The following is a 55,420-nucleotide window of genomic DNA, read 5'->3' on the forward strand; positions in this document are numbered from 1 at the left end:
CTACGATGTCGCCTTGGCCGCGCGGGAGGGGTGCGAGCTTCGCCCCAGCGTGATCGGGGTCGCCGATTTCGACGAGGCGCAGGCCGCCGCCAACGACATCGTCTCTGGCCTGTCCTCGGGCATCTGCATCCGGTCGCTGAAATATGCTATCGCCTTCCGTCGCGCTTCGGCTGCGGGCATGGTAATGGTCGACCTGCCGATGCGAGGGGCGATCACAACGTGCCCTTCGGCGGCCGCAAAGCCTCCAGCCTCGGGGAGCGAGAGCCGGGGGTGATGGCGATGGAATTCTACACGGCGGTGAAAACCTCTTACATTTTCGCGAGGTAACAAGATGAGCGCATTGGCGCAGGAGCTGCAGGAACTGCTGGGGCCGAAGGGTTGGCTGACCGGGGCTGATGTCGCGGGCTATGATCGCGACTGGCTGGATCGCTATGGCGCCAAGCCCCTCGGGGTGGCGCGTCCGGGCAGTACGGCCGAGGTCGCGGCCGTGGTCGCGGCCTGTCATCGCGCCGGTGTGCCGGTGGTGCCGCAAGGCGGCAATACCGGGCTGTGCGGCGCGGCGGTCTGCGGCAGCGAGGGCGGCGTGATCCTGTCGCTCGCGCGCATGCAGGCGATCGGCACCCCCGATCCGGCGACCGGCGCGGTAGAGGTCGAGGCCGGCGCCGTCCTGGCCGAGCTGCATTCGGCGCTGGAGGGGCACGGGCTGATCTTTCCGCTGCATCTGGGCGCCGAGGGCACCGCCCGGATCGGCGGGCTGATCGGCACCAATGCCGGCGGCAGCCATGCCTTCCGCTATGGCATGATGCAGGATCTGGTGCTGGGGCTCGAAGTCGTGCTGGCCGATGGCACGATCTGGGATGGCATGCGGTCGGTGCAGAAGGACAACGCCGGCTATCAGTTGCGCAAGCTCTTCTGTGGCGCCGAAGGCACGCTGGGCGTGGTGACGCGCGCCGTGCTGCGGCTGTTCCCGGAACCGCGCCAGCGGGCTACCGCACTGGTGGCGCTGCCCGATCTGGCGGCGCTCACCGCCTTTGGCACCGCGCTGCGCGCCGATGCTGGTGAGTTCCTGAGCGGGCTCGAGTTCTTCTGCGATTTCGGGCTGGAGCTGGCCCTGCGCCATGTCGAGGGGCTGGAGTTCCCGCTGGAGACCCGCGCGCCCTGGTATCTGCTGGTCGAGATCGGCTCGGGCTCCCTTCGGGTGCCGCTCGAGGCGATTTTGGAAGAGGCGCTGGAGCGCGGCTTTGAAGCCGGCCAGATCGTCGACGGCACCATCGCCATGTCCGAGGCGCAGCGCGCCACCCTCTGGCGTCTGCGCGAGGAACAGCCCGAGGGCCAGCGGCTTGAGGGGGCGCAGCTCAAGCACGACCTCTCGGTGCCGCCGGGCCGGCTGGAAGCCTTCCTGACCGAGGCCGGCGGCCTGTGCGAAAGCCTGCTGCCGGGGGTGCGGATCAACCCCTTCGGGCATCTGGGCGACGGCAATACCCATTACAACCTGACCCCGCCGGAAGGGCGCGCCGATTTCGGCAACCTTGCCCCGACCTTGGCCGAGGCGCTCGGGGGGCTCGCCGGTCGCTATGGCGGCAGCTTTGCCGCCGAACACGGGCTTGGCCGGTCGAAGATCGCCCTGGCCGACGGGCTGCGCGGAGGCGTGGAGCGGGACCTGATGGGGCGGATCAAAACCGCTCTGGACCCGCAGGATACCCTCAACCCCGGCGTGGTCCTGCGCCGGGATTAACAACTTTTTCTTTCCGATGCGTCGGGCTTCTTGTTTTTCACATGACGTAAATTGCGGCCATCCTCGATCTGCGCGGTGGCGTTCGATGGGGATTGGGACAGCCAGCCAAGCCGCGTGACGGTCTTGCTGGCCAACGGCAGTGCCGGAACGGAGGCGGGGCCCGCGATGCGGGCCCTGTGCCGTATGTCCCCCAACATGACGGAGGTCGCAATGTTCCTGAAATCTCTTATCCGTGGTGCGGGCCTGGCGCTGCTCGGCGCGGTGATGGCCGCCCCGGTGGCCGCGAAAACCACCTGGATCATGGCTTCGGGCTATCCCGAAAGCAGTTTCTTCACCCAGAATATCCGCCAGTTCATCGAGGCGGTCGAGACCCGCACCAATGGCGAGCTGACGATCGACCTGCGGCCGAACGACAGCCTGATCAAGCTCGACGCGGTCAAGCGCGCGGTGCAGTCCGGCCAGGTGCAACTGGGTGAAATCCGCCTCAGCTCCTATGGCAACGAGGCCGAGATCTATAACCTCGACAACATTCCGGGCGTTGCCAGCGATTTCGATCAGGCCTGGAAGCTGATGGAGGCCTCCAAACCCTATTTCGACCAGATGTTCGGCAAGAACGGCATGCGAGTGCTGAGCTATGTCGCCTGGCCGGGGCAGGGGTTCTATACTCAGCAGCCGATCAATTCGCTCGCGGACATCAAGGGGCTGAAACTGCGCATCTATTCGCAGCAGACCCAGCGTCTGGGGGCGGGGCTTGGCGCCGAGGCGATCATCCTGCCCTTCGCCGAAGTGCCGCAGGCGATCGCCACCAACATGATCGATTCGCTGTGGACCTCGGCGCAGACCGGCACCGATGTGCAGGCTTGGGATTTTCTCAAGGTCTTCACCTACACCGGCACGATGCACCAGAAGAACGCGATCATCGTCAACCAGCGCGCCTTCCGTCAACTGCCTGAGGAGGTGCAGAAAATCGTCCTGGACGAGGGGGAGAAAGCCACCGCGCGCGGCTGGAGGATGGCCGAGGCCGCCGGCCGGGAACGCGAACAGATGCTGGCCGATCACGGCATGATCCTGGGCAAGGCCCCGGCCGATGTCCTGGCCCGCATCAGCGAGATCGGTGACGAGCTGACCGAGGAGTGGACGCAGAAGGCCAAGCCCGAGGAATTGGCCGTCTATGAAACCTATCGCGCATCGCTGAAGTGATCGGCCCAGGCCGGGGAAGGAACGAAGTCATGATCCGCAAGGTGCTTGACGGGCTTTACCTATGGTCGGGCTATGCCGCCGCCGCCTTCATCCTGGGCATCGCGCTCAGCATCGTGGTGCAGCTTGTCTGCCGCGCCGCGGGCGTGACCTTCGACGCCACCGAACTGGCGGGCTTCTGCCTGGCGGCGGCGACCTTTCTGGGCCTGGCGCATACTTTCCGGGTGGGCGGGCATGTGCGCATCACTCTGACGTTGGACCGGCTGCCCGCCGGTCCGCGTCGCGCCTTCGAGGTGTTCAACTGCCTCGTCGCCAGTGCCGGGATCCTGTTCCTGGCCTGCTATCTGATCGACCTGGTGCTGCAATCCCGAAGCTATCACGACGTCAGCCCGGGGCTGATGGCGGTGCCCTTCTGGATTCCGCAAAGCGCCGCGGCGCTGGGGGTGGCGATCTTCGCCCTCTCGCTGATTGACGAACTGGTCTGGATCCTGCGCGGCGGCGCTCCGCATTTCGAGACCGACGAAGACCCCGCCATCACGCATATGGAGTGAGCCCATCATGGATCCCACCGTTCTCGCCGCGCTCACCCTCGCCCTGCTGGTCTTCGGCCTGTTGGCCACCGGCGTCTGGGTGTCCGTTACCCTGCTGGTCTCGGGCATCGCCATGATGGCGCTTTTCACCCCGGCGCCGACCGGGTCGCTGATGGCCTCCACCCTCTGGGACAGCAGTTGGGGCTGGGCGCTGACCTCGCTGCCGCTGTTCGTCTGGATGGGGGAAATCCTGTTCCGCTCCAACCTCTCGCGCGACATGTTCCGGGGGCTGGCGCCCTGGGTCGGGCGGATGCCCGGCGGGCTGTTGCACGTCAATGTCCTGGGCTGTGCCGTGATGGCGGCGATCACCGGCTCCTCTGCCGTGACCTGCGCCACCATCGGCCGTCTCAGCGTGCCCGAGCTGGAAAAGCGCGGTTATCCGATGGCGCAGACCATCGGCACCCTGGCCGGGTCGGGCACCATGGGGTTGTTGATCCCGCCGTCGATCGTGATGATCGTCTACGGCGTCACCGCCGAGCAATCCATTGCCCGGCTGTTCATCGCCGGCATCCTGCCGGGTCTGGTGCTGATCTGCCTGTTCATGGGCTACGTCGGCCTGCGCGCGCTGCTGCGCCCGGCCGAGATGCCGGCCCCCGATCCGCGCGTCGGCCTCTGGGGCAAGCTGAAGGCGCTGACCAACCTGGTGCCCTCGATCGGGCTGGTGATTGCCGTGGTCGGTTCGATCTATGGCGGCATTGCCACCCCGACCGAGGCCGCCGCCGTGGGGGTTCTGGGCGCCTTGCTGCTGTCGCTGCTCTATCGCACCCTCGATCGGGAGAACTTCGTCGCCGGGCTGATGGCGGCGATGCGGACCTCCTGCATGATCGCGATGATCATCGCCGCCGCCTCCTGCCTGTCGATCGCCATCGCCTTTGTCGATCTGCCGCGCACGCTGGCAAGCTGGGTGGGGGATCTGGGGCTGTCGCCCTGGGCGTTGCTGGCGGTTCTGGCGCTGCTGGTGCTGGCGATGGGCTGCTTTCTCGAGGGGATTTCGATCATCGTGCTGACCTCCTCGGTGGTGCTGCCGCTGGTGCAGAGCGCGGGCATCGACCTGGTGTGGTTCGGCATCTTCCTGGTGATCCTGATCGAGGCGGCGCAGATCACCCCGCCGGTGGGCTTCAACCTCTTCGTGCTGCAGAGTCTGACCGGCAAGGACATCCTGTTCATCGCCCGCGCGGCCTTGCCCTATTTCCTGTTGTTGATGGCGTTGCTGGTCTTGATCACCCTGTTTCCGGGAATCGTGCTGATCTTGCCGGACGCGATGAGCTGACGATTGTCCGGCGGTCTTGGCAAGTATTTGCTCTTGAACGGAAAAACCTCTCAAAGTCAGAGGCAAGCAATACTTGTCGAACCGCCGGTTTTCTTGATTTCTCTGCCGCCCGGCGGCGGGCACCATTCATTCAGGCAAGGAGGCCAAGCGATGAAGACCGCATTCGTGACCGGAGCGACGCGCGGCGTGGGCCGGGCAATCGCCCAGACCCTTGCTGTCGCGGGCTGGCGCGTTTTCGCGCTGGGACGGGACCGGCGGGTTCTGGCCGGGCTGCGGGCCGATTTCGGGATCGAGCCCTTGGCGATCGACATCACCGACCGGGCGGAGCTGCGGGGGCTGATCGACGATCTGCGTATTGACGCGCTGGTGCATGGCGCCCTGCGCTGGCCCGAGGCGCGCGGATTTCTCGATCAGGCCGAGGCCGATATCGACATGGTGCTTGAGGTGAACCTTTCCACCACCTTGCATTTGACCCGAATGGTGCTGCCGGCAATGCTGGCGGCGCAGGTCGGGGCGGTGCTGATGCTGGCCGAGGACACCGGGCTCACCGGGCCGGATTTTTCCCGCGCCACGGTGAGCGGGGCGCTGGCCGGGTTCTGCGCGGCGCTTGAGGCGGAGTTCGCCGATGGCGGCGTCAGTTTCGACTGCCTGCCTGTCGCAGGGCCGGAGACGGCCCCTGCGGCAGTGCACCTACTGGAACAACGGCTTGGCCAGGCCGGCTGGCATGGCGCGGCCGGCAACTGAAACATTGAAACACCGAGGATGCGAATAAGATGACACGGAACGGCGGACAGCTATTGGTGGAGAGCCTTGTTGCGCTCGGCGCGCGCAAGGCCTTCGGGGTGCCGGGCGAAAGCTATCTCGCGGTGCTCGACGCGCTGCACGACACGCAGGGCACGCTCGACTATGTGCTCTGCCGGAACGAAGGCGGCGCGGGCTTCATGGCCGCCGCCTATGGCAAGCTGACCGGCCAGCCGGGTATCTGCATGGTCACCCGTGGCCCCGGCGCCACCAATGCGTCGATCGGCGTGCATACCGCGATGCAGGACTCGGCACCGATGATCCTGCTCGTCGGCCAGGTCGGCACCGACATGAAGGGCCGCGAGGCGTTTCAGGAGGTCGATTACAAGGCCGTCTTCGGCACCATGGTGAAATGGGCGGTCGAGATCGACCAGATCGAGCGCATTCCGGAAATCCTGTCGCGCGCCTGGACCATGGCGATCTCCGGCCGTCCGGGCCCGGTGGTCATCGCACTGCCCGAGGACATGCTGACCAGCCAGACCGATGTCCAGCCGCTGACCAGCCCGATCACCCTGTCCGAGCCGTTTCCGGCGCCCGAGAGCATGGCCAGGCTGCGCGAGATGCTGGCTGGAGCCAAGCGTCCGGTGATCCTTTATGGCGGTTGCAACTGGAAGGGCGCGGGGACCGCGCCGATCCAGGCCTTTGCCGAAGCCTCCGACATTCCCGTCGTGGCGGTGTTCCGCTATCAGGACCAGTTCGACAACACCTCGCCGGTGTTCTGCGGCGAGGCGGGGGTGGGCATGACCCCGGCGGTGAAAAAGCTGATCCGCGAGGCGGATGTGATCCTGGCGATCAACAACCGTTTCGGCGAGAATTCGACCGATGGCTATACCCTGCTGGACGTGCCGCAGCCGAAACAGCGGCTGATCCATGTGCATGGCTCCGATCTTGAGATCGGCAAGATCTATCGCCCCGAGCTGGGCATCCAGGCCGGGCCGAACGCCTTTGCCACAGCCCTCGGCGCGTTGGAGCCGGTGAAGGGCGACTGGGCCGATTGGCGGGCCGAGGGCCGCGCGGCCTATGAGGCGGGCTTCGATTTGCCTAACCTGCCGTCGCCGGTGGATATGGGCAAGGTCTGCGCCCATCTGCGCGATGTGCTGCCCGAGGACATGATCCTGACCAACGGGGCGGGGAATTTCACCGTCTGGTCGGGGCGGTTCTTCAAGTTCGGGCCCAAGGCGCGGCTCTTGGCGCCGCAATCCGGGGCTATGGGCTATGGTTTGCCGGCGGCGATCGCGGCCAAGGTGGCGCAGCCGGAAAAGACGGTGGTCTGCTTTGCCGGCGACGGCGATTTCCAGATGAACTGCACCGAACTGGCGACCGCGCTGCAGGCGGGCGCCCAGCCGATCGTGCTGATCCTGAACAACGGTATCTATGGCACCATCCGGGCGCATCAGGAACGCAACTATCCCACTCGGGTCTCCGGTACCACGATGGTCAATCCCGATTTCGCGGCGTTGGCGCGCGCCTATGGCTTCCACGCCGAACGGGTCGAGACGACCGCGGATTTCGCTGCCGCCTTCGACCGCGCTCTGGCCTCGAAGACCGGCGCTGTGCTCGACCTCAATATTTCGCCCGAGGCGCTGACCCCGCGCCAGAGCCTCAGCCAGATGCGCGACGCCGCGCTGGCCGCAAAGGACAAAGCATGACGACCGGTCAGGACATCCGATTGGGCGCGGACATCGGTGGCACCTTCACCGATGTCGCGCTCGACGTGCGTGGCAGCCTCTTTTCCGCCAAGGTGCTGACGAATTACGCGGCCCCCGAACAGGCCATTCTGGACGGGATCGAGATTGTCTCCAGGGAGGCCGGGATCTCGGCGTCCGATATCGACATGATCATCCATGGCACCACGCTGGCGACCAACGCGCTGATCGAGCGGCGCGGCGCCCGCACCGCGCTGATCACGACCGAGGGGTTCCGGGACGTGATCGAGATGCGGACCGAGAACCGGTTCGAGCAATACGACCTGAACCTGAAGCTGCCGAGGCCGCTGATCCCGCGCGAGGACCGCTTTGCGGTCAAGGGCCGGATCAGCGCGCAGGGCAAGGAACTGCAGCCGCTGGACGAAGCCGCGCTGGACGTCATCGCCAAAGAGATCGCGGCCCAGGATTTCGGCGCCATCGCCATCGGCTTCATTCATTCCTACATGAATGACGCGCATGAAAAACGTGCCCGCGAGATCCTGCAAAGGCATCTCGACCTGCCGATCTCGATCTCGGCCGAAGTCTCGCCGCAGATGCGCGAATTCGAACGTTTCAACACCGTCTGCGCCAATGCCTATGTGCGGCCGCAGATGGCCGATTACCTGGGCCGGCTGCAGGTCCGCCTGAAGGAGATGGGGGCCGATTGCCCGGTCTACATGATCCATTCGGGCGGCGGCCTGGTGTCGGTCGAAACCGCCGCCGAATTCCCGGTGCGTCTGGTCGAATCCGGCCCCGCCGGCGGCGCGATCTTCGCCGCCGACATCGCGCGCCGCTTCGATCTGACCCGCGTTGTCTCCTATGACATGGGCGGCACCACCGCCAAGATTTGCCTGATCGAGGAGTTCCAGCCGCAGACCGCGCGCAGTTTCGAGGTCGCCCGCACCTATCGCTTCTGCAAGGGCTCGGGCATGCCGATCTCGATCCCGGTGATCGAGATGATCGAGATCGGCGCCGGGGGCGGCTCCATCGCCTGGGTCGATGCCATGGGCCGCATCCAGGCCGGGCCGGAATCGGCGGGCTCGGAACCGGGGCCCGCCTGCTATGGCCGCGGCGGCGGGCGGCCTGCGATCACCGATGCCGATCTGCTGCTGGGCAAGCTCGACCCCGACAATTTCGCCGGCGGCAAGATCAAGCTGCACGCCGAAGCTTCGACCGCCGCGATCACTCGCGACGTGGGGTCGAAGCTGAACCTGGAACCGCAGGCCGCCGCCTTCGGTATCTGCGACGTGGTCGACGAGAACATGGCCAATGCCGCGCGCGTGCACGCCGTCGAGAACGGCAAGAACATCGGCGAAAACACCATGATCGCCTTCGGTGGTGCCGCCCCGCTGCACGCCGCGCGCCTGTGCGAGAAACTGGGCGTCGACCTCTGCCTGATCCCGCAGGGCGCCGGCGTGGGCTCCGCCATCGGCTTTCTCAAGGCGCCCTTCGGCTATGAGGCCGTGGCCTCGCAAATCCAGCGGTTGTCCCAGTTCGACCCCGCCGCGCTGAACGCGATGCTGAACGACCTGAAGACCACCGCCGAAGGCTTCGTCCGCGCCGGCACCGGGGGCGAGATCCTGCGCGAGGTCACCGCCTTCATGCGCTATGCCGGTCAGGGCTGGGAAATCCCCGTCGCCATGCCGGATCGCGACTTCACGTCCGAGGATGCGGCGATGATCGAAGCGGCATTCAAGAGCCGCTATGCCCAGTTCTTCGGTCGTGCCGTCGAGGGGCCCGAGATCGAATTCGTCACCTTCTCGGTCAAGGCGCAGGACAGCCGCCCCGAGGGCGAGCGCCACGCGATTCAGACCGGCGGCAAACCGGTGCCGGCGCCGGCGACCCGTGCGGTGTTCGACCCGGCGCTTGGCTGCGAACAGGAAACCGCCATCGTGCCGCGCGAGACGCTGTCGCCGGGGGACCGCGTCGCCGGCCCGGCGGTGATCGTCGAGGCCGAAACCTCCACCGTCGTGACCTCTCCCTTCGATGTGGTGGTGCAGTCGGACGGCACGCTTCTTCTTGTGCGGAAAGGGAAATAACCCATGAGCCAGCCTATGAAACAGGCGATGAGCCAGATTGACGAAATCCGCATGCAGGTGATGTGGAACCGCCTGATCTCGGTGGTCGAGGAACAGGCGATGACGCTCTTGCGCACCGCCTTCTCCACCTCGGTGCGCGAGGCGGGCGACCTCTCGGCCGGGGTCTATAACGCCCGGGGCGAGATGCTGGCCCAGGCGGTGACCGGCACGCCGGGTCACGTGAACACCATGGCCGAGGCGGTGCAGCACTTCATCGCCGAGATTCCGCGGGACGAGATGTTTCCGGGCGACACTTACGTCACCAACGATCCGTGGAAGGGCACCGGCCATCTGCATGACATCACCATGGTCTCGCCCAGCTTCAAGGGTGATGAGCTGGTTGGCTTCTTTGCCTGTACCGCCCACGTCGTGGATGTCGGTGGGCGTGGCTTCGGCGCCGACGGCAAGTCGGTCTATGAGGAAGGCATCCAGATCCCGATCATGAAGTTTGCGGAACGGGGCGAGGTGAACCAGGTTCTGTTGAAGATCCTGCGCCAGAACGTCCGCGAACCGAACCAGGTGATCGGCGATTTCTACTCGCTCGCCGCCTGCAACGACGTCGGCCACAAGCGGCTGATCGAGATGCTGGAAGAGGTCGGTCTGCCGAACCTCGAGGAGCTGGGCCAGTTCATCCTGAGCCGCACCCACAAGGCGGTGATGGAACGGATCGCGGCGCTGCCCAAGGGCACCTGGTCGAACGACATGCTGACCGATGGCTACGACCAGCCGATCCGGCTGCAGGCAGCGGTCACCATCACCGACGAGGGCGTCAACGTCGACTTCAGCGGCACCGATCCGGTCAGCCGCTGGGGCATCAACGTGCCGATGATCTATACCAAGGCCTATGCCTGCTATGGTCTGAAATGCGTGGTGGCGCCGGACATCCCCAACAACGCGGCCTCGTTGGCGGTGTTCAACGTCTCCTCTCCGGTCAACGTGCTGAACGCCCAGCGGCCGGCGCCGGTTTCGGTGCGCCATGTGCTGGGCCATATGGTGCCCGATCTGGTGCTGGGCGCGCTGGCCAAGGCGCTGCCGGGTCAGGTGCTGGCCGAGGGCGCCGCGGCGCTGTGGAACGTGCATGTCTCGGTCCGACCCGAGGCCGGCAAGGAGGGGCGCCGCGCCGAGGTGCTGATGTTCAACTCCGGTGGCATGGGCGCGCGTCCGGAACTGGATGGGCTCAACGCCACCGCCTTCCCCTCGGGCGTGCATACCATGCCGATCGAGGCGACCGAGCACACCGGCCCCATCGTCGTCTGGCGCAAGGAACTGCGTCCGGATTCGGGCGGCGCGGGCAAGTATCGCGGCGGCCTGGGCCAGGTGATCGAGATTGCCCCGGCTGAGGGCCATGAGTTCGAATTCTCCGCCATGTTCGACCGTGTCACCTCCGCCCCGCGCGGGCGCGACGGGGGCCAACCCGGCGCGGCCGGTTCGGTGGCGCTGGACGATGGTACCCCGCTGCGCCCGAAGGGCTGGCAATTCGTGCCGGCGGGCCGGCGACTGGTGTTGAAGCTGCCGGGCGGCGGTGGCTTCGGTGATCCGGCAGAGCGTGAGGCAGCGGCGCAGGCGGAAGACCGCGCCAAGGGATATGTGACGGAGCAAGACAAATGAGCCATATCGCAAGTCGTCTCGCGGCGGTGAAACCCTCGGCCTCGATGGCCGTGTCCCAGGCGGCCAGGGAGCTGGCCGCCACCGGGGTCGACGTCATCGACCTCGGGCTGGGAGAACCCGATTTCGCCGCTCCCGATCACATCACCGAGGCCGCCTTTGCCGCCGCCAAGGCGGACCGGATGCTCTATACCGCCTCGCTCGGCACGCCCGATCTGCGCAGGGCGGTGGCGGCGAAGTTCAGCCGCGAGAATGGGCTCGACTACGCCATCGACGAAATCGCTGTGGCCAACGGCGCCAAGCAGATCATCTTCAACGCGCTGATGGCGACGGTCGAAGAGGGCGACGAGCTGATCCTGCCGGCGCCCTATTTCGTCTCCTACCCGGAGATGGCCAAGCTGTTCGGCGGCGTGCCCGTCACCCCCGCCTGTGCGGCCGAGGCAGGCTTTCGCCTGACGCCCGAGGTGCTGGACGCCGCGATCACCGAGAAAAGCCGCTGGCTGTTCCTGAACATGCCCGGCAACCCTTCTGGCGCGGTCTATACCACCGAACAGCTTCAGGCCCTGGGCGAGGTTCTGGCGAAACACCCGCAGGTGATGATCCTGTCGGATGAGATCTATGAACACATCGTCTTCGACGGGCGTGAGTTCGTCTCCTTCGGCAAGGCCTGTCCCGAGCTGCGCGATCGCACCCTGATCGTCAACGGTGTCTCCAAGGCCTATGCAATGACCGGCTGGCGCGTCGGCTATGCCGCGGGTCCGAAGGACCTGATCAAGGCGATGGCCACGATCCAGAGCCAGTCCTGCACCTCGGTCTCCGCCCCGGCGCAGATCGCCGCGCAGGCCGCGCTGGAGGGGCCGCAGGATTGCGTTGCCACCTTTTGCCGGGCGTTTGAGCGCCGCCGCGACGTGGTGGTCGAAGGTATTGCGGCGATCAATACCCTGACGCTCGATCCGCCGGAGGGGGCGTTCTACGCCTATATCGGCTGCGCCGCGCTGATCGGGGCCAAGACGCCCGCCGGCGAGGTTCTGACCGACGATGTGGCGGTCGCGACATACCTGCTGAACGATGCGCATGTGGCGGCGGTTCCGGGCACCGCCTATGGGCTGTCGCCGTTCTTCCGGATCTCCACCGCCACCTCGGAAGAGATCCTGACCGAAGCCATCGCCCGGATCGGGCGGGCTGTAGCGAAACTGGACATGTGAGGCGAGGGACGATGACGAAACCGTTCAAGAAGATCCTGATCACCGGTGCGGCCGGTCGCCTGGGCTCCGAACTGCGCCGGGGGCTCGTGCCGCTGGCCGACCGGCTGGTGCTGGCCGACCGGGTTGAGATCGCCGATCTGCAGCCGAACGAGGAGGCCTGCGTTTTCGATCTGAGCGACGAAGCCGCCACCATCGCCGCGACCGAGGGCTGCGACGCCATCGTCCATATGGGCGGCGCGCCGCTGGAGCGCCCCTGGAACGAGATCCTCGACAGCAACATCCGCGGCTCCTATCACATCTATGAGGGCGCCCGGAAACATCGGGTGAAGCGGGTGATCTATGCCTCCTCGGTCCACGCCATCGGCTATCACCGGATCGACGACCACATCAAAGGCAATGCCGTTGGCCGCCCCGACAGCCTTTACGGCGTGTCGAAATGCTTCGTCGAAGCGCTGGCGAGCCTCTATTGGGACAAGTTCGGGATCGAGAGCGCCTGCGTGCGCATCTTCTCTTCCTTCCCGGAGCCGGCGGATCGCCGGATGCTGTGGTCCTGGCTCAGCTTCGACGATTGCGTCCGTCTGGTCAGCGCGGCGCTGACCGCGCCGCACCTGGGCTTTTCCGTGGTCGCGGGCATGTCCGACAACAAGGTCAAGCCGGTCGACAACTCGCAGGCCGGCCATCTGGGCTATGCGCCGCAGGACAGCTCTGAGCCCTATCGCGAAGCGCTGGAGGCCAAGACCGATCCCGCCGATCCGATGGCTCCCTCGACCAGATGCATCGGCGGTTGGTTTGTCAATCTTGGCCACCCTGATGATGTGGCCCCAGAATGAGAGAAGAATATGACGTGGTGATTGTCGGCGAGGCCGTCGCCTCTTGCCTGACCGCCAATCCGGATTTCATCGGCATGCTTCTGATGGTGGAGAAGGAGACGACCGATCTGCGGGCGTGATCCTTGGCGCCAGGGTACGACGGCAGGCTGCCGTGATGATCGACCTCACCGGGGTGTTCTGCCGGCCCGAGGGCAAGTATTCCCTTGCTGGTGGTCGGCCGCCATCCTGAGGTGGAGAATGTCATCTGCGCCAACGGCTTCTCCGGCCATGGGCTGCAGCAAGGCCCGGCGACTGGCCGAGGCGTGGCGGCGATGATCATCCAGGGCGGATTTCGCACGCTCGATCTCTCCGAAGTCGGCTTCGCGCGGATCATCGCGAAACGACCCTTCCTTGAGAAGGCCGTGATCTGATACGGTAAAGGCCTCGCGCCTCAGCGCGGGGCCAGTCCGGCGGAGACCCTGATGAAAAGCCCATCCATCCGAATGCTGCCACTCAACGCATTGCGGGTGTTCTGGGTGGTGATCCGCAAGGGCAGCTTTCGCAGTGCCGCCGACGATCTTCTGGTGACGCCGCAGGCGGTCAGCCAGCAGATCAAACTGCTTGAAGATATCCTCAACGTGCTGCTGTTCGAACGCCGTGGCCGGGTGATCGAGCCGACAGAAGCGGCAATCCTGCTGTCGCATTTCGTGCAGGCGGGGTTCGATGAATTCGCGGAAGGGGTGCGTCGGGTCACCAACGCAACCTATCGCAACCGGATCAACATCAACGTCAGCCCATATTTTGCGACGCGCTATCTTATCGCCCGGCTCGAAGGGGTCCGTGACAAGCTGCCCGGTGCCGACCTGCGGCTGACTACCATGGTGGAACTGCCGGATTTCACAGCAGACGAGGTTGACGCTTCGATCCAGTGGGGCTTCGGCACCTGGAAGGAGCTGGACACCACCTTGCTGGTCGATGATCCCAAGATCATCTGTTGCGCGCCTTCGCTGGCCGACCGGATCAGAAAACCCGCTGATCTAAGCAAGATGACCTTGTTGCATCCGGTGCTTGCGCGTGATCTCTGGACCCGGGTCTTCGGCCATTTCGGGCTCGATCATCCCGAAACCGCCGGCGTTATCGAATTTCAGGATGCGGCGACGATGCGGCGCGGCACGATTTCCGGGATCGGCGTGGGGCTGATCTCGCGGATCGACGCCCTGCATGATCTCGAAGCCGGCAGATTGGTGGCGCCGCTGGGGCTGGATGCGCTGGCAGGGATGCGCAGAGAGGATATCCCCGGTTTCTACCTGATCCTTCCCAAGGCGCACCGGCGGGTGAAGACCATTGCGGCGTTCTGCGACTGGATCACCGCCGAGGATTGGACCACGCCGGTCGAACTGCCCTGACCTCGATCGGCTTGGTGATTTTTCGCGCAAGGCAGAATTTGTGCCGACCCGATCTTTCTAGATTTGGCAAATGGCCGCCGAGGTGGTCGATGTGAGGACGTCGCTCGCCTCGGAGGGCATGATGATCTGCGTCGCCCATGAGTTGGGCTTTGCCCGCAAGCTGGCGGATCGCCTGATCTTCATGGACCAGGACGAGATCGTCGAGCAGGGCGGGGGATGCGGCCCTCGGCAATCCGACCAGCCAGCGGACCAAGATCTTCCTGCCCCGGGTTCCGGGCCACTGGCAAAGGGCGGGCATGGAGTTGCTCCGCCCCTGTCTCGCCTAGCCAGACTGCGCTGGAGCCCGCCGTATCGGCAGGTGGCCCCGGGGTCTGCTGATCCGCTCTAGCTGTCCGGCCGGTCGAGCAGGCAGATCAGCGTCTGCTGTCCGGTCGCCACGTGCTTGCGCTGCTCGGCCGTCACCCCCCAGACATCAAGCTGGCAGATGGTCAGCGTCCGGCCGTTCTTGATGACCCGCCCCGTCGCCTCGAGGAAATCGCCCTGCGCCGGGCTGATCAGGTTCATCTTGAATTCGACGGTCAGAACCGAGCTGCCTTCGGGGAAGAGGGTGAAGCCGGCATAGCCGCCAGCGCTGTCGGCAATGGCCGAGGTGCCACCGGCATGAAAGAACCCGTGCTGCTGGGTCAGCTCGGCGCGGAACGGCAGGCGCAGGGTCACCAGACCGGCGCGGATTTCGGTCATCTCGGCCCCGAGATGGGCCATCAGCCCCTGGCGGGCAAAGCTTTCGCGGGCGCGTGCCGCGACCTCCGGGGGTACGGGGGCTCCGATCTGCATGTCTCTCCTCCGATTGCATCGCGCGCAGTATGACCTGTCGCCGGGCCGCGGGACATGAGAAATTCTCATCCGGAGGTGAGTGGAAAGCGGTCGATCCCGGAGCGCACGGCGGGGTCATTTCAGAGCCCCGGGAACCGGCGGCGCGGACCTCGCGGCCCTTGCGCTCAGCTCAGGACCTCAACCACAAGGAACCGTTCCCAGACGATGTCCATGTCCGGGGAAAAGCCGCCATTTCGCTCAAAATAACCCCGATGTCCTGCCCGCCACCCTGCAAGGCTGTCATCCTCGCCCTCCAGCAGGGCCATCGCTTCGGTCACCTCGTCGAACCGGCAGTGAACCAGCTCCACCGTCTCGATCACCAGCGCCGGAGTGTCATCCCAGGTCATGGCGATATCGCGCCGCCCGATGACGGGCATGGGATCGCCGTCCAGATAGTCCCGAAGCGCCCCGCAGGTGGCCCGCTTCTTGCCTGAGCGCACGAGAGAGAGGAGCGCCTCACACAGGGCGGCGTTGTCGCCGAACTTGAAGGTCTCCGCCGTGGGGTAGCGCATTTTCAGCGCCTCGATCGTCTCCGGCATGGTCGCGTGGGTCTCCCTCGTTCGTCTCATGGCCCGCGCGGCCTCCTAAATCCACGCCGCCGGCCGTAAATGGCTGTTTTCTGAGGCGTCTTGCCTTCGGGGCTGCGATCGGCCCGAAAAGGTCAGCATCGCTCGTCCTCGGTTTGGCCGAGCGTCAGCAGGGTTCGGCGGAACACGGGGTCGCTCAGCACCACCTCGGCGGCGCCAAGCGTCTTGGCATGGCTCAGCGCGCGGGCGGTGAGGCTCTGGGCAGTCTCGACGGCGCGGGGCAGCGGCAGGCCACGGCCGAGCCCGGCGACCACCAGCCCGGCGAAGAGATCGCCGGTGCCCGAGAGCGCGATGGGCAGGCGCTCGATCGGGTGGCGGCTGATGCCCCCGGGGCCAAGGAGCAGGGTTTCAAGTTGGCCGGGGCCGGTGTCATCGAGCACGCAGCCGGTGGCGATCAGATGCGCGGCGGGGGCGATGTGCAGCGCCTCGCGCGCGGCCTGGAGATCGGCAAGCGTCCGGATGTCCTGGCCCGTCAGCCAAGCCAGCTCGAACGGGTTCGGCGTGGCGAGATCGGCCATCGGCAGCAGCCGGTCGCGCATCACATCGGCGATCGCCTCGGGCACGTAGAGGCCGGGGCCTTCGTCGCCCATCACCGGGTCGCAGAGATAGGTGAGCGCGGGGTTCACCGCCTTCGCTTCTGCCACGAAATCCGCCACCATCCCGGCCACGTCGAGCGAGCCGATATAGCCGGTGAGGATGAAATCCGCCCGCTCCGGCAGGCCGCGTTCGCGGGCGCCCTGCAGCAGGTCCGAGAAGAACTCGGGCGGCAGGGCGCGGCCGCGCAGGGTCGGGTAGTCGGGCGTGTTCGAGAACACCACGGTGGGGATCGCCGCCACCTCCAGCCCGGCCGCCTGCATCGGAAAGAGCGCGGCGGAATTGCCCACATGGCCAAAGACCACCTGGCTTTGGATCGAAATGACGAAAGGGGGGCGTGTCATGCAATGCCGTCCAGTCTCTGGCTCCAGTCCTCGACCCGGCGGCTTTCCAGCCGTCGGACCGCATATTTGCGCCAGCCCTCGGCCAGCACGTCAAGGTCGGCGATGCCTTCCAGCTCGCCCAGATTCAACCGATCGACATAGAGCGCGTGCCACAGCCGTTTGAGCGTCCAGTCCGGCGCCACCCGATCGATCAGTTCCAGCCGGTTGCCGGGGGTCACCGTGCCGGGGCACAGCACCCGGTAATACCAGCCGGTGCGCCCGGTCAATTGCACCCGCCGCGCCATGTCGGCAACCCCGAACCGCCGGTTCAGCTTCCAGCAGGGCTGGCGGCCCTGCGACACCTGGATTAGCGCCGTGCCCAGGCGGAACATGTCACCGACGGCGACTGTCGCCTCGGTCAGCCCGGTGGTCGAGATATTCTCGCCGAACCCCCCGGGCGCGGTGAGCGGCGGCAGGTCGCCCAATTCGGCGCGCCAGGTGGCATAATGGTCGAGCGGATAGTGATGCACCGCCTTCTCGACGCCGCCATGCACCCGCCGGTCGGCCTGTTGGTCACTTTCAAAGCCTTCCGGCCCCAGTGCCAGCGGCCAGTCCACCGGCGTCTTGACGATGCCGCTCAGGGCCTCGCTACCGGGCAGGGGCGCGGCGCGTCCGGTCAGCAATGTGATCTGGGGATTGGGGGAGGGGATCATCGGGGCCTCTTGTGTTTTCCGCCTCTTTGGCAAATTACTGGCCCAATCAGAAGTGCCAGTATTGAAGAAACCAACTAGGCCAGTTTGACGGGATGCGCGAGCCGCTCGCCCTTGAGATCGAGCCGGGCCACGGCGGCCCGCTGTTCCTCGCCATTGCCGAGGCGATCACCCGTGACATTACCCGCGGGCGGCTCAGGCCCGGGGCGCGGCTCCCCGGCACGCGGGCGCTGGCGCGCGAGCTGGGGGTGCATCGCAACACGGTCGATGCGGCTTATCAGGAGCTGCTGACCCAGGGCTGGCTGCAGGCCGAACCCGCGCGGGGCACCTTCGTGGCGCAGGATCTGCCGCAGGGGGTGCTGGCCCACAGGCCCGCGCCCGCGCCGATGGACCCGGTGACGCCGAGCGCAGGGCTCGCGTTCACCGACGGTGCGCCGGACCCCAAGCTGGTGCCCGACAAGGCGCTGGCCCGGGCCTTTCGCCGGGCGCTCCTGTCGCCCGCCTTCCGCGCCGGGGCGGATTACGGCGATGCGCGCGGCACCCCTTCGCTGCGCGAGGCACTGGCAGGCTATCTCGCCTCGGACCGGGGCGTTGTGGCGGACCCGTCGCGGCTGCTGATCGCGCGAGGCAGCCAGATGGCGCTGTTCCTGGCCGTGCGGGCGGCGCTGTCTCCGGGTGAGGTCATCGCGGTGGAGGAGCCGGGCTATCCGCTGGCATGGGAGGCGTTTCGCGCGGCGGGGGCAAAGGTGCGGGGCGTGCCGGTGGATGGCGGTGGCCTCAGGATCGACGCGCTGGAGGCCGCGCTGGCCCGCGATCCGCGCATCCGGGCGGTCTATGTCACGCCGCATCACCAGTATCCGACCACGGTGACCATGGGCGCGGCGCGGCGATTGCAGCTCTTGGAGTTGGCGCAGCGCCACGGGCTGACGCTGATCGAGGACGATTACGACCACGAATACCGCTTCGAGGGGCGCCCGGTGCTGCCGCTGGCCGCCCGTGCGCCCGAGGGCCTGCCGCTGATCTACGTGGGCTCGCTCTCAAAGCTGCTCTCGCCCGGTATCCGGCTGGGCTATGCGCTGGCGCCCGAGCACTTGCTGCGGCGGATGGCCGAGGCGCGCGCCGCCATCGACCGGCAGGGCGACGCGCCGCTGGAGGCGGCACTGGCGGAACTGATCCGCGATGGCGATCTCGGTCGTCATGCCCGCAAGGCGCGGCGGGTCTACCGGGCGCGGCGGGATCTGTTGGCGAGGTTGTTGGGGGAGCATCTGGGAGGGCGGGCGACATTCGATCTGCCCGCCGGGGGCCTCGCGCTGTGGCTGTGCTGCGCGGGCGTTTCGGCCGAGAGCTGGGCCGAGCGTGCGGGGCAGGCGGGTCTGGCGATGCTGCCGGGTACGCGCTTTGCGCTGGAGGGCCCGGCGCCGCAGGCCTTCCGTCTGGGCTACGCGGCGCTGGACGAGGGGCAGATCGCCCGGGCGGTGGAGATCCTCGCCCGGAGCTTTCCCGGCTGAACCTATTCCGCCGCGACCGGGGGCCGGGCCTGCGCGGGGGCGACATGCATCCCGAGCCGGGTCAGCAGATCCTGATCCTTCCACGCCGCCGGGTTGCCGGTGGTCAGCAACTGGTCGCCCACGAAGATCGAGTTCGCCCCGGCAAGAAAGCACAGCGCCTGCAACTCGTCGCTCATCCCCGTGCGCCCGGCGGACAGCCGCACGACCGAGGCCGGCATCAGGATGCGGGCCAGCGCCACGATGCGCACCAGCGCGAAGGGATCGACTGCCTGCGCTCGCTCCTGCACCGGCACGCCCTCGATCTCGTTCCACAGGTTCACCGGCACGCTGTCCGGGTGCGCGGGCAGCGTCGCCAGCGTCACCAGCATGGCGATGCGGTCTTCCTGGGCCTCGCCCATGCCGAGGATGCCGCCGCAGCAGACCTTGATGCCGCCCTTGCGGACCTGCTCGACGGTGTCGAGGCGGTCTTCCATCGTGCGGGTGCTGGCGATCTGCGCGTAATAGTCGGGCGAGGTGTCGATATTGTGGTTGTAGAAGTCGAGGCCCGCCGCCTTGAGCCGCGCGACCTGTTCGGGCGAGAGCATTCCCAGCGTCATGCAGGTTTCCAGTCCCAGATCGGCCACGCCCTGTACCATGTCGCAGAGCTTGTCCATGTCGCGGTCCTTGGGGCTGCGCCAGGCGGCCCCCATGCAGAACCTTTGCGCTCCAGCGGCCTTGGCACGCTGCGCGGCGGCGAGAACCTCCTCCGTTCCCATCAGTTTGGTCGCCTTCACCCCGGTGTCGTGATGGGCGGATTGCGAGCAATAACCGCAATCCTCGGGGCAGCCGCCGGTCTTGATGCTGAGCAGGCTGGCGGTCTCGATCGCATTGGGATCGAAATGGGCGCGGTGCAGGCTTTGGGCGCGGTGCATCAGGTCGGCGAAGGGCAGGGCGTGGATCGCTCGTGCCTCCGCCATGGTCCAGTCGGTTCTGATTTCCGGGCGGATCATTGCGCGCGACCTTTCAGGCGGGCCACGGCCGCGATCAGGCCGGAGGCCAGCGCGATCTTGACCAGATCACCGAGGATGAAGGGGGTAAAGCCCGCCGTCAGCAGCTTCGGCGCCGGCACGAAGGTGGCGAGCCAGGCCAGACCACCGGCATAGACCACGGCCAGCCCCGCGATCATCGCCAGCGCCGTGCCGATCACTCCGCGTCCCCGCGTCAGCGCGCCCACCAGCGGCGCGGCCAGCAGATAGCCCAGCAGATAGCCGCCCGTCGGCCCGGCCATGTAGGCGAGCCCGATGCCGCGTTCGGGCGAGCCAGAGAAGACCGGCAGGCCGATCGCACCGGCGCCCAGATAGGCGGCCATCGCGGCCAGAGCCAGACGCGGGCCCAGCGTCGCCGCCACCAGGAAGACGGCTAGCGTGTGCAGCGTCATCGGCACCGGCCAGAACGGGATCTGGACCTTGGCGCCCAGCGTGATCAGCGCGGCGCCGCACAGCGCCAGGCCAAGCCCGCGCCAAAGCGACGCGGGGCGTGTCAGAGAGGGGGTGAAAGATGCCATCGGCTTGTCCTCCGAAGATAGCTGTAGAATCTATCTATAATTACGGGGAGGATTTGAGGGTTGAGCAATCTTAATTATAGATAATTACCCAAGAAACTCATAAGTCTCTCGTGGATCAGCATTTTTCGTCGCTGCCTTGCGCTTGCCAATCCAGCCGACATGGCGCGCCAGCGTGGCGCAGGCGAGGTCGGTTCGCCCCTTGCGCAGGGCGTCCAGAATGGCGCGGTGATCGTGATCTGTGCGCGCCTCCCAGTCGCGGCGCCAGGCGGCGAACAGGAACCGGGCGCTGGCCGCCTGCAGGTCGTCGATGGTCCTGAGCAACCGCGGCATCCGGCAGGGGGACAGGATCAGCCGGTGGAAATGCCGGTTCGCCGCCTCCCACTCCCGAACCGAAGTGGCACTGTCGCCATGGCGCGTAACCTCTTCTGCTTCCTCAAGAATGGCGCGGGTCATATTGGGCGCCGCGTGACGCAGGGCGAGGGATTCCAGGCTCGCCCGCATCTCGGCGACCTCACGCAGCTCGGCCACGTCGAAGTCGGTGACGCGAAAGCCGCGCCGGGGCTCGCTCTCGGCCAGACCCTGGGTCTGTAGCTCACGAAAGGCCTCTCGCACGGGGACGTGGCTGGCGCCGAACTCGGCGGCGATGTGATCCTGCCTGAGCCGCGTGCCGGGCGGGATCTCGCCCGAGATGATGCGGTCGGCGAGGACGCGGGCGATGCGCGCGGATTGGGTCTCTTCGGGGGCGTGTTTCATGAATTATAGATAATTCATCCGCCCAGCGATGTCGATGCGGAACTTCGGCCGTGACCTCCCCATGATGCCAGCCTGCACTGCACGGAGGTCAAGCGGGCTGATCAGCGCCACGGGCGAAACGCCCGGACCCTTCTTCGCCCAGCTGCCGGCGCCGCGATCGTTGCTCATCGCGCCGCACATCAGGTATTGATGCCGAAGAAGACCTCGTGCAGTGGCCCCTTGGCCGAATGCAGCGAGAACACGAAGTCCGATCGCTCCCGGCGCATCTCCCGGCAGGGGATTTGCGCGAAACCGTCGCGGCGGCTGGTGCCGTGGCTCCACATAAACCCAATGCCGAGATCATTGGCCACGGCATCCAGAACGCCGTCGCGAGTGTCGAGCACGATGCTCGCCTGCGGTGTCAGACGGAGGCTGCGAAAGGCCTCGTCCACCGCGCGCTGGGTGGACGACCCCGGCGTGCGGAAGATCAGCCGTTCCGAGATCAGCTCGGTGCAGCTCAGCTCACCCTGCCGGGCCAGCGGGTGGTCGGGATGGGCGATCGCCACCACCGATTGGCTCTGGATCTGGCGCCGGCGGAACCGCGGCTCGTCGGGGATATCGGGCAGGACGGCGACATCGACGCGCCCCTCGACCACCGCCTCGAAAATCTTGCCCCAACTGCCCATCTCGATCTTCACGTTCACCCCGGGGCAGAGCTTTTGAAAGGCGCCGATCCGCGCCATGCCGGGCATCGCGTTGCCCAGTCCCACCCGTAATTCCCCCTGTTCGAGATTGCGATGTTGGGTGAGGAGATCGGCGATCTGCTGCCCGGCCTCCTCGATCTCGCGCGAGAAGGCATAGATCTGCTGGCAAAGCGGCGTCGGCAGCATGTCGTTCGCCGCGCGGCGGAACAGATCCAGCCCCAGCGCGCGTTCGAGATCGCGCACCTGCTGGCTGATCGTGGCCTGCGACACCGAAAGCCGGCGGGCGGCGGCCGAGAAACTGCCGGTCTCCATCACCGCATTGAGCGCGCGCAGGCGCGACAGCGTCAGGGCCGGGAGCATGTCTTTGGGCAACAAGGAGTTCATGCGCAACCCATAGGCATTGCCTGTAACCGTAACATGACTGTCGCAGAAATTCCCTATGACGCCCGGGAACCGACCGCATGAGGGCCCGATGGCGACCGTAGAATTGCACTCTATCCGAAAATCCTTCGGCACGACCGATGTGCTCAAGGGCGTCAGCCTGGAGATCGCGGATGGCGAGTTCCTGTCGCTCGTCGGCCCGTCGGGCTGTGGCAAATCCACCCTGCTGCGCATCCTCGCCGGGCTCGAGACGCAGACCGGCGGCTCGGTTCGGATCGGCGGTCAAAGCGTCGACGGCTATCGCGCCGCGGACCGGGATCTGGCGATGGTGTTTCAGAGCTATGCGCTCTATCCGCATCTGACGGTGGCCGAGAATATTGCCGTGCCGCTGACCATGCGCCGGCTCTCGGCGGCGCAGCGCCTGCCGCTGGTCGGTGGGCTGCTGCCCGGCACAAGGGCCCGGCGGGACGACATCATGCAGACGGTGCGCGCCGCGGCCGAGACGCTGGAGATCGCCCATCTGCTCGACCGCAAGCCCGGGCAACTGTCCGGCGGTCAGCGCCAGCGCGTGGCCGTGGGCCGGGCGTTGGTGCGCGAGCCATCGGCCTTTCTGCTCGACGAGCCGCTGTCGAACCTCGACGCCAAGATGCGGGTGCACATGCGGGCCGAGATCGCCCAGCTCAACCGCCAGCTCGGCGCCACCTTCGTCTATGTCACCCATGATCAGGCCGAGGCGATGACGATGTCGGACCGGATCGCGGTGATGATGGAGGGGGAGATCCTGCAGATCGGCAGCCCAGATGTGCTTTATGATCATCCTGTCGATATCCGGGTGGCGCAATTCATCGGCTCTCCCGCCATCAACATTCTGCCGGCCGAGACCGGCGAGGCGGGGCGGATCCACGTCAACGGCATCGCCTCGGCCTTGCGGGCGACGGGGCCGGCGGTTGAACATCTGGGGATCCGCCCCGAAGCGCTGAGCCCCTGCGACGGCGCCGGGTTGATCGCCGGCCGGGTGCGGCTGGTCGAAAACCTCGGTTCGGATCTGTTCGTGCAACTCGACGTGCCGGGCGTCGCCCGTCCGGTGGTGGTGCGCCTGGCGCCCGCCGCGCGGGGGGCGGTGGCGCCGGGCACCATGCTGCATCTCAGCGCCGATCCGGCGCGGATCACCGGCTTTGACTGTGCCGGCAAGGCCGCGCCGGTGGCGGCGCTGGCCGAGGTGCGGGCGCATGTCTGATCTCGCTCCGATCCCGTCGGCGCCGATCGCCCGGCCGCGCGCCGCCGCCCGGCCCGAGCGTCGGCAGGCCCGTGCCGGTATGGCGCTGCTGGCGCCGGCGCTGTTCTTGATGCTGGCGATCCTGATCCTGCCGGTCGCGGTGGCGGCGGTTTTGTCCTTCACCGATTACACGCTGGGTCGGCCGGGGCTGACCTGGGTGGGGCTGGAGAATTACGCCGATCTCGTCACCCGGTCGAGCTATCGCAAGATGATCGCGGCGACGGTGCTCTATGTGCTGCTGGTGGTGCCGGCCTCGGTCTTTCTCGGGCTGGGCGCGGCGCTGCTGATCCGCTCGCTCAGGGTGGGGCAATCCCTTTACAAGACCATCTATTTCCTGCCGGTCATGGCCTCGCTTCTGGCGATGGCGATTGTCTGGGAATTCGCGCTGCACCCGACACTCGGCATCGTCAACCGCACGCTGGCGCTGGCATGCGACACGCCGCTGGAGCTTTGGCCCTGGGTCGCGCGCGGTTGCGCCGAAGGCTTCCCGCTCTGGCTTGGCGATCGCGGCTATGCGCTGGGGACGCTCGCCTTCATCGGCATCTGGCAGAGCTTCGGCTTCAACATGGTGCTCTATCTCGCCGGGCTGACTTCGGTGCCGCGCGATCTTTATGGTGCCGCCGAGATGGACGGGGTGAGATCGGGGTGGGAGCGATTCCGGCTGATCACCTGGCCGATGCTGGGGCCGACCACCGTCTTTGTCGTCACCATCACCACCATCCGATCCTTCCAGGTCTTCGACACGGTCGAGGCGCTGACCCACGGCGGCCCGGCGAAGTCCACCTATGTGATGATCTACGCGATCTACGAAAAGGGCATCGCCCAGAACCTCGTCGGGCTCGGGGCGGCAATCACCATCCTGTTCCTCGGCTTCGTGATGCTGATCAGCGTCGCCCAACGCCGCTTTGTCGAACGCAAGGTGCATTACCAATGACCCACCGTTTCTCCACCCGCCAGACGCTGGCGCATGTCCTGCTGATCCTTGGCGCGGTGATCGTGCTCTTGCCCTTCTACGTGATGGTCACCACCTCGTTCAAATCCCCGGCCGAGATCGCCTCGGGCACCGGCGGCATCTTCGGGGCGCAGGCCTTGATGTCGGATCAGAGCTGCCTGAACCTCGGCGGCACTGATGCCGACTGTCTGACCCGGCCGGTGATCGACAATTACCACCAGGCCTTCACCAAAGCGCCGCTCTGGCGGTATCTGCTGAACGGGGTGATCGTCACCGCCTCGATCTTCGCACTGCAGACGCTGATCGCGGTGCCGGCGGCCTATGCGCTGGCCAAGCTCAGGTTCTGGGGGCGCGAGGCGGCCTTTGGCCTGGTGCTGTTTTGCCTGTTGATCCCGGTCCATGCCATCGCCCTGCCGCTTTACCTGATGCTGGCCAAGCTCGGGCTCACCAACAGCTATGCGGCGCTGATCCTGCCCTGGAGCGTGTCGGCCTTCGGTATCTTCCTGCTCAGGCAGTTCTTCATGACCGTTCCCGATGATCTGATCGACGCCGCCCGGATGGATGGCATGGGTGAATTCGCCATCATCTGGCGGGTGATGCTGCCGGTGGCGATCCCGGCGCTCCTGGCCTTCGCGATCTTCTCGGTGGTGGCGCATTGGAACGACTACTTCTGGCCGCGCATCGTCATCACCGGCGACCGCAGCCTGTTCACCCCGCCGCTTGGCCTGCGCGAGTTCAAGGGCGATCTGGATGGCGACTTCTATGGCCCGATGATGGCCACCGCGCTGATCATCGTCACCCCGCTGGTGGTCGCCTTCCTGCTTGCCCAGCGACGCTTCATCGACGGCATCACGCTGACCGGCATGAAATAATCTCTCTCCCACAAAGGACCGAACCGATGAAATACCTTCTTCCGCTGGCCGCCTCGGCCACGCTCCTCGCCCCTGCGGCGCAGGCGGTGGATATCGAGGTCGCCTATGCCTATTCCTCCGTCTTCGACACCACCTTCGAGCGGATCATGGAGGCGTTCCAGACGGCGCAGCCGGACATTCACGTGACCTTCCGCGCCACCTACGAGAATTACGAGGACGCGACCAACACGATCCTGCGCGAGGCGGTGGCCGGCACGCTGCCCGACGTCTCCTTCCAGGCGCTGAACCGTCAGGCGCTGCTTGTCGAACGCGGCATCGCCAAGCCGCTCGATCCCTATATCGCCGCCGAGGCCGATTTCAACGCGGCCGGCTATCACAAGGCGATGCTGGATCTGTCGACCTTCGGCGGCAAGGTCTATGGGCTGCCGTTCTCGGTCTCGACCCCGATCGGGTTTTACAACATGGACATCCTGCGCGCGGCGGGTGTCGAGACTGTGCCGACCACCTGGGATCAGGTGATCGACGCCTGCCGCGCGATCAACGCCAAGGGCGATCATGACGCGCTGTTCTGGCATTGGGACATCTCGGGCAACTGGCTGCTGCAGGCAGCGATGTGGAGCCAGGGCGTGCCGATGATCAAGGACGGCAAGCTGAACATGGACAACCCCGAGGGGTTGAAGGCGCTGGAGACCGCCAAGGCGATCTTTCACGACTGTAACATGAAGAACATCTCGGGCGGCGATGCCTCCAAGCAGTTCGCCGCCGGTGATCTGGGGATGTTCTTCAGTTCGACCGCCTATGTCGGCTTCGTCGACCGCTCCAAGCTGGGCGAGTGGGAGTTCGTCACCGGCGCCTATCCGGGGATCGGCGGGACGCCGAAGGCGCTGCCGGCGGGGGGCAATTCGGCGATGTTGACCTCGCAATCCGACGACCCCGAGGTGCTGAAGGCCGCCTGGGAGTTCATCAAGTTCACCACCTCGGGCGAGGGGGCGGCGGCGGTGGCGCTGACCACCGGGTATATCCCGCCCAACAAGGCGGCGAATGATCTGCTGATGGACAGTTTCTATGCGCAGAACCCCAACAAGCTGACCGCCGTGAACCAGTTGCCGCTGCTGTCCGAATGGTTCGCCTATCCGGGCGACAACGGGTTGGCGGTGACCCAGGTGATCGACGACAGCCTCGAAGCCATCCTGGTGGGCGATGCCGGCGATATGGAAGAGCTGCGCGACGAGATGGTCGAAGAGGTCAACGCGCTTTTGCCGCGCTGACCCTGTCACCCTCATGCGCGGCGGCCCGGGGTCGCCGCGCGCCATTTCCGAAGGATATCCGAATGACTGATCCGCTGCGCTTCGCGGTCTTGACCGACCTCCATTTCGTGCCCGAGGGGCAAACCATCTATGGTTTCGACCCGCGCCAGAGCCTGCGCGCCGCGCTGGCGTTCCTGCCCAGCCTGCCGCAGGTCGATTTCCTGGTGGTCGCCGGTGATCTCGCCGACCGGGCGGAACCCGCCGCCTATGACAGCCTGCGGGCCGAGCTTGCCGGGCTGCCGTTTCCGGTGATCCTGATGGTCGGCAACCATGACGCCCGCGCCCCCTTCCGCGCGGTCTTTCCTGATGCGCCGTCGCAGGGTGGTTTCGTGCAGGGGCTGCATGTCTTCGATCAGGCGAGCCTGATCACGCTCGATACGCTCTGCGAGGATGAGCCGGGGCATCACGGCCGGCTTTGCGCCGCACGGCTGGAGTTTCTGGAACAGGCGCTGCGCGAGGCGCCCACCGACCGGCCGGTGCTGCTGTTCCAGCACCATCCGCCGATGGATCTGGCGATCCCGCCGATGGACGCGATCCGGCTGCGCGACGAGGCGGCAGAACTGGCGGCCTTCGCCCGCGCCGGTCGCAAGCCTGACTATCTGTTCATGGGCCATGTGCATCGTCCGATCACCGGGCTGTGGCAGGGCATCCCCTTCCACATCCAGCGCGCCTTGATGCATCAGGTCTATCACGAATTCGACCAGCCCGGGCGGATCATGGGGGCGACCGAGGCGCCGGATCTGGCCTATGTCACCGTCGCGGACGGGCAGGTGCTGATCCACGACTGTTCCTTCACCTATGACGGGCCGATCTTCGATCTGGAGAGCCCCGAGGCCGCGGCGGTCGCCACCCCGGCCGAGCTGGTGAACCACTGATGCGGCTGGACGATTACGACGCGATCCTTTGCGATCTCGATGGCTGCCTGATCTCCGGCACCCGGGTGCTGCCCGGGGCGCAGGCGCTGATCGCCCGGGCGGGCGCGCGGCTGATCATCCTCAGCAACAATTCGACCGACACGCCCGCCAGCCTGTCGCGGCGGCTGGCGGCGATGGGGCTTGAGGCGCCGGCGGAACGCATCGTTCTGGCCGGCACCGCGGCGCTCGATCATCTGGCGCAGGAAGGGAAGGTGCGGCTTTGTCTTTACGGCAGTGCGGCGCTGACCGCCCATGCGCGGGGGCTCGGGCTGACCCTCGACCGTGAGAGGCCGAGCCATGTGCTGCTGACCCGGGACGAGGATTTCGCCTATGGCGATCTGAAGGCCTGTGTCGGCTTCCTGCGGGGTGGCGCGCGGCTGCTGGTGGCCAATCCGGACGAGAGCCATCCGGGGCCACAGGGGGAGCCGGTGCCGGAAACCGGCAGCCTGCTGGCGGCGATCCTCAGCGTGCTGCCGGGGCTCGAATATACCGTGATCGGCAAGCCCGAGGCCGGGCTCTATCGCCACGCGATGGCGCGTCTGCCGGCCGGCGCGCGCCGGTTGCTGGCGATCGGCGACAATCCGGCGACCGACGGGGTGGGGGCGGAACGGCTTGGGCTGGACTATGTCCTTATCGGCCCGCTGTCGGATCGGTACCGCGATCTTGACGCGCTGCTGGCCGAACCCTCCGCGGAATTCCAAGGGGCGAGCGGCGCGGCGATCTGATCGCCGGCCGCGCGCGCCCTCAGGTGCGGGCGTCCTGATCGTCCGGCGCCGGCGAGATGCTGTTGGCGATGTCCTGCAGATAGGGTGCGATCTCCTCGCGAACCCGCTCTTCGGGCCAGCTATGCGACGAGACTGAGCATTGCACCGCCGCAAAGGCCTGTTGCCCGGGGCTGCGGACCGGCGCGGCGATGGTGGTTTCGTTCAGGATCATCTCGTGATGCGAGATCACATAGCCTTGCTCCACCCCCTGCGCCACAAGCTCGGCGATTCGCCCGCGGTCGAGCGTGGTGCGCGGGGTATAGGGCTGCAGCGGCCAGCTCTGCAGGGCCTCGGCGCGCTCGGCCTCGGGGAAGGTCGACAAGATCACCCGCCCGGCCGAGGTGGACAGCGCCGGCAGCCGGCGACCGGCGATGCTGGCGGCGAATTGCGTGCGTTTGCAGGGCAGGCGGCTGACATAGATGATGTGGTCATCTGAGAGCTCGGCCAGATTCACCGTCTCGCCGATGGTCTGCGACAGTTCGATCAGCCGTGGCATGGCGCGGGCGACCAGCGTGTCGGACCAGTAATAGGCATAGGCCATCTGCAACCAGGCATGCGACGGGCTGTAGCGGCGGGTGCGCGGATCCTTGTCCAGCATACCCTCGAGGTGCAGCGTATTGGCGAAGCGCTGCGTCGCGCTCTTGTCCAGCCCGGTGCGCGCGGCGAGTTCTGACAGCGACAGCCGGGTGTGCGATTCGTCGAAGGCGCGCAGCAGACGCAACCCCTTGGCCAAGGCGCCGACATAAAGGGTGTTCTGCTTTCCGGATGCGGTCCCGTCCTCGGCCGTCATTATTTTTGCTGCCTCATGGTCAGAACCTTGGGCCTTAACTCTTGACGCATGGCCGTACGCCTTCTTTAATGGATCACATGATAAGTCTTTGTATTATTATGTAATACGCGACGATAATCTTCGCAACTGCCAACTGCGCCGCCTGGGCGCATAGACTGACGGGGACAACCATGACGCATTCTGTTTCTTTGAAGATGACGATCGCCGCCCTGGCGCTTGCCGCCGCGGCGGGCGAGGCCATGGCGGACAAGGCCAGCGGGACGCTCTACGCGGGCTTCACCAAGGAATTGGAGAACGTCGACAGCTATTTCAACTCGTCGCGCGAAGGCGTGGTGATGCAGCGCGCAATCTGGGACGGGCTGATCTATCGCGATCCGGAAACCAACGAATACAAGGGCAATCTCGCCGAATCCTGGACCTGGGTTGACGACACCACGCTGGAGTTCAAGCTGCGCCAGGGCATCACCTTCCACAATGGCGAGCCGTTCAACGCCGACGATGTGGTCTATACGGTCAACTTCGTCGCGGACGAGGCCAACGGGGTGAAGACCCAGCGCAACGTGAACTGGATGAAGTCGGCCGAGAAGATCGACGATTATACCGTGCGCATCCATCTGAAAGAGAAATTCCCCGCCGCGATCGAATTCCTGTCGGGGCCGGTGTCGATCTATCCCAATGAATATTATGCCGAGGTCGGCCCGTCGGGCATGGGGCTGAAACCGGTCGGCACCGGCCCCTACAAAGTGGTCGAAGTGGTGCCGGGACAGCATTTCGTGCTGGAGCGGAACGAGAACTATCACGACAGCCCCAAGGGCCAGCCGAAGATCGAGAAAATCGACATCCGCACCATTCCCGACGTGAACACCCAGATCGCCGAGCTGTTCTCGGGCTCGCTCGATCTGATCTGGCAGGTGCCCGCCGACCAGGCGCAGAAGCTGGAGCAGATGGGCCAGTTCACCGTCGCCAATGAATCGACCATGCGGGTCGGCTATATCTCGATGGACGCCGCCGGGCGCTCGGGGATGAACCCGAACCCCTTCACCGACGTGCGGGTGCGCAAGGCGGTCAACTATGCCATCGACCGGCAGGCGATCGTCGACAACCTGCTCAAGGGCAAGTCCAAGGTGGTGAACACCCCCTGTTTCCCCAGCCAGTTCGGCTGCGTGCAGGATGTCACCGTCTATGACTACAACCCGGAGAAAGCCAAGGCGCTGCTGGCCGAGGCGGGCTATGACAAAGGGTTCGAAACCGATCTCTATGCCTATCGTGACCGCGACTATGCCGAGGCCGTCGCCAGTTATCTGAGCGAGGTCGGCATCAAGGTGAACCTGAAGTACATGCAGTACTCGGCCATCCGCGAGCTGAACATGAAGGGCGAGGTTCCGTTCAACTTCTCGACCTGGGGCAGCTACTCGATCAACGACGCCTCGGCGATGGTCAGCCAGTTCTTCAAGTTGGGCAGCCTTGACGACGCGCGCGACGAAACGGTGGTTGCCGATCTCGACGTCGCCGACACCACCACCGATCCGGCCAAGCGGATCGAGTATTACACCAAGGCGCTGCAGCGGATCACCGACCAGGCCTATTGGGTGCCGCTGTTCAGCTATAACACCAACTATGTGTTCAAGACGGACGTCGATTACACCCCGACGCCGGACGAGGTGCTGCGCTTTACCACCATGTCGTGGAAGTAATCTCTCGCTGAACTATCCTCCGGCGCCCGCCTGCGCGCCGGAGGTTTCCCATGGCGGCGCCCGTTCGGGGTGCGTCGCCAAAGGTCATCTAAGGGTCTTCTGAACGTGTTCCAATTCATTCTGAAACGGCTGGGGCTGGCCATTCTCGTGGCCTTCACCGTGTCGTTCATCAGCTTTTCGCTGCTGTTCCTGGCGGGGGATCCCGCCGCGGCGCTGGCAGGGGAAACTGCGAGCGGCGAGGATATCGAAACGCTGCGCAAGCTCTATGGCTTCGATCGGCCGATGCTGGTGCAATATGGCGACTGGCTGTTCTCGGCGCTGCGCGGCGATTTCGGCGAGAGCTATTATTTCAAGCTGCCGGTCGCCGGGCTGATCTTCGACCGTTTGTCGATCACGATGACGCTGGGGGTCTGCGGCATCGCCTTCGCGCTGCTGACCGCCGTGCCACTGGGCGTCGCGGCCGCGATCCGTCCCAATTCGCTGATCGACCGCTTCGCGCTGTTCCTCTCGGTGGCGGGGCAGGCGTTGCCGAGCTTCTGGTTCGGGCTGATCCTGATCGTGGTCTTCTCGATCAAGCTGCGCTGGCTGCCGCCCTCGGGCACCGCGACCTGGCAGCATTTCATCATGCCGACCATCGTGTTGGGCTATTACGCGATGCCCGCGATCATGCGGCTGACCCGGGCTGGCATGCTCGAGGTGCTGTCGTCGGATTATATCCGCACCGCGCGGGCCAAGGGCGCGCCGGAGATACGGGTGATGTTCAAACATGCGCTGCGCAACGCGATCATCCCGGTGGTGAGCCTTGCCGCGGTGCAGATGGGCTTCATGCTGGGCGGCTCGATCGTGGTTGAATCGATCTTCGCGCTGCATGGCGCCGGCTATCTCGCCTGGGAGAGCATCGGGCGCAACGACCTGCCGACGGTGCAGGCGCTGATCCTGATCTTCGCGATGTTCTACATCGTCTTCACCTTTCTGGCCGACGTCCTCAACGCCTGGCTCGATCCGCGGATGAGGAGCAGCTGAGATGAGCGACGCTATGACCGATCCGCTGCTGGCGGAAATCGTCGGGCCGACGCCGGGGCAGATGCTGCGCAGGCGTATCTTCGGGCATCAGGGGCTGCTGATCGGCGGCGCCGTGGTGGCGCTGCTGGTGCTGGTGGCGATCTTTGCGCCAGTTCTTGCACCGCATGATCCCTATGCGCAAAGCCTGGTGGCGCGGATGAAGCCGCCGGTGTTCCTGGGCGGCACCTGGGAGCATCCGCTGGGCACCGACCACCTCGGGCGCGATTACCTCTCGCGGCTGATCTATGGCGCCCGGGTGTCGCTGATGATCGGCCTGATCACCGCGGTGATCTCGGGGCTGATCGGCTCGGTGATGGGGGTCTGCGCCGGGTATTTCGGCGGCCGTGTCGACGCGGTGGTGACCTTTCTGATCAACGTTCGCCTGGCGATGCCGGTGGTGCTGGTGGCGCTGGCCGTGGTCGCCATCCTTGGCGGCTCGCTGACCGTGATGATCGGGGTTCTGGGGCTGCTTCTGTGGGACCGGTTCGCGGTTGTGCTGCGCGCCTCGACCCGGCAGGTCCGGGAGCGGGAATATGTGGCGGCGGCGCAGGCGATCGGCGCCTCGACCCCGCGGATCCTGCTGGCCGAGATCATGCCGAATATCGTCAACAACCTGATCGTCGTGGTCACGCTGGAGATGGCCCATGCGATCCTGCTTGAGGCGGCGCTCAGCTTTCTGGGCCTTGGCGTGCAACCGCCGACCCCGAGCTGGGGGCTGATGGTCTCCGAGGGCAAGAACATGATGCTGTTCGAACCCTGGCTGGTGATGATCCCCGGCACGGTGCTTTTCGTGCTGGTTCTGGGCATCAACCTGATGGGCGACGGGCTGCGCGACGTGGCCGCCCCCGAGAACAGGAGCTGAACCGATGGGAGACAGGCTTCTTACCGTCCGCGATCTGGTGATCGACATTCCCGTCGGTGGCGGCACGCTGCATGCGGTGCGCGGCATCGACTTCGACCTCGACCGCGGCGAGGTGCTGTGCATCGTCGGCGAAAGCGGCTCGGGCAAATCGCTGACCTCGCTGGCGCTGATGGGGCTTCTGGGCAAGCGGATCAAGCCCAGGGCTGCACAGATGGATTTCGATGGCACGGCATTGCTCGGCGCATCGAAGAAGACCATGCGCGGCCTGCGCGGCGCGCGCATGTCGATGATCTTCCAGGAACCGATGACCTCGCTCAACCCGGCCTATACCATCGGCGATCAGCTGATGGAGGCGATGCTCTTGCACCGTGACGTACCGCGGTCGCAAGCGCGGGCGCGGGCGGTCGAGCTGCTGGAAAAGGTCGGCATCACCGCCGCCGAAAGCCGGCTGGGCCAATATCCGCATCAGCTCTCGGGCGGGTTGCGGCAGCGGGTGATGATCGCCATGGCGCTGATGTGCGGGCCGGAGCTGATCATCGCCGATGAGCCGACCACCGCGCTCGACGTGACGATCCAGGCGCAGATCCTGCGACTGCTGGTCGATCTGGTGCGCGAGATGGACATGGCGATGATCCTGATCACCCACGATCTGGGCGTGGTGGCCCGGGTCGCCGACAAGGTGGCGGTGATGTATGCCGGCGAGCTGGTGGAAACCGGCCCCGCGAAAGAGATCTTCGGATCCCCGATGCACCCCTATACCCGTGGGTTGCTGCGTTGCATCCCGCTGCCGGGCAAGACCAAGCGCGGCAGTGAGCTGGGCACCATCCCGGGCATCGTGCCCTCGCTGGTGGGGCGGGTGTCGGGCTGCGTCTTCCGTACCCGCTGCACCTTTGCGACCGAGGCCTGCCGGGGCGATATCCCGCGCCACCTGCGGGGTCCGCAGGCCTTCCGCTGCGTGCTGGACGACGGCGGGCTCTCCCAAGAAAAACAAGAGGTGCAGGCATGACCGCTCCGGTTCTGGAACTGCGCAACGTCGTCAAGACCTATAGCGTGAAACAGGGGCTGATGGGGCGCCCGAAGCCCCTGACCGCGGTCAAGGACGTGAGCCTCAGCCTCGGCCGCAGCGAAGTGCTGGGGCTGGTGGGGGAATCCGGTTGCGGCAAGTCGACGCTCGCCAAGATCCTGCTGGGGCTGGAGGCACCGACCTCGGGCGAGGTGCTGGTTGATGGTGAGGCCCTGGGCGGGCAAGATCGGCTGAAGCTGGCCCGCCGCATCCAGCCGATCTTTCAGGATCCCTATTCCTCGCTCAACCCGCGCAAGAGCATTGCCGACATCATCTCGCTGCCGTTGCGGGTGCATGGTGTCGGTGACGCCGCCAGCCAGAAACAGGCGGTGCGCGACATTCTCGATGTGGTCGGCCTGCCGGCACGGGTGATGAACACCTATCCCAGCCAGATGTCGGGCGGTCAGCGGCAGCGCGTCGCCATCGCCCGGGCGCTGATCATGAAGCCCGAGATCGTCATCTGTGACGAGCCGACCTCGGCGCTCGATGTGTCGGTGCAGTCGCAGATCCTCAACCTGCTGGGCGAGCTGCGGCGCGAATTCGGGCTGACGTATCTGTTTATCTCGCACAACCTCGCGGTGGTCGAACATCTCGCCACCCGGGTGGCGGTGATGTATCTGGGCCGGATCGTGGAAGAGGCCGAGACCGGCGAGCTTTTCGATAATCCGCGCCATCCCTACAGCCGTGCGCTGCTGAAATCGGTGCTGACCCCGGAACCGGGGCTTGGCGTGCCGGATACCCAGTTGGGCATGGCCTATCCGAACCCGATCAACCCGCCCTCGGGCTGCGCCTTTCATCCGCGTTGTCCGCTGGCGACGAATCTTTGCAAGACCAAGGCGCCGCGCCCCGTGCCTCAGCCGGGTGGGTTGGTGGAATGCCATCTTTACGATCCTGAAACCGAAATGTTCGAACAGGCCTGATCCGATGAAAACCTCGCTCTCACGCACCCAGACGGTCACCAAGACCGTGATTGAAACCAAGGGGGGCGTGGTGGCGTCCCAGCACAGCCTCGCGGCGCAGGCCGGCGCGGCCGCGCTTGCCGCAGGGGGCGACGCGGTCGATGCGGCGGTGGCCGCCTCCTTCGTGTTGGGGGTTCTCGAACCCTGGATGAGCGGCCCGGCCGGCGGCGGCGCCATGATGCTCTGGCGCGCGGACAAGGGCGAGGCGATCGCGCTGAACTACGGCATGCGCGCGCCGAAGGGGCTCAAGGTCTCGGACTATCCGCTGTCGGGCAAGGGCAAGTCCGGCGATCTCTTCCCCTGGGAGGAGGTGGTCGACAACCGCAACCTTCAGGGCGCCACCGCCGTGGCGGTGCCCGGCGTGGTTGACGGGCTGGGCCAGGCGCATGCGCGCTGGGGCCGGATGCCCTGGGCCGATCTGCTGGCCCCGGCCATCGCCCACGCCAAGGAAGGCATGCTGGTCGACTGGTACGCGGCGCTGATCATCGCCTCGACCACGCGGGAACTGGCCAAGGATGCGGACGCGGCAGCGATGTTCCTGGAGGACGGCCAATGGCCCAGCATCGGCGCCTGGACTGCGCTGGCGGAAAAGCGGATCGACCAGTCGAAGATGGCCGCGACGCTGGAAGAGATCGCCCGCAGCGGTGCCCGGGCGCTGTACGACGGCGATCTGGGCGCGGCGCTGGCCCGCGATGTGCAGGACAAGGGAGGCTGCCTGAGCCATGACGACCTGCGCGCCTATAGCGCGACCTTCCATCCGGCACTGAGCTTTGCCTATCGCGACGCGACCCTCCACGCGGTGCCCGGGCTGACCGCCGGGCCGACCCTGAAACAGGCGCTGTGCCTGGCGGCCGAGACCGAGCTGTCCGGCAGTGCCTCCCCTGATGGCGAGGCCTACGCCGCCTGGGCGCGCGGGTTGAAATCGGCCTATGTCAGCCGGCTGTCCGGCATGGGCGACACTGGTGAAAGCACCACCGCGCCGGGCTGCACCACCCATTTCTCGGTGGTCGACCGGCAGGGCAACATGGTGGCGATGACCCAGACGCTGTTGTCGATCTTCGGCAGTCGGGTGGTGTCGCCCTCCACCGGGCTGCTCTTGAACAACGGCATTATGTGGTTCGACCCCGAACAGGGCAAACCCAATTCGCTCGGCCCCGACAAGGCCTGTCTGATGAACGTCTGCCCGGTGCTGGGCGAGGCTGGCGATACCCGCTTTGCCTTTGGCGCCAGCGGTGGGCGCAAGATCGTCTCGGCGGTGGCGCAGCTTGCCGGTTTCGTAAGCGATTATGGCATGGACGTGGGCCAGGCCTTCCACAGCCCGCGGATCGACGTTTCCGGCGGTGAGACGCTGGTGGCCGATGAGACGCTCGCCCCCGAGATCCTCGCGCGCCTGGCCGAGGAGAACCAGGTGGTGACAACCAAGCGCACCGTCTTCCCCTATGCCTTCGCCTGCCCGGCGGGGGTGATGCGACGCGGCGGTCTGAATTCCGGCTGTACCGAGATCATGTCGCCCTGGGGCGATGCGATCACCGAAGAGGAGATGACCCAATGACCCGCGATGACGCGATCGGCACCATTCACGCCTATTTCGACGAAGGCCGGTTCCAGACCGAGCTGGCGGAACTGGTGGCCTATCCCACCGAGAGCCAGAACCCGGAGGCGGCGCCCGAGCTTGGCCGCTATCTGGAGGCGGCGATGAAGCCGCGCCTGACCGCAATGGGCTTTGATTGCGAGACCTTCGACAACCCGGTCGAGGGCGCCGGTCCCTTCCTGATCGCCGAGCGGCACGAGGGCGACGATCTGCCCACCGTGCTGATCTATGGCCATGGCGACGTGATCCGCGCGCAAGAGGGCATGTGGCGCGAGGGCCTGGCCCCCTTCACCCTGGTGGAGGAGGGAGACCGGCTCTATGGCCGGGGCACCGCCGATAACAAGGGCCAGCATCTGATCAATATCGCCGCCCTCGACGCGGTGCTCGAAGTGCGCGGCAAGCTCGGATTCAACACCCGCATCGTGATCGAGACGGGGGAGGAGACCGGCTCCCCCGGCCTGCGCGAGTTCTTCGCGGCAGAGAAGCCGCGGCTTGAGGCCGACGTGCTGATCGCCTCGGATGGGCCGCGGTTGCAGCCCGACACGCCGACCGTGTTCATGGGCGCCCGCGGTGGCTCCACCTTCGATCTGGTGGTCGATCTGCGGCAAGGCGCGCATCACTCGGGCAACTGGGGCGGGCTGCTGGCCGATCCGGCGATGATCCTGGCGCAGGCGCTATCGGTGATCACCGACGCGCGCGGCCAGATCCAGGTGCCGGAATGGCGCCCCGACAGCCTGACGCCGAAGATCCGCGCCGCGCTCAGCGATCTGCCGCTGAGGATGGACGAGGGCCCGAGCATCGACGAGGATTGGGGTGAGGAAAGCCTGACCCCGGCCGAACGGGTCTTCGGTTGGAACAGCTTTGCCGTGCTGGCGATGAAAAGCGGTGTTCCCGAGGCGCCGGTGAACGCGATTTCGGATTACGCCAAGGCCACCTGTCAGCTCCGCTTCGTGGTGGGCACCGATCCCGATCAGATCGTGCCGGCGCTGCGTCGTCACCTCGATGCCCATGGCTTCGGTCAGGTGCAGATCGTGCCACACAAGCGCGGGTCTTTCCCGGCGACGCGGCTCGACCCGGATCACCCCTGGGCGGCCTTCGTGCGCAACTCGCTGGAGCAGACCGCCGGCAAGCCGCCGCATGTGCTGCCGAACCTGGCCGGCTCGCTGCCGAACGACTGCTTCACCGATATCCTCGGCCTGCCGACGGTCTGGGTGCCGCATTCCTATCGCGCCTGCTCGCAGCACGCGCCGAACGAACATGTGCTCAAGCCGATCTGCCGCGACGCGCTCGGCTGCATGGCGGGACTGTTTTGGGACATCGGCGAAACCGGCGGGCCGGCACTGGGGTGACGGCCTGCCATCGCTGAACGGGCCCCGTCTCCTTGATGGGGTGAGCGGCAGCGTCTTGATCGGGTTCGCCCTGCGACGGCTGACGGAGCGGTGCGTGGGATGACCTCAGATCTTCATCCGACGCTGCAGCTGACCGGGCGTGATCCCATGGGCGGCATGAAAGGCGGCGATGAGACCGCTCGCGGTGGCGTAGCCGGCGGCATGGGCTGCATGCTGCACGCTTTTGCCGGCCATCAACGGGGCAATCGCGCGTGCCAGCCGCAGGTCACGCATCCAGGTGGCCCAACTCTGCCCGGTGTCGCGACGGACGAGCCGTTGCAGGCTGCGCCGCGACAGCGCCAGTGCCGCGGCCCAGTGGTCGAGCGGATGGTCGGCCCCATCGAGATGTGCCTGCGCGATACGACGCAGGCGCGGGTCGGTGGGCAGGGGCAGCGTGGGCGCGGGGGCGGGGCGCGCAAGCCGGTCCCACAGCACGGCCGTCAGCCGGGCGAAGGCGGGCTCTTGCCGGTCGGCGCGGCTGGACCCTGCGAGGGTGCGGAGAAGTTCGGCCTCCAGCGCCTCGAGAGGGAAAGGCGTGGGGTCCTTGGGCAGCGGCGCCGCGGCGGGCCGGGTGTAGAGATTGACCGATTGCCGCGCGCCCTCGGCCCGGATGCGGTGGCGGTGCTTTGGTGGAAGCCAGATCGCCATGCCGGGAGAGAGAAGATGCAGCCTGCGTCCTGTCTCGACCGTCACCGGCCGGTCCGGGCACCAGGCGAGCTGTCCGCGCCAATGCGCATGTGCCTCGGGCATGGTGCCGGGTGTGAAGCTCGTGATCCTGCCGATCACCGGACTCCCATCCTCGGCAAATCCTCCGATCTCATCGCGCTGCATGTTGGCACCTCCGGGGTATCATCTGGCACCGGGGCGACACATTTTTCCAGCCCCTCCGTCAGGATCGCGTGGAGGCGGAGCGGAGGACCGGATGGATATAACGACAATGGCGCTGCTCGCGGGCGCGGGGCTGCTCGGCGGGCTGTGCAATGCGATCGCGGGCGGAGGCACGTTCTTCACCTTCCCGGCGCTGCTGGCCGTGGGGCTGCCGCCGGTGACGGCGGGGGCGACCAGCGCAGTGGCGATCTGGCCCGGCCATGCGGCCAGCCTGATCGGTGAAGGCGCGGTGCTGCGGCAGGAACTGATCGCGCGGCCCGGGCGGGTTGCGGTGTTCGCGCTGGCCTCGGCGGTCGGGGCCGGGCTGTTGCTGGTGTCAGGAGATGCGCTGTTTCGGCAGCTGGTCCCCTGGCTGCTGCTCTTCGCGACGCTGGTGTTTGCGGCGGGCCCCATGCTCAACCGCTGGCTCGCCCGCCGCGGGGTGTCGATCGGCCCCGTCCTTGCCGTCTGCGCCGAGGGGGTCGTTGCCCTCTATGGCGGCTACTTTGGGGCAGGGCTGGGGGTGCTGCTGCTGGCGCTGCTGACCGTGACGGGGGACGACGATCTGAAGCGGCTGAACGTGGTCAAGAATGCCTTGGCGACGCTCGCGACCAGTATCGCCGTCCTGATCTTCGCCTTTGGCGGCGCGGTGGCCTGGGGGCCGGCTGCCCTGGTCTTTCTGGGGGCGGCGGCGGGGGGTGTCATCGGTGGCCGGCTGGCGCGCCGGGTGAAGCCGCACCTTCTGCGCGCCGCCATCGTCTGCCTCGGCCTGTTGCTGGTCTGGCACTACGCGTGAGCCCGGGTCGAGACCACGCGCAAGGTCGAAGACATGGCGCTTGGTCAGGCTGTCGAGAAAGCATGTGGGAAGGGGAGACAGAAGCCTCCCGTCCCGGACGAGGACGATGTTCGTCACCGTGGTTTCGGCGACATGGCCTGCCATATCCAGCATGAGGGCATCGTCATGTCCGCTACGAGCGGCCGCGGCCCGCGACAAGGTTCCGGTCATGTAGAGCCCCGAGCATTTCGACGCCGTCGGCGCCGTATCGGGCGCGGGGCGCCGCCAATCCGAGAGAACCAGGCGCAATCCGCCGGTCCCGTCTCCAAGGGCGGTCTCCACTGGCCAGTCCCAGGCCGCGATGGCGGTATGGAACCGGCACCCCTGTGCCGAAACGGTGACGCTTTCGCTGCCGCGCCAGGCGATCGGCGGAACCCCGCAATCCGCCAGCCCAAAGCACGGCCTCGGCTGTGGCCTGAAGATCATCGACCAGCCATGGCAGCGTGTAGCCGAGAAGTTCGGCCGAGCGCTGCAGGCACCGGAAATGCTCCTTGCCCAGAAACAGGCGGCCGTCATAGGCGCGGATACCTTCGAAGACCGCGCCGCTGTTCTGCAGAGAGTGCGTCAGAACATGCAGCCTCGCCTCACCGGACGGCAGAAGCGTCCCGTCGAACCAGACGGGACTCGCCGTATCGACGAGCGGGGCCTTCACGGCTTCGGTCAGCATTCGGGATTTCCCAGTTCGCGGATGGTGGGCCGATCTTCAGGCTCAAAAGCGGGGCAGGCGAGTGAGCAGTTTTCAGGCGCTGATGAGAAAGCGCCCTTCGCGTGGTGCCGGTTATCGGCGATAGTCGGTTTGTGAGGATCTATGGATAAACAAGTCCCCTTTCGGCTGAATGTGCCCCTGAACGCCCTGCGAGCCTTCGAGGCTGCGGCGCGCCATCTCTCGATCAAGGACGCGGCGCTGGAACTTGGCGTCACGCCATCGGCCGTCAGCCACCAGTTGCGCGGGCTTGAGGATGCGCTAGGCCTGACATTGATGCGACGGGTCGGTCCGGCGCTCGAACTGACCGAGGCCGGAGCGAGACTGGCGCCCGATCTGAGCGAGGGGTTTTCCCGGATCATCGAAGCGGTCGGCGGTCTCAGACAGGATCGCAACGCGGGCCCCCTGCGCCTGTCGATGCTGCCGACCTTCGCGGCCCATTGGTTCTCGCCCCGGCTGACGCGCTACCCGTTCGAGCGCAACGGTTTCGATCTGCTGATATCCACGACACAGGAGGCTGTGGACCTGTCTGCCGGAGTGGCCGATGCGGCGGTCCGGCACGGGCAGGGCCAATGGGATGGGTTGCAGGCGGACCTACTGTTCGAAGAAACCGTGAGCCTGTTCGGCGCGCCGCCCATGGGCAAGGATGACCCCGACGAAATGCGGGCGCGGATATCGGGCATGACCCTGTTTCTGTCGCAGCATCGGAAAGAGAACTACGCGCGATGGAATGCGACGTTGCCGGGCGGGCCGATCCGGCCTGCGGCGGTGATGATGGTCGATTCCGCCGGGCTCGCACTGCGCGCGGCCATGGACGGGGCAGGGGTGGCTCTGGCGGGCGTGGAAATCGCCGCCTTCGATGTCGGAGCTGGGCGGTTGACGCAGCTCTTTCCACACTGGGCTCATACGGGCGGAGGCTACTTCCTCGTCTATCCCGAGGCGCTGGCCAGGGACCGTCGCGTGCGCAACCTGAGCCGCTGGATGATCGAGGCCTCGGCCGGGGAAAGGACCCTCGCGCAAAGGCTACTGGAGTCGGGAGCGGATTGAATGAACCGTATTGAAGCGGCTGCGGTCGAAATCCGGCGACTTGAGAAAAACGACCGCGTGGCATGGGAAGACCTCTGGCAAGAGAACCTGGACCATTTCGCGGCGCCGGATCGTGCCCGAGCGGACATGCCCGTCATCTGGCAGCGGCTCATGGATCAAGCTGCGCCGCTTCTCGGCTGGCTGGTTTTCCAACAGGGGCGGGCCGCCGGGCTGGCGCATGTGGTCCTTCGCCAGCACAGCTTCAGCACTGCCGAAGTCGGGATCCTCGAAGATCTCTGGATCGCGCCTTTCGCGCGCCGTCAGGGGCTGGCGGAACGGCTTGTCGAGCGACTGGTTCAGGAGGGACGCGCGCAGGGCTGGCGCCGCATCGAATGGGAAACCGGCGTCGACAACCTTGCCGCGCAGCGCCTCTATGACCGGATTGCTGCTCTTGATCCGGCCAAGCGCTATCGGATCGACCTAGCCTGAGCCGCTTCGGTTCAATTCGATCTGGAAACTGTCCCAGGGCGCCGGCGCGGCGATCGACCGATAAAGCCGTTTCGCCGTGAGGTTGTCCTGCGGCACCAGCCAGCGCAGATGGGTCCAGCCGCGCGCGGTGCCGATCTCGGTCAGTTGACCGATCAGGGCGCGGGCGAGGCCGCTTCCCCGGGCCTCGGGCATGACGAAAAGGTCATCGAGCTGACCGGCGCGGCCTCCCGAGATGATCTCGGGCAGGTCGAAGGCGAGGGCGAAGCCGGACAGCGCACCGTCGCAGTCCGCCCCGAGCAGCAGCAGTTCGGGATCGCGCGCGGCGCGCTCGATCAGGAGCGTGGCCTGTTCCATCGTCATGGGCTCAACCGGTCCGCCCATGGCCATCCGATAGGCGGTCATCAGATCGGCCAGGCGCGTGGCATCTTCCGCCGTCAGGGGCCGGATCGTCGGTACGTTCACCATCCGTCGGTCCTGACCCACTCTGCCATCATCTCCATGCGGTCCCAGCCCCAGAATGGCTCTTCATCGACGATGAAGAAGGGAGATCCGAAGACGCCCCGGGCCACCGCATCTTCGCCGATCCTCCGTACTTTTTCTTTCAGGGCAGGGTCGGCGATGCCGGTCAGAAGGGCGCCGGGTTTGAGATCGAACTCTGGGGCGAGCATCGAGACGGCTTCGGGTGAGGCGGTGTCGAGACTGTCGTTGAAATACAAGGTGAAGACCCTCTTCGCGAAGGCGGCAGCAAGTTCAGGGTGCTGCGTTTCAATCCAATAGAAGGCGCGCGTCGCCGCCAGGGCGACATGGGGGTGGTCGGCGGGCAGCTGGAAGGTCAGGCCCTGGTGCCGTGCGATCCGCGCCCAGTCGCGCCGCGCATAGTCGCGTTTCAGCGGCGTCGATGACAATCCGCGGGCCCCTGTCACCTTGTAAGCGGTGCCCAGCATGTAGGGTCGCCAGAGCACGGTCCGGCCCAGGTCTGCCGCGATGGCCTCAATCCGCTGCGCGGCGAAGAAGGCGTAGCCGGACGAGAAGTCGAACCAGAACTCTATCGGGCTCATGCCTCTTCGCCCTCCCAGTAATCGACCGCATCGGAAGCCCGGAAGGAGGCGGCAACCCGACGCTTTGCCTTGTCACCGCCGGGCGCGGCGCCCGCGAAGACTGTCAGCTTGCCGCTGTCGGGATAGGCCATCACATCAGGCTCTCGCATGGTGCTGACCGCGACATATCGCAGGGGGGCGGCGCCCGTTGCGATCAGCTGATGGGCCGTTTCGGCGCCGCCGGCGGCGCAGACCGCCACCATGCCGGCTGCGACCGGGTACCGGTCGGGGCCGAACCGCAGCTCGCCGGTGCCCGAGAGTATGACGAACATCTCGTCATTGGCGTGATGAGCATGGAAGGGCCAGGCCGCTTTGCCGGGCGGAACCTCCACCAGCCGCGCCCCCAGATGCGTCGCACCTAGTGGCGCGGCGATGGCCGCCGTGGCGGCATGAAAGCGGGTGCCATAGCTCTGTGGCAACAGGTCCAGATCGTCGAGTCTGACGACGGGGCTGCGTGGCGTGTGATCCTGGGTCATTCTATCCCCTCCTGAGAGAAGAGAGCGCCAATCGGGGCGGTCCCGCAATTGAAATTCCTTCAGCTTGTCCTTAGCAAAGCTCATTCGGCTGAATTCCGGTTCCGGGTGAAGCTCCTATAGAATTGTCGGACCGGAAACGCCTGTGGACACCAACCCTCTATCGTCGGAGACAGGACGAGCCTCCCTCGCAACAGCGCCCCCGAAAGGCCCGCCTCGGCGAGGCCCGCCGAACGCTTCGAGGTGGCGGCCGATGACGGCTATCCGATCCGGGGCGGGATCTGGCATGCAGACACCGGCCCTGTCGTCGCGATCCATGCCGCCACGGCGGTTCAGGCGCGCTATTACGCACGGTTCGCAGCCTGGCTGTCCGGGCAGGGGGCGACGGTCCTGACCTTCGATTATCGGGGGAGTGGTGAGTCCCGCTCCACGCCGGTGAAGGATTTGCAGGCGGGATGGGTCGATTGGGGTGTCCTCGATGCCGAGGCGGTGCTTGCCTATGCTGGCAGGCACTGGCCGGATCGTCCGCTCTGCGCCGTGGGCCATTCAATCGGCGGCTTCGCCTTGGGGTTGGCGCGCAGCTCGGATCGGCTTGACCGGATCGTGACGGTTGGCGCGCAATTCGCCTACTGGCGCGATTACGATCCCCGCCAGCGGCGGGCGATGTATCTGAAATGGCATCTCTTCATGCCAGCCGTGACGCGGCTCTCCGGCTATTTTCCCGGGGCACGGCTTGGATGGCTCGAGGATGTGCTGCGCGGCGTGGTGCGCGACTGGAGCCGGATGGGGCCGCGGTTCGAGACGAGTGTCTGCTCGGCTTTGGACCGGGCAGACCTTGCAGCGCGTCATGGCGCCACCCGGGCGCAGCTCCTGGCCATCGGGTTGACAGATGACCCGTTCTGCACCGAAGCTGCGGGGCAGCGATTGCTCGACTACTATTCTGGGGCGGATCGAACCCATCTGCGGATCGCGCCCTCGGATATCGCGGTGCCCGAGATCGGGCATTTCGCATTCTTCCACGCCCGTTTCGAACAGACGCTCTGGCCGCTTGCCGCCGCATGGTTGCTTTCCGGTCGACTGCCCAAGGATGCTCCGGGGCGGATCGTCTTTCCGACAGGCTGAATGCAGGTTTCTTTCCAGCAGGATTACGATGAACGACCGACTTTTCGTCATTACCGGCGGCCCGGGATCGGGCAAGACGACGCTTTTGTCCGCACTGGCGCGGCATGGTCTCGCAACAATGCCCGAAGCCGGGCGCGCGATCATTCAGGATCAGACCCGGATCGGCGGGGCAGAGCTTCTCCAGCGCACCAGGGCCTGGCACGTTCTTTCCCACGCTTCTTTATCCAGGTGGTCGGGGTGGGGCATCTGTCAAAGGCCTTCGTCTCATGATAGGAAGTTCCTCCTCGCATCACTCGCACGCGCGCAAGGTTTCTGCTGCTGCCATCCTTGCATTTGCGTGTGGTGATCGAGCCCATGGCGGCCTCCTGACTTGGTACATGGGAATCCTATTTGGTACATTGTGCCAAGTTCAGCGTCGAAATCGACGTATCTGGCACAGAACAGGCGGGAACAAGACGAAGGTGGGGTTCTTAGAAGTGGCTGAAAAAATTAAAGAACAATCTCCGTCAACGGCCGCCCGCCTGTCCGTCGCCCCGATGATGGACTGGACCGACCGGCATTGCCGGTATTTCCATCGTCTGCTGTCGCACCGGACCTTGCTTTATACCGAGATGGTGACCGCCCCCGCGCTGGTGCGTGGCGGGGCGCTGCATCTGCTCGATTACAGTCCCGAGGAGCATCCGGTCGCTCTGCAGCTTGGCGGCTCCGACCCGGCAGAGCTGGCGGCGGCGGCCCGGCTCGGTGCGGTGGCGGGCTATGATCAGATCGATCTCAATTGTGGCTGCCCCTCGGATCGGGTGCAGTCGGGGACCTTCGGCGCCATCCTGATGACCGAGCCCGATCTGGTCGCCGATTGCGTCAAGGCGATGCAGGATGCGGTCTCCTGCGAGGTGACGGTGAAATGCCGGATCGGCGTCGACGATCAGTTGCCTGAACAGGTGCTGCCCGATTTCCTGGCCCGCGTCGCGGCGGCGGGGTGTCGGCGCTTCACCATCCATGCCCGCAAGGCCTGGCTGAAGGGGCTCAGCCCGAAGGAGAACCGGGATATCCCGCCGCTCGATTACGATCTGGCGCTCAGGATGAAGACGGCGTTTCCCGATCTCCACATTTCGGTGAACGGCGGGGTCGAGACGCTCGATCAGGCGCAGGCCTTTCTCGCTGCGGGTTTCGACGGGGTGATGATCGGACGCGCCGCCTATCACCAGCCCTGGGATATCCTGGCCGCGGCCGACACGCGCATCTTCGGCGCCGAGGGCGCGCCCTTCAGCGCGCCCGATCAAGCCGCCCGCGCCATGCTGCCCTATATCGAGGCCCACCTGACCGCCGGCGGTCGGCTGCATCAGATCACCCGCCATATGCTTGGCCTCTTCGCCGGGCGCCCCGGAGCGCGGGGCTGGCGGCGGATCCTGTCAGAAGGCGCCAACCGGCCCGGCGCCGGTCCCGAGCTGGTGGAAGAGGCTTTGACGCATATTCGGGCAGCCGAGCCGGCGAGCTGAGGTGTTACCGCCAACGGTTCTGGTCTCTCTTCCTGCCGGGGTGTAAGCCCCGCGCAAATTCCCAATCGGAGAGAGCGAATGCCCGATACGACGCTGTTGTTGCAGATGCTGGTGCTGTTGCTGGCGATTGGTGCCCTGGCCGGGGTTCTGGCCGGGCTTCTCGGCGTGGGAGGTGGCATCGTCCTGGTGCCGTCGTTCTTCTATGCCTTCCAGACGCTGGGTTACGGTGGGCCGCAACTGATGCAGGTCTGCCTGGCAACCTCGCTGGCGACGATCATCGTCACCTCGATGCGTTCGGTGCTCAGCCACAATCGCAAGGGGGCGGTCGATTGGGCGATCCTGCGCGGCTGGGGGCCGGGGATCGTGGTGGGCGCGGTGATCGGCGTTCTGGTCGCCTCGCAATTGCGGTCGAGCGCGCTGCAGGCGCTGTTCGGTGTCGTCGGGCTGCTGATCGGTCTCTACATGGCGCTGGGCAAGGCCGAATGGCGGTTGGGGGACGAGATGCCCAAGGGCATCAAACGCGCCATCCTGTCGCCGATCGTGGGCTTTCTGTCGGTCTTGATGGGGATCGGCGGTGGCAGCTTCGGTGTCCCGTTGATGAGCCTGCACGGCATCCCGATCCACCGCGCCGTGGCCACGGCTGCGGGCTTTGGCGTGATCATCGCGGTGCCCTCGGTCCTGGGCTTCATGCTGATGCCGGTCGATGCGGCGGCGCAGCTGCCCTATTCGGTCGGGGCGGTGAACATTCCGACCTTCCTGGTGGTGATCGCGATGACGACGCTGACGGCACCCCTGGGTGTCAAGATCGCCCATGCGATGGATCCGAAGCCGTTGAAACGCGTCTTCGCCGTCTTCCTGATCCTGGTGGCGCTGAACATGCTGCGCAAGGCGATGGGCTGGTAAACACTCGGCCCCCCGAAGGGACGGCCTTCGGAACAGCAAGGCGGCGCCCCCCGGGATCGGAGGGCGCCGCGCTTCGTTTCAGGAAGGGGTCACGCCAGATCGAAGCGGTCGGCGGTCATCACCTTGGTCCAGGCGGCGGCGAAATCCTTGACGAACTTGCCGGCGTTGTCGTTCTGGGCATAGACCTCGGCATAGGCGCGCAGGATCGAGTTCGAGCCGAACACCAGATCGACGCGGGTGGCGCTCCATTTCACCGCGCCGGTCTTGCGGTCGCGGATGTCATAGACGCCGTTGCCGGCCGATTTCCATTCATTCGCCATATCGGTCAGATTGACGAAGAAATCGGGGGTCAGCGCGCCCACCCGGTCGGTGAAGACCCCATGCGCGGTGCCGCCGTGGTTGGTGCCCATGGCGCGCATGCCGCCCATCAGTACCACCATCTCCGGCGCGGTCAGCCCCATCAACTGGGCGCGATCCAGCAACAGCTCTTCCGGGCTGACGACGTAATCGGCCTTCAACCAGTTGCGGAAGCCATCCGCGATCGGTTCCAGCGGCGCGAAGCTGTCGGCATCGGTCTGCGCGTCGCTCGCATCGCCGCGACCGGGCGCGAAGGGCAGGGTCAGATCAACGCCCGCCGCCTTCGCGGCCTGTTCGACGCCGAGGTTGCCGGCCAGCACGATGGTGTCGGCAAGGCTCGCCCCCACCTCTGCCGCCAGCGGTTCCAGCACCGCAAGGACACGCGCCAGACGTTCGGGTTCGTTGCCGACCCAGTCCTTTTGCGGCGCCAGCCGGATCCGCGCGCCATTGGCGCCGCCCCGCATGTCCGACCCACGATAGGTCCGGGCGCTGTCCCAGGCGGTTGCCACCATATCGGCGACCGACAGGCCCGAGGCCGCGATCTTGGATTTCAGCCCGCCGATGTCATAGTTGGTCGGGCCCTGCGGGATCGGATCCTGCCAGATCAGATCCTCGGCCGGCACGTCGGGGCCGACATAGCGCGCCTTCGGCCCCATGTCGCGGTGGGTCAGCTTGAACCAGGCGCGGGCGAAGGTGTCGCGGAAATACTCCGGATCGGCGATGAATTTCTCGCAGATGGCGCGATAGGTCGGGTCCATCTTCATCGCCATGTCGGCATCCGTCATCATCGGATTGTGGCGCTTGCCGGGATCGGAGGCGTCGAGCGGCTTGTCCTCTTCCTTGATTTCCACCGGTTCCCACTGCCAGGCGCCGGCAGGGGATTTCTTCAGCTCCCACTCATGGCCGAAGAGCATGTCGAAGAAGCCCATGTCGAACCGGGTGGGGTGGGTGGTCCAGGCGCCTTCCAGCCCCGAGGTCACCGCATTGGCGGCCTTGCCCTTCTGGTTCGGGTTGGCCCAGCCGAGGCCCTGCATCTCGATCTCGGCCGCCTCGGGAGCGGCGCCGAGTGCGGCGGCATCGCCGTTGCCGTGGGTCTTGCCGACGGTATGGCCGCCAGCGGTCAGCGCCGCGGTTTCCTCGTCATTCATCGCCATCCGCGCGAAGGTCTCGCGCACCTGGGCCGCGGTCTTCAGCGGGTCGGGCTTGCCGTTCACCCCCTCGGGGTTGACGTAGATCAGCCCCATCTGCACCGCGGCGAGCGGGTTTTCCATCGTCTCGGGCTTGTCGACGTCGCTGTAACGCTCGTCCGACGGCGCCAGCCATTCCTTCTCGGCGCCCCAATAGGTGTCGATCTCGGGCGCCCAGATGTCCTTGCGGCCAAAGCCGAAGCCGAAGGTCTTCAGCCCCATGCTCTCATAGGCGATGGTGCCGGCGAGGATGATCAGATCGGCCCAGGAGATCGCATTGCCGTATTTCCTCTTGATCGGCCAGAGCAGGCGACGGGCCTTGTCGAGGCTGACGTTGTCGGGCCAGGAGTTCAGCGGTGCGAAGCGCTGGTTGCCGGTGCCGGCGCCGCCCCGACCGTCGGCGGTGCGATAGCTGCCCGCCGCGTGCCAGGCCATGCGGATCATCAGCCCGCCGTAGTGACCCCAGTCGGCCGGCCACCAGTCCTGGCTGTCGGTCATCAGCGCGTGGAGGTCTTTCTTCAGCGCCTCGACATCCAGCGTCTTGAGCGCCTCGCGATAGTCGAAATCCGGACCCATCGGGTTGGTCTTGCTATCATGCTGATGCAGGATGTCGAGGTTCAGCGCGTTCGGCCACCAATCCATGACCGAGGCCTTCACCTCGGTATTGGCGCCGTGCATCACCGGGCATTTGCCGGTCGGGGCTGCGTCGTTTCCGTCCATTTCGATCTCCTATCGTGGCTTTGGTCGTTGCGTGCGCTGCGAGAGCGGGAGGAGGGCAGTGCGGACACGACAAACCCTTCCCCTGACGGGGCTGTGCCGACCTGCGCTGCTACGAGGCCCGACCTTGGGTGACCCTTGCGGGGCCTTCTCGGTCGGGGTGTCATCCTCCTCCTCGTCTGGAAAGACGGTAACAGAGAAGATGGATTGGATTAAGTTGTATAAACTGATCGTCATGATAGTTTGAAGTTATGACAAATCTGACATTCCGCCAGTTGCGCTATTTCGAGGCGCTCGCCCAGCATGGGCATTTCGGTCGCGCTGCCGAGGCGGTGGCGATTTCCCAGCCGGCTTTGTCGGTTCAGATCAAGGAATTGGAGGAATCCCTCGGCGTCGCGCTGTTCGAACGCGGGCCGCGTCAGGTGCGGCTGACCGGCTTTGGCGAGGTCTTCGCCGAACGGGTGCGGGAGATTCTCAGATCGGTTGATGAACTGGGCGATCTCGCCCGCGCCTCGCGCGGGTCGCTGTCGGGGCGGCTCAGGATCGGGGTGATTCCCACTGTCGCGCCCTATCTCTTGCCCCGCATCGTCGGCGACCTGGGCCGGGCCTATCCGGGGCTCGACATCCGGCTGCGCGAGACGATCACGCCCCGGCTGATCGAGGAGCTGACCGACGGGCGGCTCGATACCGCCATCGTGGCGCTGCCGGTGTCGGAACCCGGGTTGGAGGAGGTGGCGCTGTTTTCCGAGGATTTCGTGCTGGTGCGCCCGGGAGAGGATGCCGGCAAGCCGGTGCCGAGCCGCGAGCGGTTGCGCGAAATGCGCCTGCTGTTGCTGGAGGAGGGGCATTGCTTCCGCGACCAGGCGCTGTCCTTCTGCGAGATGCAGGCGAACCGGCCGCGGGAGATCCTCGATGGCTCCTCGCTCTCCACCCTGGTGCAGATGGTGGGGGCGGGGATCGGGGTGACCTTGATCCCGGAAATGGCCGTGGCGGTCGAAACCCGATCGGCCAATGTCTCGATCGCGCGCTTCGAGGGGGTGCAGCCCAGCCGCACCATCGGCATGATTTGGCGCAAGACGACGCCCTTGGCGCAGCAGCTGAGCGCGATCGCGGATATCCTGCGCCGATCAGGGTCCGACCTGCGCTTTGCCGCAGGAGAGGCGGGACGCACCGTCATTCCCGCGGCCACTGGACAGGGTGCCCCGGCCTGAGGATGGTGACGCCGAGTGGCGGGCGCCGCCCCGGTGTCGCGCCCTGTTCGTGTTTCCGGAGGAGAATTAAATGAGAGAAGCAGTCATCGTCAGCACCGCCCGCACCGGCATCGGCAAGGCCTATCGCGGTGCGCTGAACGCCACCAAGTCGCCGACGCTGGCCGGCCATGTGCTGAAGGCCGCTGTCGAACGGGCCAAAATCGATCCGGCCGAGATCGAGGATGTGGTGATGGGCACGGTTCTGGCCGCGGGCACCGCTGGCATGAATCTGGCGCGCAACGCCGCCTTCGCCGCCGGTTTCCCGGTGACGGTCTCGGGCCAGACGATGGACCGGCAATGCGCCTCGGGCCTGATGGCGATCGCCACCGCTGCCAAACAGGTGATGGTCGACGGCATGGATGTGGTCGCCGCTGGCGGTCAGGAAAACATCTCGGCGGTGCAGGATCAGTATACCGCCTGGGTGCGCGATACCGTTGATCCCAACGTGCTGGCCCATGCCAAGCACGCCTATATGCCGATGCTCTTCACCGCCGAGAATGTGGCGAAGGTCTATAATATCAGCCGCGACGCGCAGGATGAATATGCGCTGATCTCGCAACAGCGGACCGCGGCGGCCCAGGCTGCCGGCAAGTTGGATGATGAGATCGTTCCCTTCACCACCACCATGATGGTCAAGGACAAGGCCACTGGCGAGATCAGCGAACAGCAGGTCACCCTGGACCGTGACGAGGGCAACCGTCCCGAGACCACGATGGATAGCCTTGTCGGGCTGAAGCCGGTGATCGAAGGCGGCGTCATCACCGCCGGCAATGCCAGCCAGCTGTCCGACGGCGCGTCGGCCTGCGTGCTGATGGAGGCCAAGCTGGCCGAGCAGCGCGGGCTGGAGCCGCTGGGGATCTATCGCGGCATGGCGGTGGCCGGCTGCGCGCCCGAGGAGATGGGGATCGGCCCGGTCTATGCGATTCCGAAGCTGCTGAAACAGAACGGGCTGAAGATCGACGATATCGGTCTTTGGGAACTGAACGAGGCCTTCGCGGTGCAGGCGCTCTATTGCCGCGATCACCTGGGCATCGACCCCGAGAAATACAACGTCAACGGCGGCGGGATTTCCATCGGTCACCCCTATGGCATGACCGGCGCCCGTCTGGTCGGCCATGCGCTGATCGAGGGCAAGCGGCGCGGCGCCAAATATGTGGTCGTCACCATGTGCATCGGTGGCGGCATGGGGGCAGCGGGTCTTTTCGAGGTCAACCTCTAAGACCTCGGCGCCCTGGCGCAGTGATCGGCCCCCGCTTGCGCGGGGGCCTTTTCGTTCAGGCCAGTTGGCGATCGGGCCGCGACAGCAGTGCCGACAGCCAGGCCAGCGCGGCGCAGAGCGCGATCGCCAACACCATGCTGAGCGCGGTGTTCTCCAGAAACAGCCCGGTCACCGCGATCATCAGCCCGCCGGTCAGCATCTGCAGCGTGCCGCCGAGCGAGGAGGCGAGCCCGGCGATATCCGGATGCGGGTCGAGCGACATCACCGCCGCGGTGGGGATCACCAGACCGAGGCAGGCATTGGCCAGGAACAGCCCCGCCGCCACCACGACCAGCGTGCTGCCGCCGAGCCAGGCCACCAGGCTGAGCCCCAGCGTGGTGACCAGGAAGCCGCTGATCGCCAGCCAGATCACCCGATCCATGCCGTAGCGCTGGCAGAGCTTGCCGGCGAGCTGGGAGGCCGAGAAGAAGCCCACCGCATTGACCGCGAAGGCGATGGAGAAGCCGGTGGGGCTCAGCCCGAATTCGCGGGTATAGACGAAGCTTGCCGCCGCCAGGAAGACGAAGAAGCTGGCCATGCCGAAGCCGCCGACCATGGTCAGCCCCATGAAGCGGCGGTCGCTCAGCAGCCGGCCGGCGCCGGAGATCATCGCTGCCAGTCGCACCGGGCGGCGATCCTCGGTAGCCAGGGTCTCGGGCAGGGCGAAGATCACCAATGACAGGCTGATCAGCGAGGCCACGGCCAGTACCGCGAAGATCTCACGCCAGCCGCCCCAGAGCAGGATCAGCGACCCGGTCATCGGTGCCAGCATCGGCGAGATCGAGATCACGATCATCACCGCCGCCATCATCCGCGCCGCCTCGGGGCCGGAGGCCTTGTCGCGGATCACCGCGCGCGGCACCGCCATCAGCGAGGCCGCGCCAAGGCCCTGCGCGCCACGGGCGGCGATCAGCCAGCTCAGATCGGGGGCCAGCGCCGAGGCAATGGTGGCGGCCAGAAAGATCGCCAGGCCGATCATCATCGGCCGCTTGCGGCCAAGCGCGTCGGCCATCGGGCCATAGATCATCTGCGCGAAGCCGAACACGATGAAATAGGATGTCAAAGTCAGGGCCGCGCCGGCCTCGGTGGTGCCGAGATCCTCGGCCACCTGGGGCAGGGCGGGCAAATACATGTCGATGGCGAAGGGGCCAACCGCGGACAGCAGACCCAGGATCAACGCCATGCGGAACAAGGGGTCACGCATCGGGGAACCTGTGGATATTTTAAAGATGTGGAAAGGGACGGCGCAGAATCGCACCAGGGATGATCACCGCCGCCGTCCGCGTTGTGTCGCAGGTCAGGGGCGCCGGGGCAAGCGCAAATTGTCGCAGGCCGGCGCATCGGGAAATTGACCTTTGTCCCTGCTGTCGCGACACTGCTGGAGAGGAGAGCCACCCGCAAGGGTGTGAAACTGGGGGGAGAGGGCCGTATGCGACAGTCCAGCGGAAAGCTGATGTTCGTCAATCGTGACCGGGTGTTCTATTTCGGCCTGCTGGGCGCGCGAATGAAACCACGCAAGCCCGGCGGGATCACCCTCTATTTCGCGGCGGAGGGGGAGATCCGCCTGCGGATGCAGGCCGGCCCCTGGCAAAGCCTGTCGTGCTGTGTCCTGCCGGCCTATTGCGCCCATCAGGTGGAAATCGATTGTGACGAGGTGTTCAGCCTGCTGTTCGAGCCCGAGCGGCTGACGGCTGCGGATCAGCGGCAGTTGTTGGACTTCTGCACCTGCCCCGTCACGCTCGCCGACGCGATGGCACGGATCCGGGCCGCCGCCGCCGGGCCCTTGTCCGATCTCTGCGCGCAGGGCGGGCTCGACACCGCGGCCTTCGATCGGCTGCTGCTGGGCCGGGTGCTGGAGACACGCCCGCTCGACCCGCGGATCGAGCGGGCGCTGGCGCTGTTTGAAACCGATCTGGGCGAGGCCGAGCTTTCCGCCGAGGCCTGCGCGCTGCAGGCGGGGCTGTCGACCTCGCGCTTCCTGCATCTGTTCAAGGAGGAGGCCGGGGCATCGTTCCGCAATATGCGGATGTGGAAACGCGCCCGCCGTTTCCTGGAACACGCGGTCGAGGACAGCACTCTGACCGAGGTGGCGCTGGACCTGGGCTATCCCGATTCCAGTCACTTCAGCCATTCGATCCGCCGTACTTATGGGCTGAAGCCCCGGTCGATCCGCGAAGGGTCGCGCGAACTGCAGGTGATCGGCGCGGTGTTGCGCCGGGCGTCATAGCGCCCCGGCACAAGATCGCCCGCCAGGCCACCGCTAGGGTGCCGGGAATGGGCGCGGGACAATGGTCCCGCGCCGCCCCGAACCCCGAAGCGGACAGAGCATGGCACGGATAGACAGCGCAATTTCCCCAACCTCCGAAGGTTTCCAGACCAATCGCGCCGGCATGCTGGCGCTGCTGGCCGAGCTGGAGCAGATCGAGGGGCGCACTCGCGCCGCCTCGGAACGGGCGCGGGAACGGTTCGAGACGCGCCATCAACTGTTGCCGCGCGACCGGGTGGCGCTGTTGCTCGATCCGGGGCGGCCGTTTATCGAGCTGTCGAAACTGGCGGGCTTCGGCCTTGATCATCCGGACCCGGCGAAATCGGTGGCAGGCGGCGGGGTGATCGCCGGCATCGGCTATGTCGCCGGCATCCGCTGCATGATTAGCGCCTCGGACAGCGGCATCGCGGCGGGGGCGCTGCAACCGATGGGGCTGGAAAAACAGCTCCGCGTGCAGGAGATCGCGCTCGAGAACAAGCTGCCCTTCATCCAGCTGGTCGAAAGCGCCGGCGCCAATCTGATGGCCTATCGGGTGGAGGATTTCATCCACGGCGGCAGCATCTTCCGCAATCTGGCGCGGTTCTCGGCCGCCGGCCTGCCGGTGCTGACGGTGACGCATGGCAGCTCCACCGCCGGGGGCGCCTATCAGACCGGGCTGTCGGATTACATCATCATGGTGCGCGGCCGCACCCGGGCGTTTCTGGCCGGCCCGCCGCTGTTGAAGGCCGCTACGGGGGAAATCGCCACCGAGGAGGATCTGGGCGGGGCGGAGATGCACACCGGCATTTCCGGCCTTGGCGATTATCTGGCCGAGGATGACCGCGAGGCGATCGGCCTGGCCCGCGCCATCCTCTCGAACATCGACTGGCACGGCCCGGCAGAGGCGCCGCGCGACGTGGTGCCGCCGGCCTATGCGGCCGAAGACCTGCTGGGCATCATGCCGATGGATCATCGCCAGCCCGTCGACATGCGCGAGGTGATCGCGCGGATCGTCGACGGATCGGATTTCGTCGAATTCGGCGAACGCTATGGCAGTGCCACCGTTTGCGGCACCGCGCGGATCGGTGGTTGGCCGATCGGCATCCTGACCAACAACGGCCCGATCGACCCCAATGGCGCCGCCAAGGCCACCCATTTCATCCAGAGCTGCTGTCAGGCCGGCACGCCGCTTCTCTACCTCAACAATACCACCGGCTTCATGGTCGGGCGCAGCTATGAGGAGGCGGGGATCATCAAGCACGGCTCCAAGATGATCCAGGCGGTGACCAATGCCACCGTGCCGCAGTTCACCATCTATTGCGGCGCCTCCTTCGGGGCGGGGAATTACGGCATGTGCGGCCGGGGGTTCCATCCGCGGTTCTGTTTCAGTTGGCCCAATGCGCGCACCGCGGTGATGGGGGGCGAACAGGCCGCCGGCACCATGGCGGTGGTGCAGGAGGCCCGCGCCGCGCGGATGGGGGAGGAGATCGACCAGGCGCGGTTGGAGGCGATGAAGGCCAAGATCGTCGAGACCTTCAACAGCCAGATGGGGGCGACCTATACCT

The 55,420-nt window shown here is 66.2% G+C and carries 53 protein-coding genes and 2 pseudogenes (2 of these 55 running past the window's edge); 39 read left to right on the plus strand and 16 right to left on the minus strand.

Annotated features, from left to right (window positions below; genetic code table 11):
* The 14 genes from ACN0V4_RS03375 to ACN0V4_RS03440 all read left to right on the plus strand — a co-directional run.
* Positions 1-274, plus strand: the 3' portion of a protein-coding gene (locus ACN0V4_RS03375) for an aldehyde dehydrogenase family protein (protein WP_417673117.1). The gene continues 71 nt to the left of window position 1, outside the view; the window shows 274 of its 345 coding nt (coding positions 72-345); its start codon lies beyond the left edge, outside the window; the stop codon is at positions 272-274.
* 57 nt (positions 275-331) lie between these two features.
* Positions 332-1,735 carry an FAD-binding oxidoreductase gene (locus tag ACN0V4_RS03380; RefSeq protein WP_417673118.1) on the plus strand — a complete coding sequence of 468 codons (1,404 nt, stop codon included), beginning with the start codon at positions 332-334 and terminating at the stop codon, positions 1,733-1,735.
* A gap of 210 nt (positions 1,736-1,945) precedes the next feature.
* On the plus strand, positions 1,946-2,935 hold the full coding sequence (locus tag ACN0V4_RS03385; RefSeq protein WP_417673119.1) for a TRAP transporter substrate-binding protein: 990 nt from the start codon (positions 1,946-1,948) through the stop codon (positions 2,933-2,935).
* Between the two features lie 29 nt (positions 2,936-2,964).
* On the plus strand, positions 2,965-3,483 hold the full coding sequence (locus tag ACN0V4_RS03390; RefSeq protein WP_417673120.1) for a TRAP transporter small permease: 519 nt from the start codon (positions 2,965-2,967) through the stop codon (positions 3,481-3,483).
* Positions 3,484-3,490: 7 nt separating this feature from the next.
* On the plus strand, positions 3,491-4,792 hold the full coding sequence (locus ACN0V4_RS03395; RefSeq protein ID WP_417673121.1) for a TRAP transporter large permease: 1,302 nt from the start codon (positions 3,491-3,493) through the stop codon (positions 4,790-4,792).
* A gap of 150 nt (positions 4,793-4,942) precedes the next feature.
* Positions 4,943-5,536 (plus strand): SDR family oxidoreductase, encoded by a 594-nt coding sequence (locus tag ACN0V4_RS03400; RefSeq protein ID WP_417673122.1) that lies wholly within the window; start codon positions 4,943-4,945, stop codon positions 5,534-5,536.
* A gap of 29 nt (positions 5,537-5,565) precedes the next feature.
* The gene (locus ACN0V4_RS03405) at positions 5,566-7,242 is read left to right on the plus strand and encodes a thiamine pyrophosphate-dependent enzyme (protein ID WP_417673123.1); all 1,677 of its coding nucleotides are present in this window, start codon (positions 5,566-5,568) and stop codon (positions 7,240-7,242) included.
* Entirely contained in the window at positions 7,239-9,317 is a 2,079-nt protein-coding gene (locus tag ACN0V4_RS03410) for a hydantoinase/oxoprolinase family protein (protein ID WP_417673124.1), read from the plus strand. The genes ACN0V4_RS03405 and ACN0V4_RS03410 overlap by 4 nt, the downstream gene beginning before the upstream one ends.
* A gap of 3 nt (positions 9,318-9,320) precedes the next feature.
* Positions 9,321-10,964, plus strand: a complete 1,644-nt coding sequence (locus ACN0V4_RS03415; protein WP_417673125.1) for a hydantoinase B/oxoprolinase family protein — start codon at positions 9,321-9,323, stop codon at positions 10,962-10,964.
* Positions 10,961-12,166 carry a pyridoxal phosphate-dependent aminotransferase gene (locus ACN0V4_RS03420; protein WP_417673126.1) on the plus strand — a complete coding sequence of 402 codons (1,206 nt, stop codon included), beginning with the start codon at positions 10,961-10,963 and terminating at the stop codon, positions 12,164-12,166. The genes ACN0V4_RS03415 and ACN0V4_RS03420 overlap by 4 nt, the downstream gene beginning before the upstream one ends.
* Positions 12,167-12,177: 11 nt before the next feature.
* On the plus strand, positions 12,178-12,996 hold the full coding sequence (locus ACN0V4_RS03425) for an NAD-dependent epimerase/dehydratase family protein (protein WP_417673127.1): 819 nt from the start codon (positions 12,178-12,180) through the stop codon (positions 12,994-12,996).
* A complete protein-coding gene (locus ACN0V4_RS03430) occupies positions 12,993-13,115 on the plus strand; it encodes a hypothetical protein (protein ID WP_417673128.1) in 123 nt (40 codons plus the stop codon). Before ACN0V4_RS03425 ends, ACN0V4_RS03430 begins: the two co-directional genes overlap by 4 nt.
* Before the next feature lie 84 nt (positions 13,116-13,199).
* Entirely contained in the window at positions 13,200-13,406 is a 207-nt protein-coding gene (locus ACN0V4_RS03435) for a hypothetical protein (RefSeq protein ID WP_417673129.1), read from the plus strand.
* Between the two features lie 51 nt (positions 13,407-13,457).
* Positions 13,458-14,381: a LysR substrate-binding domain-containing protein gene (locus tag ACN0V4_RS03440; RefSeq protein WP_417673130.1), complete on the plus strand. Its 924-nt coding sequence runs from the start codon at positions 13,458-13,460 to the stop codon at positions 14,379-14,381.
* Between the two features lie 384 nt (positions 14,382-14,765).
* Here ACN0V4_RS03440 and ACN0V4_RS03445 read toward each other — a convergent pair whose 3' ends face one another.
* From ACN0V4_RS03445 to ACN0V4_RS03460, 4 genes are all read right to left on the minus strand, one after another.
* Positions 14,766-15,215, minus strand: a complete 450-nt coding sequence (locus ACN0V4_RS03445) for a PaaI family thioesterase (RefSeq protein WP_417673131.1) — start codon at positions 15,213-15,215, stop codon at positions 14,766-14,768.
* Positions 15,216-15,379: 164 nt separating this feature from the next.
* Positions 15,380-15,793, minus strand: a complete 414-nt coding sequence (locus tag ACN0V4_RS03450) for an ASCH domain-containing protein (protein ID WP_417673132.1) — start codon at positions 15,791-15,793, stop codon at positions 15,380-15,382.
* A 122-nt stretch (positions 15,794-15,915) separates the two neighbouring features.
* Positions 15,916-16,779, minus strand: coding sequence for a pyridoxal kinase (gene pdxY / locus ACN0V4_RS03455; protein WP_417673133.1), 864 nt, complete (start codon positions 16,777-16,779; stop codon positions 15,916-15,918).
* Positions 16,776-17,471 (minus strand): MOSC domain-containing protein, encoded by a 696-nt coding sequence (locus tag ACN0V4_RS03460; protein WP_417673134.1) that lies wholly within the window; start codon positions 17,469-17,471, stop codon positions 16,776-16,778. Before ACN0V4_RS03460 ends, pdxY begins: the two co-directional genes overlap by 4 nt.
* A 92-nt stretch (positions 17,472-17,563) precedes the next feature.
* On the opposite strand from ACN0V4_RS03460, the gene ACN0V4_RS03465 reads away from it, so the two are divergent.
* Positions 17,564-18,976, plus strand: coding sequence for a PLP-dependent aminotransferase family protein (locus ACN0V4_RS03465; RefSeq protein ID WP_417673135.1), 1,413 nt, complete (start codon positions 17,564-17,566; stop codon positions 18,974-18,976).
* Positions 18,977-18,978: 2 nt separating this feature from the next.
* On the opposite strand, the gene bioB is transcribed toward ACN0V4_RS03465, so the two are convergent.
* The 4 genes from bioB to ACN0V4_RS03485 form a co-directional block, all read right to left on the minus strand.
* Positions 18,979-19,965, minus strand: a complete 987-nt coding sequence (gene bioB / locus ACN0V4_RS03470; protein ID WP_417673136.1) for a biotin synthase BioB — start codon at positions 19,963-19,965, stop codon at positions 18,979-18,981.
* On the minus strand, positions 19,962-20,519 hold the full coding sequence (locus ACN0V4_RS03475) for a biotin transporter BioY (protein WP_417673137.1): 558 nt from the start codon (positions 20,517-20,519) through the stop codon (positions 19,962-19,964). Before ACN0V4_RS03475 ends, bioB begins: the two co-directional genes overlap by 4 nt.
* Before the next feature lie 84 nt (positions 20,520-20,603).
* Positions 20,604-21,272, minus strand: coding sequence for a GntR family transcriptional regulator (locus tag ACN0V4_RS03480; RefSeq protein ID WP_417673138.1), 669 nt, complete (start codon positions 21,270-21,272; stop codon positions 20,604-20,606).
* A 179-nt stretch (positions 21,273-21,451) separates the two neighbouring features.
* Positions 21,452-22,315 carry a LysR family transcriptional regulator gene (locus ACN0V4_RS03485; protein ID WP_417673139.1) on the minus strand — a complete coding sequence of 288 codons (864 nt, stop codon included), beginning with the start codon at positions 22,313-22,315 and terminating at the stop codon, positions 21,452-21,454.
* 112 nt (positions 22,316-22,427) lie between these two features.
* On the opposite strand from ACN0V4_RS03485, the gene ACN0V4_RS03490 reads away from it, so the two are divergent.
* The 6 genes from ACN0V4_RS03490 (at position 22,428) to ACN0V4_RS03515 (ending at position 28,382) form a co-directional block, all read left to right on the plus strand.
* On the plus strand, positions 22,428-23,573 hold the full coding sequence (locus ACN0V4_RS03490) for an ABC transporter ATP-binding protein (protein ID WP_417673140.1): 1,146 nt from the start codon (positions 22,428-22,430) through the stop codon (positions 23,571-23,573).
* The gene (locus ACN0V4_RS03495) at positions 23,566-24,546 is read left to right on the plus strand and encodes a carbohydrate ABC transporter permease (RefSeq protein WP_417673141.1); all 981 of its coding nucleotides are present in this window, start codon (positions 23,566-23,568) and stop codon (positions 24,544-24,546) included. Before ACN0V4_RS03490 ends, ACN0V4_RS03495 begins: the two co-directional genes overlap by 8 nt.
* Entirely contained in the window at positions 24,543-25,436 is an 894-nt protein-coding gene (locus tag ACN0V4_RS03500) for a carbohydrate ABC transporter permease (RefSeq protein ID WP_417673142.1), read from the plus strand. The genes ACN0V4_RS03495 and ACN0V4_RS03500 overlap by 4 nt, the downstream gene beginning before the upstream one ends.
* Before the next feature lie 26 nt (positions 25,437-25,462).
* Complete coding sequence (locus ACN0V4_RS03505; RefSeq protein WP_417673143.1) at positions 25,463-26,704, plus strand: ABC transporter substrate-binding protein; 1,242 nt, start codon at positions 25,463-25,465, stop codon at positions 26,702-26,704.
* Between the two features lie 62 nt (positions 26,705-26,766).
* Positions 26,767-27,618, plus strand: a complete 852-nt coding sequence (locus ACN0V4_RS03510) for a phosphodiesterase (protein WP_417673144.1) — start codon at positions 26,767-26,769, stop codon at positions 27,616-27,618.
* Positions 27,618-28,382 (plus strand): HAD-IIA family hydrolase, encoded by a 765-nt coding sequence (locus ACN0V4_RS03515; RefSeq protein WP_417673145.1) that lies wholly within the window; start codon positions 27,618-27,620, stop codon positions 28,380-28,382. Before ACN0V4_RS03510 ends, ACN0V4_RS03515 begins: the two co-directional genes overlap by 1 nt.
* Before the next feature lie 19 nt (positions 28,383-28,401).
* Here the strand turns inward: ACN0V4_RS03515 and ACN0V4_RS03520 are convergent, their stop codons facing one another.
* The gene (locus tag ACN0V4_RS03520) at positions 28,402-29,211 is read right to left on the minus strand and encodes an IclR family transcriptional regulator (RefSeq protein WP_417673146.1); all 810 of its coding nucleotides are present in this window, start codon (positions 29,209-29,211) and stop codon (positions 28,402-28,404) included.
* A gap of 194 nt (positions 29,212-29,405) precedes the next feature.
* On the opposite strand from ACN0V4_RS03520, the gene ACN0V4_RS03525 reads away from it, so the two are divergent.
* From ACN0V4_RS03525 to ACN0V4_RS03555, 7 genes are all read left to right on the plus strand, one after another.
* Entirely contained in the window at positions 29,406-30,905 is a 1,500-nt protein-coding gene (locus tag ACN0V4_RS03525) for an ABC transporter substrate-binding protein (protein WP_417673910.1), read from the plus strand.
* A 105-nt stretch (positions 30,906-31,010) separates the two neighbouring features.
* Complete coding sequence (locus ACN0V4_RS03530) at positions 31,011-31,928, plus strand: ABC transporter permease (protein ID WP_417673147.1); 918 nt, start codon at positions 31,011-31,013, stop codon at positions 31,926-31,928.
* Position 31,929: 1 nt separating this feature from the next.
* The gene (locus tag ACN0V4_RS03535; protein WP_417673148.1) at positions 31,930-32,829 is read left to right on the plus strand and encodes an ABC transporter permease; all 900 of its coding nucleotides are present in this window, start codon (positions 31,930-31,932) and stop codon (positions 32,827-32,829) included.
* 4 nt (positions 32,830-32,833) lie between these two features.
* Positions 32,834-33,835, plus strand: a complete 1,002-nt coding sequence (locus tag ACN0V4_RS03540) for an ABC transporter ATP-binding protein (protein WP_417673149.1) — start codon at positions 32,834-32,836, stop codon at positions 33,833-33,835.
* Positions 33,832-34,812, plus strand: a complete 981-nt coding sequence (locus ACN0V4_RS03545; protein ID WP_417673150.1) for an ABC transporter ATP-binding protein — start codon at positions 33,832-33,834, stop codon at positions 34,810-34,812. The genes ACN0V4_RS03540 and ACN0V4_RS03545 overlap by 4 nt, the downstream gene beginning before the upstream one ends.
* Positions 34,813-34,816: 4 nt before the next feature.
* Positions 34,817-36,403 carry a gamma-glutamyltransferase gene (locus ACN0V4_RS03550; RefSeq protein ID WP_417673151.1) on the plus strand — a complete coding sequence of 529 codons (1,587 nt, stop codon included), beginning with the start codon at positions 34,817-34,819 and terminating at the stop codon, positions 36,401-36,403.
* Positions 36,400-37,791, plus strand: a complete 1,392-nt coding sequence (locus ACN0V4_RS03555; protein WP_417673152.1) for a M20 family metallopeptidase — start codon at positions 36,400-36,402, stop codon at positions 37,789-37,791. The genes ACN0V4_RS03550 and ACN0V4_RS03555 overlap by 4 nt, the downstream gene beginning before the upstream one ends.
* Before the next feature lie 105 nt (positions 37,792-37,896).
* On the opposite strand, the gene ACN0V4_RS03560 is transcribed toward ACN0V4_RS03555, so the two are convergent.
* The gene (locus ACN0V4_RS03560) at positions 37,897-38,661 is read right to left on the minus strand and encodes an AraC family transcriptional regulator (RefSeq protein WP_417673153.1); all 765 of its coding nucleotides are present in this window, start codon (positions 38,659-38,661) and stop codon (positions 37,897-37,899) included.
* Positions 38,662-38,752: 91 nt separating this feature from the next.
* Between ACN0V4_RS03560 and ACN0V4_RS03565 the strand changes: the two genes are divergently transcribed.
* Positions 38,753-39,493, plus strand: a complete 741-nt coding sequence (locus ACN0V4_RS03565) for a sulfite exporter TauE/SafE family protein (protein ID WP_417673154.1) — start codon at positions 38,753-38,755, stop codon at positions 39,491-39,493.
* 69 nt (positions 39,494-39,562) lie between these two features.
* On the opposite strand, the pseudogene ACN0V4_RS03570 reads toward ACN0V4_RS03565, so the two are convergent.
* Positions 39,563-40,048: pseudogene (locus ACN0V4_RS03570) on the minus strand (aminotransferase class IV); the annotation flags it as partial.
* Positions 40,049-40,340: 292 nt separating this feature from the next.
* On the opposite strand from ACN0V4_RS03570, the gene ACN0V4_RS03575 reads away from it, so the two are divergent.
* Positions 40,341-41,282 carry a LysR substrate-binding domain-containing protein gene (locus ACN0V4_RS03575; protein WP_417673155.1) on the plus strand — a complete coding sequence of 314 codons (942 nt, stop codon included), beginning with the start codon at positions 40,341-40,343 and terminating at the stop codon, positions 41,280-41,282.
* A complete protein-coding gene (locus tag ACN0V4_RS03580) occupies positions 41,283-41,750 on the plus strand; it encodes a GNAT family N-acetyltransferase (RefSeq protein WP_417673156.1) in 468 nt (155 codons plus the stop codon). It abuts the gene before it with no gap.
* Here the strand turns inward: ACN0V4_RS03580 and ACN0V4_RS03585 are convergent.
* From ACN0V4_RS03585 to ACN0V4_RS03595, 3 genes are read right to left on the minus strand one after another with little or no spacing between them, the layout of a single operon-like run.
* Entirely contained in the window at positions 41,742-42,215 is a 474-nt protein-coding gene (locus tag ACN0V4_RS03585) for a GNAT family N-acetyltransferase (protein WP_417673157.1), read from the minus strand. The two genes, ACN0V4_RS03580 and ACN0V4_RS03585, sit on opposite strands and share 9 nt — an antisense overlap.
* Positions 42,209-42,808, minus strand: coding sequence for a 2-hydroxychromene-2-carboxylate isomerase (locus tag ACN0V4_RS03590; RefSeq protein ID WP_417673158.1), 600 nt, complete (start codon positions 42,806-42,808; stop codon positions 42,209-42,211). Before ACN0V4_RS03590 ends, ACN0V4_RS03585 begins: the two co-directional genes overlap by 7 nt.
* A complete protein-coding gene (locus ACN0V4_RS03595; protein WP_417673159.1) occupies positions 42,805-43,323 on the minus strand; it encodes a cupin domain-containing protein in 519 nt (172 codons plus the stop codon). The genes ACN0V4_RS03590 and ACN0V4_RS03595 overlap by 4 nt, the downstream gene beginning before the upstream one ends.
* A 240-nt stretch (positions 43,324-43,563) precedes the next feature.
* Between ACN0V4_RS03595 and ACN0V4_RS03600 the strand changes: the two genes are divergently transcribed.
* The 4 genes and pseudogenes from ACN0V4_RS03600 to ACN0V4_RS03615 all read left to right on the plus strand — a co-directional run bounded on the left by ACN0V4_RS03600 (position 43,564) and on the right by ACN0V4_RS03615 (position 46,841).
* A complete protein-coding gene (locus ACN0V4_RS03600; RefSeq protein ID WP_417673160.1) occupies positions 43,564-44,442 on the plus strand; it encodes an alpha/beta fold hydrolase in 879 nt (292 codons plus the stop codon).
* Between the two features lie 28 nt (positions 44,443-44,470).
* Positions 44,471-44,644, plus strand: a pseudogene (locus ACN0V4_RS03605) (AAA family ATPase); the annotation flags it as partial.
* A gap of 274 nt (positions 44,645-44,918) precedes the next feature.
* Positions 44,919-45,938 (plus strand): tRNA dihydrouridine(20/20a) synthase DusA, encoded by a 1,020-nt coding sequence (gene dusA / locus ACN0V4_RS03610; protein ID WP_417673161.1) that lies wholly within the window; start codon positions 44,919-44,921, stop codon positions 45,936-45,938.
* A 78-nt stretch (positions 45,939-46,016) separates the two neighbouring features.
* Positions 46,017-46,841, plus strand: coding sequence for a sulfite exporter TauE/SafE family protein (locus tag ACN0V4_RS03615; RefSeq protein WP_417673162.1), 825 nt, complete (start codon positions 46,017-46,019; stop codon positions 46,839-46,841).
* 89 nt (positions 46,842-46,930) lie between these two features.
* On the opposite strand, the gene katG is transcribed toward ACN0V4_RS03615, so the two are convergent.
* Complete coding sequence (gene katG / locus ACN0V4_RS03620) at positions 46,931-49,105, minus strand: catalase/peroxidase HPI (protein WP_417673163.1); 2,175 nt, start codon at positions 49,103-49,105, stop codon at positions 46,931-46,933.
* A gap of 248 nt (positions 49,106-49,353) precedes the next feature.
* Between katG and ACN0V4_RS03625 the strand changes: the two genes are divergently transcribed.
* Both ACN0V4_RS03625 and ACN0V4_RS03630 read left to right on the plus strand, forming a co-directional pair.
* On the plus strand, positions 49,354-50,313 hold the full coding sequence (locus ACN0V4_RS03625; RefSeq protein ID WP_417673164.1) for a LysR substrate-binding domain-containing protein: 960 nt from the start codon (positions 49,354-49,356) through the stop codon (positions 50,311-50,313).
* Positions 50,314-50,383: 70 nt separating this feature from the next.
* The gene (locus ACN0V4_RS03630; RefSeq protein WP_417673165.1) at positions 50,384-51,571 is read left to right on the plus strand and encodes an acetyl-CoA C-acyltransferase; all 1,188 of its coding nucleotides are present in this window, start codon (positions 50,384-50,386) and stop codon (positions 51,569-51,571) included.
* A 55-nt stretch (positions 51,572-51,626) separates the two neighbouring features.
* Here the strand turns inward: ACN0V4_RS03630 and ACN0V4_RS03635 are convergent, their stop codons facing one another.
* Positions 51,627-52,814 carry a multidrug effflux MFS transporter gene (locus ACN0V4_RS03635; RefSeq protein ID WP_417673166.1) on the minus strand — a complete coding sequence of 396 codons (1,188 nt, stop codon included), beginning with the start codon at positions 52,812-52,814 and terminating at the stop codon, positions 51,627-51,629.
* A 225-nt stretch (positions 52,815-53,039) separates the two neighbouring features.
* Between ACN0V4_RS03635 and ACN0V4_RS03640 the strand changes: the two genes are divergently transcribed.
* Positions 53,040-53,837: a helix-turn-helix transcriptional regulator gene (locus ACN0V4_RS03640; protein ID WP_417673167.1), complete on the plus strand. Its 798-nt coding sequence runs from the start codon at positions 53,040-53,042 to the stop codon at positions 53,835-53,837.
* A gap of 100 nt (positions 53,838-53,937) precedes the next feature.
* Positions 53,938-55,420 carry the 5' portion of an acyl-CoA carboxylase subunit beta gene (locus ACN0V4_RS03645; protein ID WP_417673168.1) on the plus strand. Its footprint extends 134 nt past the window's final position, so the window shows 1,483 of its 1,617 coding nt (coding positions 1-1,483); the start codon lies at positions 53,938-53,940; its stop codon lies beyond the right edge, outside the window.

The sequence above is a fragment of the Pseudodonghicola sp. genome, assembly GCF_048268305.1.
Classification (GTDB): Bacteria; Pseudomonadota; Alphaproteobacteria; order Rhodobacterales; family Rhodobacteraceae; genus Pseudodonghicola.

Coding starts and splice junctions, on each gene's coding strand:
- ACN0V4_RS03380 (WP_417673118.1), top strand. CDS start 332: ATGAGCGCATTGGCGCAGGAGCTGCAGGAACTGCTGGGGCCGAAGGGT.
- ACN0V4_RS03385 (WP_417673119.1), top strand. CDS start 1,946: ATGTTCCTGAAATCTCTTATCCGTGGTGCGGGCCTGGCGCTGCTCGGC.
- ACN0V4_RS03390 (WP_417673120.1), top strand. CDS start 2,965: ATGATCCGCAAGGTGCTTGACGGGCTTTACCTATGGTCGGGCTATGCC.
- ACN0V4_RS03395 (WP_417673121.1), top strand. CDS start 3,491: ATGGATCCCACCGTTCTCGCCGCGCTCACCCTCGCCCTGCTGGTCTTC.
- ACN0V4_RS03400 (WP_417673122.1), top strand. CDS start 4,943: ATGAAGACCGCATTCGTGACCGGAGCGACGCGCGGCGTGGGCCGGGCA.
- ACN0V4_RS03405 (WP_417673123.1), top strand. CDS start 5,566: ATGACACGGAACGGCGGACAGCTATTGGTGGAGAGCCTTGTTGCGCTC.
- ACN0V4_RS03410 (WP_417673124.1), top strand. CDS start 7,239: ATGACGACCGGTCAGGACATCCGATTGGGCGCGGACATCGGTGGCACC.
- ACN0V4_RS03415 (WP_417673125.1), top strand. CDS start 9,321: ATGAGCCAGCCTATGAAACAGGCGATGAGCCAGATTGACGAAATCCGC.
- ACN0V4_RS03420 (WP_417673126.1), top strand. CDS start 10,961: ATGAGCCATATCGCAAGTCGTCTCGCGGCGGTGAAACCCTCGGCCTCG.
- ACN0V4_RS03425 (WP_417673127.1), top strand. CDS start 12,178: ATGACGAAACCGTTCAAGAAGATCCTGATCACCGGTGCGGCCGGTCGC.
- ACN0V4_RS03430 (WP_417673128.1), top strand. CDS start 12,993: ATGAGAGAAGAATATGACGTGGTGATTGTCGGCGAGGCCGTCGCCTCT.
- ACN0V4_RS03440 (WP_417673130.1), top strand. CDS start 13,458: ATGAAAAGCCCATCCATCCGAATGCTGCCACTCAACGCATTGCGGGTG.
- ACN0V4_RS03445 (WP_417673131.1), bottom strand. CDS start 15,215: ATGCAGATCGGAGCCCCCGTACCCCCGGAGGTCGCGGCACGCGCCCGC.
- ACN0V4_RS03450 (WP_417673132.1), bottom strand. CDS start 15,793: ATGCCGGAGACGATCGAGGCGCTGAAAATGCGCTACCCCACGGCGGAG.
- pdxY (WP_417673133.1), bottom strand. CDS start 16,779: ATGACACGCCCCCCTTTCGTCATTTCGATCCAAAGCCAGGTGGTCTTT.
- ACN0V4_RS03460 (WP_417673134.1), bottom strand. CDS start 17,471: ATGATCCCCTCCCCCAATCCCCAGATCACATTGCTGACCGGACGCGCC.
- ACN0V4_RS03465 (WP_417673135.1), top strand. CDS start 17,564: ATGCGCGAGCCGCTCGCCCTTGAGATCGAGCCGGGCCACGGCGGCCCG.
- bioB (WP_417673136.1), bottom strand. CDS start 19,965: ATGATCCGCCCGGAAATCAGAACCGACTGGACCATGGCGGAGGCACGA.
- ACN0V4_RS03475 (WP_417673137.1), bottom strand. CDS start 20,519: ATGGCATCTTTCACCCCCTCTCTGACACGCCCCGCGTCGCTTTGGCGC.
- ACN0V4_RS03480 (WP_417673138.1), bottom strand. CDS start 21,272: ATGAAACACGCCCCCGAAGAGACCCAATCCGCGCGCATCGCCCGCGTC.
- ACN0V4_RS03485 (WP_417673139.1), bottom strand. CDS start 22,315: ATGCTCCCGGCCCTGACGCTGTCGCGCCTGCGCGCGCTCAATGCGGTG.
- ACN0V4_RS03490 (WP_417673140.1), top strand. CDS start 22,428: ATGGCGACCGTAGAATTGCACTCTATCCGAAAATCCTTCGGCACGACC.
- ACN0V4_RS03495 (WP_417673141.1), top strand. CDS start 23,566: ATGTCTGATCTCGCTCCGATCCCGTCGGCGCCGATCGCCCGGCCGCGC.
- ACN0V4_RS03500 (WP_417673142.1), top strand. CDS start 24,543: ATGACCCACCGTTTCTCCACCCGCCAGACGCTGGCGCATGTCCTGCTG.
- ACN0V4_RS03505 (WP_417673143.1), top strand. CDS start 25,463: ATGAAATACCTTCTTCCGCTGGCCGCCTCGGCCACGCTCCTCGCCCCT.
- ACN0V4_RS03510 (WP_417673144.1), top strand. CDS start 26,767: ATGACTGATCCGCTGCGCTTCGCGGTCTTGACCGACCTCCATTTCGTG.
- ACN0V4_RS03515 (WP_417673145.1), top strand. CDS start 27,618: ATGCGGCTGGACGATTACGACGCGATCCTTTGCGATCTCGATGGCTGC.
- ACN0V4_RS03520 (WP_417673146.1), bottom strand. CDS start 29,211: ATGACGGCCGAGGACGGGACCGCATCCGGAAAGCAGAACACCCTTTAT.
- ACN0V4_RS03525 (WP_417673910.1), top strand. CDS start 29,406: ATGACGATCGCCGCCCTGGCGCTTGCCGCCGCGGCGGGCGAGGCCATG.
- ACN0V4_RS03535 (WP_417673148.1), top strand. CDS start 31,930: ATGAGCGACGCTATGACCGATCCGCTGCTGGCGGAAATCGTCGGGCCG.
- ACN0V4_RS03540 (WP_417673149.1), top strand. CDS start 32,834: ATGGGAGACAGGCTTCTTACCGTCCGCGATCTGGTGATCGACATTCCC.
- ACN0V4_RS03545 (WP_417673150.1), top strand. CDS start 33,832: ATGACCGCTCCGGTTCTGGAACTGCGCAACGTCGTCAAGACCTATAGC.
- ACN0V4_RS03550 (WP_417673151.1), top strand. CDS start 34,817: ATGAAAACCTCGCTCTCACGCACCCAGACGGTCACCAAGACCGTGATT.
- ACN0V4_RS03555 (WP_417673152.1), top strand. CDS start 36,400: ATGACCCGCGATGACGCGATCGGCACCATTCACGCCTATTTCGACGAA.
- ACN0V4_RS03560 (WP_417673153.1), bottom strand. CDS start 38,661: ATGCAGCGCGATGAGATCGGAGGATTTGCCGAGGATGGGAGTCCGGTG.
- ACN0V4_RS03565 (WP_417673154.1), top strand. CDS start 38,753: ATGGATATAACGACAATGGCGCTGCTCGCGGGCGCGGGGCTGCTCGGC.
- ACN0V4_RS03575 (WP_417673155.1), top strand. CDS start 40,341: ATGGATAAACAAGTCCCCTTTCGGCTGAATGTGCCCCTGAACGCCCTG.
- ACN0V4_RS03580 (WP_417673156.1), top strand. CDS start 41,283: ATGAACCGTATTGAAGCGGCTGCGGTCGAAATCCGGCGACTTGAGAAA.
- ACN0V4_RS03585 (WP_417673157.1), bottom strand. CDS start 42,215: ATGGTGAACGTACCGACGATCCGGCCCCTGACGGCGGAAGATGCCACG.
- ACN0V4_RS03590 (WP_417673158.1), bottom strand. CDS start 42,808: ATGAGCCCGATAGAGTTCTGGTTCGACTTCTCGTCCGGCTACGCCTTC.
- ACN0V4_RS03595 (WP_417673159.1), bottom strand. CDS start 43,323: ATGACCCAGGATCACACGCCACGCAGCCCCGTCGTCAGACTCGACGAT.
- ACN0V4_RS03615 (WP_417673162.1), top strand. CDS start 46,017: ATGCCCGATACGACGCTGTTGTTGCAGATGCTGGTGCTGTTGCTGGCG.
- katG (WP_417673163.1), bottom strand. CDS start 49,105: ATGGACGGAAACGACGCAGCCCCGACCGGCAAATGCCCGGTGATGCAC.
- ACN0V4_RS03625 (WP_417673164.1), top strand. CDS start 49,354: ATGACAAATCTGACATTCCGCCAGTTGCGCTATTTCGAGGCGCTCGCC.
- ACN0V4_RS03630 (WP_417673165.1), top strand. CDS start 50,384: ATGAGAGAAGCAGTCATCGTCAGCACCGCCCGCACCGGCATCGGCAAG.
- ACN0V4_RS03635 (WP_417673166.1), bottom strand. CDS start 52,814: ATGCGTGACCCCTTGTTCCGCATGGCGTTGATCCTGGGTCTGCTGTCC.
- ACN0V4_RS03640 (WP_417673167.1), top strand. CDS start 53,040: ATGCGACAGTCCAGCGGAAAGCTGATGTTCGTCAATCGTGACCGGGTG.